General features: G+C 38.4%; 53 protein-coding genes and 5 tRNA genes (2 of these 58 only partly in view). 50 read left to right on the forward strand and 8 right to left on the reverse strand.

The genetic code is table 11. The features are described 5' to 3' along the window. Positions 1-370 carry the start of a tRNA-modifying protein YgfZ gene (gene ygfZ, locus RI845_RS04450; protein ID WP_348388547.1) on the reverse strand. Its footprint begins 623 nt before the window's first position, so the window shows 370 of its 993 coding nt (coding positions 1-370); it begins with the start codon at positions 368-370; the stop codon falls past the left edge of the window. 158 nt (positions 371-528) lie between these two features. Between ygfZ and RI845_RS04455 the strand changes: the two genes are divergently transcribed. Together RI845_RS04455 and RI845_RS04460 are read left to right on the forward strand one after the other, a co-directional pair. Continuing rightward, a complete protein-coding gene (locus tag RI845_RS04455) occupies positions 529-780 on the forward strand; it encodes an FAD assembly factor SdhE (RefSeq protein ID WP_348388548.1) in 252 nt (83 codons plus the stop codon). Beyond that, a complete protein-coding gene (locus RI845_RS04460) occupies positions 728-1,228 on the forward strand; it encodes a protein YgfX (RefSeq protein ID WP_348388549.1) in 501 nt (166 codons plus the stop codon). Before RI845_RS04455 ends, RI845_RS04460 begins: the two co-directional genes overlap by 53 nt. A 1-nt stretch (position 1,229) precedes the next feature. Here RI845_RS04460 and nadB read toward each other — a convergent pair whose 3' ends face one another. After that, on the reverse strand, positions 1,230-2,837 hold the full coding sequence (gene nadB, locus RI845_RS04465) for an L-aspartate oxidase (RefSeq protein WP_348388550.1): 1,608 nt from the start codon (positions 2,835-2,837) through the stop codon (positions 1,230-1,232). A 256-nt stretch (positions 2,838-3,093) separates the two neighbouring features. Between nadB and rpoE the strand changes: the two genes are divergently transcribed. The 12 genes from rpoE to RI845_RS04525 all read left to right on the forward strand — a co-directional run bounded on the left by rpoE (position 3,094) and on the right by RI845_RS04525 (position 13,747). Next, positions 3,094-3,672, forward strand: coding sequence for an RNA polymerase sigma factor RpoE (rpoE, locus tag RI845_RS04470; protein WP_348388551.1), 579 nt, complete (start codon positions 3,094-3,096; stop codon positions 3,670-3,672). A gap of 60 nt (positions 3,673-3,732) precedes the next feature. Next, positions 3,733-4,323: a sigma-E factor negative regulatory protein gene (locus RI845_RS04475; protein WP_348388552.1), complete on the forward strand. Its 591-nt coding sequence runs from the start codon at positions 3,733-3,735 to the stop codon at positions 4,321-4,323. 5 nt (positions 4,324-4,328) lie between these two features. Next, positions 4,329-5,336, forward strand: a complete 1,008-nt coding sequence (locus tag RI845_RS04480; RefSeq protein WP_348388553.1) for a MucB/RseB C-terminal domain-containing protein — start codon at positions 4,329-4,331, stop codon at positions 5,334-5,336. A 187-nt stretch (positions 5,337-5,523) separates the two neighbouring features. Beyond that, positions 5,524-5,994: a SoxR reducing system RseC family protein gene (locus RI845_RS04485; protein WP_348388554.1), complete on the forward strand. Its 471-nt coding sequence runs from the start codon at positions 5,524-5,526 to the stop codon at positions 5,992-5,994. 160 nt (positions 5,995-6,154) lie between these two features. Next, positions 6,155-7,945, forward strand: a complete 1,791-nt coding sequence (lepA, locus tag RI845_RS04490) for a translation elongation factor 4 (protein ID WP_348388555.1) — start codon at positions 6,155-6,157, stop codon at positions 7,943-7,945. A gap of 9 nt (positions 7,946-7,954) precedes the next feature. Further along, a complete protein-coding gene (lepB, locus tag RI845_RS04495) occupies positions 7,955-8,875 on the forward strand; it encodes a signal peptidase I (RefSeq protein ID WP_348388556.1) in 921 nt (306 codons plus the stop codon). Next, positions 8,876-9,559, forward strand: coding sequence for a ribonuclease III (rnc, locus tag RI845_RS04500; protein ID WP_348388557.1), 684 nt, complete (start codon positions 8,876-8,878; stop codon positions 9,557-9,559). Further along, the gene (gene era, locus RI845_RS04505; RefSeq protein WP_348388558.1) at positions 9,549-10,487 is read left to right on the forward strand and encodes a GTPase Era; all 939 of its coding nucleotides are present in this window, start codon (positions 9,549-9,551) and stop codon (positions 10,485-10,487) included. The genes rnc and era overlap by 11 nt, the downstream gene beginning before the upstream one ends. A 22-nt stretch (positions 10,488-10,509) precedes the next feature. Then, a complete protein-coding gene (gene recO, locus RI845_RS04510; RefSeq protein WP_348388559.1) occupies positions 10,510-11,235 on the forward strand; it encodes a DNA repair protein RecO in 726 nt (241 codons plus the stop codon). Between the two features lie 17 nt (positions 11,236-11,252). Next, on the forward strand, positions 11,253-12,002 hold the full coding sequence (pdxJ, locus tag RI845_RS04515) for a pyridoxine 5'-phosphate synthase (protein ID WP_348388560.1): 750 nt from the start codon (positions 11,253-11,255) through the stop codon (positions 12,000-12,002). A gap of 113 nt (positions 12,003-12,115) precedes the next feature. Further along, positions 12,116-12,496, forward strand: coding sequence for a holo-ACP synthase (gene acpS / locus RI845_RS04520; protein WP_348388561.1), 381 nt, complete (start codon positions 12,116-12,118; stop codon positions 12,494-12,496). Positions 12,497-12,517: 21 nt separating this feature from the next. Then, positions 12,518-13,747 (forward strand): glycosyltransferase, encoded by a 1,230-nt coding sequence (locus tag RI845_RS04525; RefSeq protein WP_348388562.1) that lies wholly within the window; start codon positions 12,518-12,520, stop codon positions 13,745-13,747. Positions 13,748-13,864: 117 nt separating this feature from the next. On the opposite strand, the gene barA is transcribed toward RI845_RS04525, so the two are convergent. Then, positions 13,865-16,654 carry a two-component sensor histidine kinase BarA gene (gene barA / locus RI845_RS04530; RefSeq protein WP_348388563.1) on the reverse strand — a complete coding sequence of 930 codons (2,790 nt, stop codon included), beginning with the start codon at positions 16,652-16,654 and terminating at the stop codon, positions 13,865-13,867. A 94-nt stretch (positions 16,655-16,748) separates the two neighbouring features. On the opposite strand from barA, the gene rlmD reads away from it, so the two are divergent. Genes rlmD through RI845_RS04550 form a run of 4 tightly spaced genes read left to right on the forward strand, consistent with a single transcriptional unit; the run spans position 16,749 to position 21,799 of the window. After that, positions 16,749-18,083: a 23S rRNA (uracil(1939)-C(5))-methyltransferase RlmD gene (gene rlmD / locus RI845_RS04535; protein ID WP_348388564.1), complete on the forward strand. Its 1,335-nt coding sequence runs from the start codon at positions 16,749-16,751 to the stop codon at positions 18,081-18,083. Positions 18,084-18,137: 54 nt separating this feature from the next. After that, positions 18,138-20,333, forward strand: a complete 2,196-nt coding sequence (gene relA, locus RI845_RS04540) for a GTP diphosphokinase (protein WP_348388565.1) — start codon at positions 18,138-18,140, stop codon at positions 20,331-20,333. 42 nt (positions 20,334-20,375) lie between these two features. Next, the gene (gene mazG / locus RI845_RS04545; protein WP_348388566.1) at positions 20,376-21,185 is read left to right on the forward strand and encodes a nucleoside triphosphate pyrophosphohydrolase; all 810 of its coding nucleotides are present in this window, start codon (positions 20,376-20,378) and stop codon (positions 21,183-21,185) included. 2 nt (positions 21,186-21,187) lie between these two features. Then, the gene (locus tag RI845_RS04550; protein ID WP_348388567.1) at positions 21,188-21,799 is read left to right on the forward strand and encodes a hypothetical protein; all 612 of its coding nucleotides are present in this window, start codon (positions 21,188-21,190) and stop codon (positions 21,797-21,799) included. A gap of 24 nt (positions 21,800-21,823) precedes the next feature. Here RI845_RS04550 and RI845_RS04555 read toward each other — a convergent pair whose 3' ends face one another. Continuing rightward, positions 21,824-22,243 carry a secondary thiamine-phosphate synthase enzyme YjbQ gene (locus RI845_RS04555; RefSeq protein ID WP_348388568.1) on the reverse strand — a complete coding sequence of 140 codons (420 nt, stop codon included), beginning with the start codon at positions 22,241-22,243 and terminating at the stop codon, positions 21,824-21,826. Between the two features lie 216 nt (positions 22,244-22,459). Here RI845_RS04555 and RI845_RS04560 point away from each other — a divergent pair, with 216 nt between their 5' ends. The 12 genes from RI845_RS04560 to rpoS all read left to right on the forward strand — a co-directional run bounded on the left by RI845_RS04560 (position 22,460) and on the right by rpoS (position 32,955). Next, a complete protein-coding gene (locus RI845_RS04560; RefSeq protein ID WP_348388569.1) occupies positions 22,460-24,097 on the forward strand; it encodes a CTP synthase in 1,638 nt (545 codons plus the stop codon). Between the two features lie 212 nt (positions 24,098-24,309). Continuing rightward, positions 24,310-25,608: a phosphopyruvate hydratase gene (gene eno, locus RI845_RS04565; protein WP_348388570.1), complete on the forward strand. Its 1,299-nt coding sequence runs from the start codon at positions 24,310-24,312 to the stop codon at positions 25,606-25,608. A 136-nt stretch (positions 25,609-25,744) separates the two neighbouring features. Next, positions 25,745-26,386, forward strand: a complete 642-nt coding sequence (locus RI845_RS04570; RefSeq protein ID WP_348388571.1) for a hypothetical protein — start codon at positions 25,745-25,747, stop codon at positions 26,384-26,386. A 99-nt stretch (positions 26,387-26,485) separates the two neighbouring features. Then, complete coding sequence (gene ftsB / locus RI845_RS04575) at positions 26,486-26,764, forward strand: cell division protein FtsB (RefSeq protein ID WP_348388572.1); 279 nt, start codon at positions 26,486-26,488, stop codon at positions 26,762-26,764. Between the two features lie 2 nt (positions 26,765-26,766). Continuing rightward, positions 26,767-27,480, forward strand: coding sequence for a 2-C-methyl-D-erythritol 4-phosphate cytidylyltransferase (gene ispD / locus RI845_RS04580; protein WP_348388573.1), 714 nt, complete (start codon positions 26,767-26,769; stop codon positions 27,478-27,480). After that, on the forward strand, positions 27,471-27,968 hold the full coding sequence (gene ispF / locus RI845_RS04585) for a 2-C-methyl-D-erythritol 2,4-cyclodiphosphate synthase (RefSeq protein WP_348388574.1): 498 nt from the start codon (positions 27,471-27,473) through the stop codon (positions 27,966-27,968). Before ispD ends, ispF begins: the two co-directional genes overlap by 10 nt. Beyond that, the gene (gene truD / locus RI845_RS04590) at positions 27,961-29,007 is read left to right on the forward strand and encodes a tRNA pseudouridine(13) synthase TruD (protein ID WP_348388575.1); all 1,047 of its coding nucleotides are present in this window, start codon (positions 27,961-27,963) and stop codon (positions 29,005-29,007) included. Before ispF ends, truD begins: the two co-directional genes overlap by 8 nt. A 24-nt stretch (positions 29,008-29,031) precedes the next feature. Continuing rightward, positions 29,032-29,784, forward strand: a complete 753-nt coding sequence (gene surE, locus RI845_RS04595) for a 5'/3'-nucleotidase SurE (protein WP_348389501.1) — start codon at positions 29,032-29,034, stop codon at positions 29,782-29,784. Positions 29,785-29,786: 2 nt separating this feature from the next. Further along, positions 29,787-30,437, forward strand: coding sequence for a protein-L-isoaspartate(D-aspartate) O-methyltransferase (locus RI845_RS04600; protein ID WP_348388576.1), 651 nt, complete (start codon positions 29,787-29,789; stop codon positions 30,435-30,437). Between the two features lie 81 nt (positions 30,438-30,518). After that, complete coding sequence (locus RI845_RS04605) at positions 30,519-31,097, forward strand: YqaA family protein (protein WP_348388577.1); 579 nt, start codon at positions 30,519-30,521, stop codon at positions 31,095-31,097. 77 nt (positions 31,098-31,174) lie between these two features. Next, positions 31,175-31,966 (forward strand): peptidoglycan DD-metalloendopeptidase family protein, encoded by a 792-nt coding sequence (locus RI845_RS04610; RefSeq protein ID WP_348388578.1) that lies wholly within the window; start codon positions 31,175-31,177, stop codon positions 31,964-31,966. Positions 31,967-32,040: 74 nt separating this feature from the next. Continuing rightward, positions 32,041-32,955, forward strand: a complete 915-nt coding sequence (gene rpoS, locus RI845_RS04615; RefSeq protein WP_348388579.1) for an RNA polymerase sigma factor RpoS — start codon at positions 32,041-32,043, stop codon at positions 32,953-32,955. A 228-nt stretch (positions 32,956-33,183) separates the two neighbouring features. Here rpoS and mutS read toward each other — a convergent pair whose 3' ends face one another. After that, the gene (gene mutS / locus RI845_RS04620) at positions 33,184-35,751 is read right to left on the reverse strand and encodes a DNA mismatch repair protein MutS (RefSeq protein ID WP_348388580.1); all 2,568 of its coding nucleotides are present in this window, start codon (positions 35,749-35,751) and stop codon (positions 33,184-33,186) included. A gap of 390 nt (positions 35,752-36,141) precedes the next feature. Here mutS and recA point away from each other — a divergent pair, with 390 nt between their 5' ends. From recA to RI845_RS04685, 13 genes are all read left to right on the forward strand, one after another. Then, positions 36,142-37,176: a recombinase RecA gene (recA, locus tag RI845_RS04625; protein ID WP_348389502.1), complete on the forward strand. Its 1,035-nt coding sequence runs from the start codon at positions 36,142-36,144 to the stop codon at positions 37,174-37,176. A gap of 418 nt (positions 37,177-37,594) precedes the next feature. After that, entirely contained in the window at positions 37,595-38,506 is a 912-nt protein-coding gene (gene metA / locus RI845_RS04630; protein ID WP_348388581.1) for a homoserine O-acetyltransferase MetA, read from the forward strand. A 33-nt stretch (positions 38,507-38,539) separates the two neighbouring features. Beyond that, positions 38,540-42,238, forward strand: a complete 3,699-nt coding sequence (gene metH, locus RI845_RS04635) for a methionine synthase (RefSeq protein WP_405054117.1) — start codon at positions 38,540-38,542, stop codon at positions 42,236-42,238. A gap of 122 nt (positions 42,239-42,360) precedes the next feature. Beyond that, entirely contained in the window at positions 42,361-42,801 is a 441-nt protein-coding gene (locus RI845_RS04640) for a regulatory protein RecX (protein ID WP_348388583.1), read from the forward strand. A gap of 40 nt (positions 42,802-42,841) precedes the next feature. Beyond that, positions 42,842-45,463, forward strand: coding sequence for an alanine--tRNA ligase (gene alaS, locus RI845_RS04645; RefSeq protein WP_348388584.1), 2,622 nt, complete (start codon positions 42,842-42,844; stop codon positions 45,461-45,463). A gap of 32 nt (positions 45,464-45,495) precedes the next feature. Beyond that, positions 45,496-46,716, forward strand: a complete 1,221-nt coding sequence (locus RI845_RS04650) for an aspartate kinase (protein WP_348388585.1) — start codon at positions 45,496-45,498, stop codon at positions 46,714-46,716. Positions 46,717-46,838: 122 nt separating this feature from the next. Further along, positions 46,839-47,033 (forward strand): carbon storage regulator CsrA, encoded by a 195-nt coding sequence (csrA, locus tag RI845_RS04655; RefSeq protein ID WP_348388586.1) that lies wholly within the window; start codon positions 46,839-46,841, stop codon positions 47,031-47,033. A 214-nt stretch (positions 47,034-47,247) separates the two neighbouring features. Further along, positions 47,248-47,339, forward strand: a tRNA-Ser gene (locus tag RI845_RS04660). Positions 47,340-47,403: 64 nt separating this feature from the next. Then, positions 47,404-47,480: transfer RNA gene (locus RI845_RS04665), tRNA-Arg, on the forward strand. 100 nt (positions 47,481-47,580) lie between these two features. Then, positions 47,581-47,657, forward strand: a tRNA-Arg gene (locus RI845_RS04670). 150 nt (positions 47,658-47,807) lie between these two features. Then, positions 47,808-47,884: transfer RNA gene (locus tag RI845_RS04675), tRNA-Arg, on the forward strand. Between the two features lie 392 nt (positions 47,885-48,276). Then, positions 48,277-49,230 (forward strand): ribosome biogenesis GTPase YlqF, encoded by a 954-nt coding sequence (ylqF, locus tag RI845_RS04680; RefSeq protein ID WP_348388587.1) that lies wholly within the window; start codon positions 48,277-48,279, stop codon positions 49,228-49,230. Positions 49,231-49,253: 23 nt separating this feature from the next. Continuing rightward, a complete protein-coding gene (locus RI845_RS04685) occupies positions 49,254-49,691 on the forward strand; it encodes an HIT domain-containing protein (RefSeq protein WP_348388588.1) in 438 nt (145 codons plus the stop codon). Here RI845_RS04685 and RI845_RS04690 read toward each other — a convergent pair. Both RI845_RS04690 and RI845_RS04695 read right to left on the reverse strand, forming a co-directional pair. Beyond that, positions 49,688-50,581 carry a ketopantoate reductase family protein gene (locus RI845_RS04690; protein ID WP_348388589.1) on the reverse strand — a complete coding sequence of 298 codons (894 nt, stop codon included), beginning with the start codon at positions 50,579-50,581 and terminating at the stop codon, positions 49,688-49,690. The two genes, RI845_RS04685 and RI845_RS04690, sit on opposite strands and share 4 nt — an antisense overlap. Continuing rightward, complete coding sequence (locus RI845_RS04695) at positions 50,578-50,931, reverse strand: VanZ family protein (RefSeq protein ID WP_348388590.1); 354 nt, start codon at positions 50,929-50,931, stop codon at positions 50,578-50,580. Before RI845_RS04695 ends, RI845_RS04690 begins: the two co-directional genes overlap by 4 nt. A gap of 147 nt (positions 50,932-51,078) precedes the next feature. On the opposite strand from RI845_RS04695, the gene RI845_RS04700 reads away from it, so the two are divergent. Next, on the forward strand, positions 51,079-51,561 hold the full coding sequence (locus tag RI845_RS04700; protein ID WP_348388591.1) for a YajQ family cyclic di-GMP-binding protein: 483 nt from the start codon (positions 51,079-51,081) through the stop codon (positions 51,559-51,561). 156 nt (positions 51,562-51,717) lie between these two features. Beyond that, on the forward strand, positions 51,718-53,064 hold the full coding sequence (locus RI845_RS04705) for a sodium-dependent transporter (RefSeq protein ID WP_348388592.1): 1,347 nt from the start codon (positions 51,718-51,720) through the stop codon (positions 53,062-53,064). A gap of 198 nt (positions 53,065-53,262) precedes the next feature. Here RI845_RS04705 and RI845_RS04710 read toward each other — a convergent pair. Next, positions 53,263-53,338 (reverse strand) — tRNA-Trp (locus RI845_RS04710). 344 nt (positions 53,339-53,682) lie between these two features. Here RI845_RS04710 and RI845_RS04715 point away from each other — a divergent pair. From RI845_RS04715 to secD, 5 genes are all read left to right on the forward strand, one after another. Next, positions 53,683-53,862 carry a hypothetical protein gene (locus RI845_RS04715; protein WP_348388593.1) on the forward strand — a complete coding sequence of 60 codons (180 nt, stop codon included), beginning with the start codon at positions 53,683-53,685 and terminating at the stop codon, positions 53,860-53,862. 133 nt (positions 53,863-53,995) lie between these two features. Further along, the gene (gene queA, locus RI845_RS04720; protein ID WP_348388594.1) at positions 53,996-55,036 is read left to right on the forward strand and encodes a tRNA preQ1(34) S-adenosylmethionine ribosyltransferase-isomerase QueA; all 1,041 of its coding nucleotides are present in this window, start codon (positions 53,996-53,998) and stop codon (positions 55,034-55,036) included. A 92-nt stretch (positions 55,037-55,128) separates the two neighbouring features. Further along, entirely contained in the window at positions 55,129-56,265 is a 1,137-nt protein-coding gene (gene tgt, locus RI845_RS04725) for a tRNA guanosine(34) transglycosylase Tgt (RefSeq protein ID WP_348388595.1), read from the forward strand. A 61-nt stretch (positions 56,266-56,326) separates the two neighbouring features. After that, positions 56,327-56,659, forward strand: a complete 333-nt coding sequence (gene yajC / locus RI845_RS04730; protein WP_348388596.1) for a preprotein translocase subunit YajC — start codon at positions 56,327-56,329, stop codon at positions 56,657-56,659. Between the two features lie 9 nt (positions 56,660-56,668). Then, on the forward strand, positions 56,669-57,671 hold the 5' portion of the coding sequence (gene secD / locus RI845_RS04735; RefSeq protein ID WP_348388597.1) for a protein translocase subunit SecD. 848 nt of this gene lie beyond the right edge of the window; only the first 1,003 of its 1,851 coding nucleotides appear in the window; the start codon lies at positions 56,669-56,671; its stop codon lies off the right edge, out of view.

Consider the following 57,671-nt stretch of genomic DNA (forward strand, 5'->3'; position numbering starts at 1 on the left):
CTACACCTTTACTTCCCGTTAATGCTAAATAACTTAAATCGTCCGCTTCACTTATATCTACTTTTGCGAAAACACCAAACTTTTGTAACTCTTTCATTGAACTTGCCAATGACCCCTTGCTTTGTATAAGCAAGCGACGATCACAATGATTGATTAAGCGAAATGCTGAAAACATTTTTCCTTTGGCATCACAATGACCACCAACCAGTAATTTATTATTAGCTAGTTGGTCTACGTCACATGTTAATTGACCTTGTAGGTATTTGTCTGCTTCATCACCGGTAACTGATATGGCACTGATATTATCAACAAGAACAGCAAAGCTTTCTGGCAGCTGTTCAATATTAGGAAGAGAAGTTTGAAGATTCATAGGGTTCTACTATTGTTTAGTTAGTATCTTAATAGGGACGGTATAACTTGATTTCAAGGCATAGATATAAATTATAGAGTATTTGTGGCTAGTCATCAGGTTTTTGAAAAGCTACAATAGCGATTCAAATAATTCCCTTTTTAAATGTTGGATGGAAAATGTCGTTATCCGAGAATAAACCTAGATTACGTTGGGCGTGTCGTCGTGGCATGTTAGAGCTAGATGTATTATTTATGCCATTTGTTGAAGAAGCATGGGATGACTTGACGAAACAGCAAAAACAAGACTTTGATCGATTACTTGAGTGTGATGATCCTGAGTTGTTTGCTTGGTTTATGGGTCACGAGGAATGCAAGGATGAAGCCCTCAACGCAATGGTGCAAATTATACTCAATCGAGTCAAAGTATAGTTTTACCCTTCAAAAATCTACACTCGCAAAACAAGTCCCGTATTTTCTGGCGGGACTGATATTCATCGTCTTAATTATAATTTTAGCTAACTTTGGCTTACACCTGAGCTATCAAACAATTTTTGTTTGTTCGGCAATTACTGCGCTTTGTACATTTACATTAGCCCGTTTTTCAACGTTAAATACTTTTGCTATCACCGCTTTTGTTATTAGCGATGATGGCATAATAACGTTAGCGGCTGATAAAAAGTATCTTTTAACGAAGGGATGTTTAGTTTACAGCTTCGGCTGTGCATTATCGTTGACTGAAATAACACCACAAGTGCTCAATAAACGAAAACAAAATAAACGTCTGAACAGGTTTATTTTCAAAGATGAGTTAAAAGAAAAAGACTATCGACGCTTGTGTCGAATTGTTCTTCGCCGAAACTCATTGAAAGAACGTTAATTTAGCTTTTAGGTGTTTTTCTTGAAGGCTTTAATATTGTCGGGCCAGAATTTTCATGCTGCTCTGGGTAATCCAGAGTGTAGTGTAAGCCGCGACTTTCCTTTCGTTCCATTGCGCACATTATCATTAGCTCAGCTACCTGTACTAAATTTCTCAGCTCGAGTAAGTTATTACTTACTCTAAAGTGGCGATAATATTCTTGAATTTCAGCTTGCAGAAGTTTTACCCTTGAAAGCGCTCTTTCTAAGCGTTTGGTTGTACGAACAATACCAACATAGTCCCACATAAATAAGCGCAGCTCATGCCAGTTATGTTGAATAACTACCTCTTCGTCAGAGTTTGCCACTCGGCTTTCATCCCAAGCTGGAATGCGCTTTATTCTTTGTTTGCTATCAAGGTTATTTTTAATATGATTCGCTGCCGCTCGGGCAAATACGATACATTCTAGTAAGGAGTTACTGGCCATTCTATTCGCGCCGTGTAAACCGGTATAAGAAACCTCACCTATGGCGTATAAGTTGTTTATATCGGTTTGACCATGTTCATTTACCATCACGCCACCACAGGTATAGTGCGCAGCGGGCACTACAGGCAATGGCTCTTTAGTCATATCAAAACCAAACTTTTTAGTTTTTTCAAAAATGGTTGGAAAATGATGTTTGATAAAATCAGCGTCTTTATGGCTAATATCTAAAAACATACAATCGGCGCCAAGGCGCTTCATTTCAAAATCTATTGCTCTGGCAACCACATCTCTAGGGGCAAGCTCAGCACGCTCATCAAATTCAGGCATAAATCGGCTGCCATCTGGGCGTCTTAGTATTGCACCTTCGCCGCGTAAAGCTTCGGTTATTAAAAACGTTCCTGCTTTAGGGTGGAATAAACAAGTTGGATGAAATTGATTAAATTCCATGTTGGCAACACGACATCCAGCACGCCAAGCCATAGCTATACCATCACCACTGGCTATGTCGGGGTTAGAGGTATATTGATAAACTTTACTGGCCCCACCGGTTGCTAAAATTGTTTTTTGCGCATGAATAGATTCAACTTTTTCACTATTACGGTTCCATATATAGGCACCAATACATTGCGTTTCACCGTTAACATTATTATTGATTAAATCAACAGCATTAGAGCGTTCAAATACCCTTATTCTAGAGTGGCGCTTTACTTTTTCGGCTAGGGTTAGTTGTACTGATTTTCCGGTTGCGTCTGCAGCATGTAAAATTCTGCGGTGGCTATGGCCGCCTTCACGGGTTAAATGATAGTGGGTTTTTCCATTGCCATCTTCTTCCTGATCAAAATCAACACCTTGGGATATTAACCATTGCATCGATTCTTTTGCACTTTGTGCGGTAAAACGAACTACGTTTTCATCACAAATGCCGTTACCGGCAATTAGTGTGTCAGAAACGTGTGAATCTATGGAATCATTTTCATCAAATACTGCCGCAATACCACCTTGGGCATAATAGGTAGAACCTTCATTAATAGGGCCTTTACTCAACAGGATAACGTCAGCATTGGCTGCAAGTTTTAATGCTAAGGTTAAACCGGCAGCTCCACTGCCAATGATCAGAACGTCACAGTTATGTTGTTGATTCATAGATTGGTTTATTTTATTGATCTTGTTAAAGGCTGAATTTTAACTTACTTTAAAGGGAATTGGCAAAAATAGGCTTAAATATTAGCTTAAAGATGAATTTTTACGCAAAAAAACTGTTTTTTTACTTTTTTTTCATCTTTATGCGAACTTTTTACAAAACACTCAGTCCTAATTGATGTGTTTGCCTGAGCTGAAACAAACATTGGGATAAGATTTTAACCAAATAGTATTTGGTTTTTTAGGAGTAACGGCTCAGATGAGCGAACAGAATGTAGACCAAATGTTGGTTCAACAGGTACAAAATGGCGATAAAAATGCTTTCAACCTGTTAGTAAAGAAGTACCAGCAAAAGGTAATGAATCTGGTATCGCGCTATGTGAAAAATCAAGCGGATGTAGCTGATGTTACTCAAGAAGCGTTTATTAAAGCGTATCGAGCGTTAGGAAACTTTCGCGGTGACAGTGCATTTTACACATGGCTATACCGTATTGCAGTTAATACAGCAAAAAATCATTTAATGGCTGGTTCAAGAAAACCACCAGGAAGTGACATCGATGTTGAAGAAGCTGAATTTTACGATAGTGGCGACGCATTGCGAGAAAATGCCTCACCAGAAAAATTATTGTTAACTGATGAGATTCGTCAGCTAATTTTTAAAACCATAGAACAATTGCCAGAAGAGTTGCGTACAGCAATAAATTTGCGAGAGTTGGATGGTTTAAGCTATGAAGAAATAGCTAACGTAATGGATTGCCCGGTAGGTACCGTACGTTCTCGAATATTTCGAGCTCGAGATGCGGTAGATAAAAAAATAAAACCTTTATTACAAAAGTAGGTTATTTACTTTGAGTAAATTTAGGTTAATGTATAACAGCGCTAGCAATGAGTACTATATATGAATGAAAATAAGTTTGAGTCTCTATCAGCATTACTTGATAACGATAATGTCGAACAAGCATTATTAGATGAAGTATCGCATGATGATAAACTAAGCGACACCTGGAGCCGATATCATTTAATTGGTGATATTATGCGTGGCGACAGTAGCGACTTTATTGACCGTGATTTAAGTGAAAATATCGCAGTGGCAATAGCTGCAGAGCCTACGGTACTAGCACCTGTTGCTCGTCCAACAGTAACACAGCGTGTTAAAGCTAAAGTTATTCAAATGTCTAGACCTGTAGGTCAATTTGCTATTGCAGCGTCTGCCGCAGGCTTAATGGTCCTAGGTGTACAACAAGCCAATGTTTCTGATGAAGGGCAAGTCGTTCCTACTCAAGTTTGGCAACCATTACCAATGGGTGGTGTTGCAAATCCGGTAAGTTATAATTATTCAACTCAAAGTTTACCTACTCAAAAACAGTCAAATGTTGAGCGTCAACAGCGCTTACAAGCTTTATTAGCCGATCATAATATGCAAATTAAATTACATTCAAAAATTGAAAGTAAAGACTCGGAAGAATTAGCCGAAAACCAACCTGAATAGAATTAATGAAATTATTTACAAATTTATTTTTACTGGCGTTAATTTCAACGCCAGTTTTTTCTCAAGATGCTGAATCAGACTTACCTACCAATACTGTACCTGCCGAATTAAATACTTCTGTCACGGAAACTGTGCAACCTCCAACAGCGTTGCAATGGTTACAACGGTTATCAAACTCTATGAAGACGTTAAATTTTGATACCTCATTTGTGGTTGTTAGAAATAATAGAGCAGAGCCATATCGTTGGCTACATGGTATTGAAAATAATCGAGAACTTGAACTTATTACCCTATTAAATGGTCCTCGTAAAGAAGCGATCAGAATAGATAATGTAGTTAGTTATTTTGAATCTGATCACTCACCATACTCTGTAAATAATAATAGTATTAGTGGACCAATACCTGCTGCACTATTTGGTGATATTGAAAAGCTGCAATTGATTTATGACTTTATCGGTGTTGGCAAAAGTCGAATATTGGGCAGACCTGCACAATTAGTACGCTTGGAAAGTAAAGATAAGCAAAGGTTTGGCTACTGGCTTTGGTTAGATATTGAAAGCGGCTTGTTATTAAAAGCGGCAGTAATATCCCGTCAAGGCGAATTATTAGAACAAATTCAATTTACCCATTTAATGATTACACAGCAGTCTAATGATATTTTGAAACAAATCACTGAAGCAAAGTTACCAGAGCCGCATATGCTCAATACTGCTGAAGTTACACTACCTTGGCAAGTTAATTGGTTACCAACAGGTTTCGAGTTAGTGAAAACCAGTAAAAGAAAAATCCAGAAAGTGGCGGGGCAAGTTGAGTCGTTAATGTTTAACGATGGCTTAGTCGATGTTTCAGTTTATGTTATTGCCAGTGATGAGCCTCCAAGACAACCTACGATTAATCAAACTGGGGCAACTGTGTTATTATCAAGCTTAAGAGATGGCTACGAAATTACCGTAGTAGGGCAAGTACCTGCGAAAACCGCTGCAAATATTGCCCAATCAATTAGCTTTAATTAATACCAATTTCATTAAGTTATTGCCCACGTATGTTGGTTAAAATAATCCAAGGCGGCGTTGCTCTCAATCCCAATAGCCAGCTATTGGTCAATCGAGCGCCTTGCCCTGATTTATTTTCCCTACGCAAAGCAAGATCACAAACTTAATGAAACTGGTATAACACTGTAATCTTAAAACGAGTATTTAAATGATAGAAGAAACTGCCACTGTTGTTGCGGTTGATGGAAACCAAGTTATTGTTAAAAGTACAATAAAGTCTACTTGTCATAGCTGCAACCAACAAGATGATTGCGGCAGTGGCCAAATTGCAAAAGCTATTCCTCACAAAGCGCTGACAACCCGCTTTGAAAATACTACTCAGTTAAAAATAGGCGATGAAGTTGTTATCGGCTTATCTGAGCGAAGTGTGATAAGCAGCGCCTTGCAAGTGTATATGTTGCCGTTGTTTGCGATGATATTATTTGCCGCAATAGGGCAATTTATTCTAGTTGAACAACATCAAATGCATGAGTTGTTGGCATTGGCCTTAGCCATTTCTGGTGGTTATTTAGGTCACATATTTGCCAAAACCTTACAAACCAAACAGCAAACTCAACACAATTTACAACCTAAATTACTGCGCAAATGCAGTGATGTGATCATCTCTAAAACGCTGTAAATTTACTCAATTAGCTATTATTTTTATCTTTGAAACATTATTTAACTGTTTTAATAGTGAATTATGTTTAAAAAGGCAACTAAAGATAGCGACAGGCGTCGAAATTAGCTAAAATCACGGCATTATTATTTAAATTTAATTATCTGTATTTAAGCTCTTTATGAAGCACATTCGAAATTTCTCTATTATTGCCCACATCGATCACGGTAAATCAACGTTATCGGACCGATTAATTCAACATTGTGGCGGTCTATCTGATCGCGAAATGCAAGCCCAAGTTTTAGATTCTATGGATCTTGAAAAAGAGCGTGGCATAACAATCAAAGCGCAAAGTGTTACTTTGGATTATAAAGCCAGAGATGGTGAAACTTACCAACTTAACTTCATCGACACACCTGGCCACGTAGATTTTTCTTATGAAGTATCTCGTTCATTGGCTTCATGTGAAGGTGCACTGTTAGTTGTAGATGCCGGCCAAGGTGTTGAGGCGCAAACATTAGCAAACTGCTATACCGCCCTTGATATGGATTTGGAAGTTGTTCCAATTCTAAACAAAATTGATTTACCACAAGCTGATCCAGATCGTGTCGCAGAAGAAATTGAAGATATAATCGGCATTGATGCCACTGATGCTGTGCAGTGTTCAGCAAAAACGGGTATTGGTATTGAAGAAGTATTAGAAAGTATTGTTGCTAATATTCCGCCTCCAGAGGGAAATACCAACGATGACCTACAAGCTCTAATTGTTGATTCATGGTTTGATAATTACCAAGGCGTAGTGTCACTGGTGCGAGTAATGCATGGTGAAATTCGCAAAGGCGATAAAATGACTGTTATGTCTACTGGGCAAAGTCATATTATTGATAAAGTAGGTATTTTCTCTCCTAAGCAAACAGACACGGGTATTTTAAAAACAGGTGAAGTTGGTTTTATCATTGCAGGGATCAAAGAAATTCACGGTGCTCCAGTAGGTGATACGTTAACACTAACGCGTCAACCTGCAGAGCAACCATTACCCGGCTTTAAAAAAGTAACACCACAAGTTTATGCGGGTATTTTCCCAATTAGCTCTGATGATTTTGAAAACTTCCGTGATGCGCTTAATAAGCTTAGCCTTAATGATGCTTCATTATTTTTCGAGCCAGAAAGCTCTGGTGCGTTAGGTTTTGGTTTCCGTGTTGGCTTCTTAGGAATGCTGCACATGGAAATAATTCAAGAGCGTTTAGCGCGTGAATATGATCTTGATCTAATCGCTACCGCACCTACTGTAAATTACGAGGTTGTACGTACAGATGGCGCGGTTATTACTATTGATAACCCTGGTGAATTACCAGCAGTTAACGAAATAGAAGAGATCAGAGAGCCAATTGTTGAAGCAAATATTTTGGTGCCACAAGAGCATTTAGGTAATGTTATTACCTTGTGTATTGAAAAACGTGGTGTACAAAAGAATTTAACCTACCATGGAAACCAAGTTGCGGTTCAATATGAGTTGCCAATGGCTGAAGTGGTTATGGACTTTTTCGATAAATTAAAATCAACCAGTCGTGGTTATGCGTCGTTAGACTACCATTTTGTTCGTTTTGAAGCGTCTGATATGGTGCGCTGTGATGTATTAATTAACGGCGATCGAGTTGATGCTTTAGCAATGATCACTCACCGTACTAACTCTGTTTCTCGTGGTCGTCAATTAGTAGATAAATTAAAAGATCTTATTCACCGACAAATGTTTGATGTAGCAATTCAGGCTGCTATTGGTAATAACGTTATTGCCAGAACAACAGTTAAACAATTACGCAAAAACGTAATTGCTAAATGTTATGGTGGTGATATTTCTCGTAAGAAGAAATTACTACAGAAACAAAAAGAAGGTAAAAAACGCATGAAACAAGTTGGTAATGTAGAAGTACCACAAGAGGCGTTTTTAGCTGTATTAAAACTAGGGAAGTAAATAGAACTTATGGCGATGTATTTTTCATTATTTTTAGTTATTATCACGATTGTAACTGGCATAGTTTATTTTTTAGATAAATTTATTTATGCGCCTAAACGGCAATTAAATTTAGAGGCAACACAGGAACAATGTTCTCAGCCTTTGGATGAAGTTGCTATCGAGAAAATTACTACGCCAAATGCTTGGGTTGACACTTCAGTTCAAGTATTCCCTGTTATCGCCTTTGTATTAATCTTACGGTCATTTATTTACGAACCATTTCAAATACCATCAGGATCAATGATGCCAACATTGCTTGATGGCGATTTTATTTTAGTAAATAAATTTAACTATGGATTACGAGAGCCTGTTGCTCGCAATAAGTTTGTAGATATTGGCGCGCCGGAGCGTGGTGATGTCGTTGTTTTTAAATACCCATTACAACCTGAGATTGATTATATCAAGCGTGTTGTCGGTTTACCGGGTGATAGAATTATTTATCGCAACAAGTCTTTATATATTCAGAAAAAATGCACAGATACTAGTGTCGAATGTCCTAAAATGGAACAGGTATTGACCACGTTTAAACAAACGGGTGAATATCAACAAATGGGCATGCCATTAACGCGTTATGAATCGGCAATGCCGAATAAAACACATGAAATTCTAGTGAACAATAATACTTATCCGCAAAATCACCGTTTTTACAATCAACCAGGCCTGAAAAAAGGCGAGTGGCTAGTACCAGAAGGTGGGTATTTAGTAATGGGTGATAACCGTGATAATAGTACTGACGGTCGCTTTTGGGGCTTTGTTCCTGAAGAGAATTTAGTGGGTGAAGCTGTTGCAATTTGGATGAGTTTCGACTTTGAGCGCCAACCAGAAGACTTTATACCTACATGGGTTCCTTCTGGTGTTCGCTTATCACGTATAGGTGGAATTAATTAATTGTCTAAACCACTGCATTTAAACCGCCTGCAAAACAAGCTTGGCTATCAATTTAATAATGAACAATTACTTGTTCAAGCATTAACTCACCGTAGCGCAAAAGGTGACAATAATGAACGCCTGGAATTTCTCGGTGATTCTATCTTAGGTTATGTTGTTGCTCGAGTATTATTTGAAAAATTCCCAACGGCTTCTGAAGGTGAACTTACCCGTATGCGTTCAACGTTAGTGCGCGGTGTAACTCTTGCTGAAATTGGCCGAGCATTTGATTTAGGTGAATATTTGGTGCTGGGTCCTGGTGAGCTAAAAAGTGGTGGATTTCGCCGAGATTCTATTTTAGAAGATGCTATTGAAGCAATCATTGGCGCAGTATTTTTAGACTCAGATTTACACACATCCAGAGCATTAGTATTAACTTGGTTTACTGAACGATTAGATAAAATAAATCCTAATCAAAGCCAAAAAGACCCCAAAACTCGCTTGCAGGAATACTTGCAAGGACGCAGATTGCCATTACCACTTTACGACGTAATTGGAACAACTGGTCAATCTCATAATCAACAATTTACCATTAGCTGTGTTATAGAAACCGTAGCAGAGCCTATAATTAGTAAAGGTACGTCGCGCAGAAAAGCTGAACAAGCTGCGGCGCAGCAAGCGTTGGAGTTACTCAATGTTAAATAAAGAAGATTTTTTAAGTGATGGCCACAGCGATAATAATTGTGGTTTAGTTGCGTTGGTCGGCCGTCCTAATGTTGGAAAATCAACATTATTAAATGCATTGCTAGGTCAAAAAATAAGTATTACTTCTCGTAAGCCACAAACCACTCGTCATCGTATTTTGGGTATTCTAACTGAAGGAACCCGTCAAGCGGTTCTAGTAGATACTCCCGGTTTACATACTGAAGAAAAACGTGCCATCAACCGTTTGATGAACCGAGCGGCAAGTAGTTCGATCGCAGAAGTTGAGTTAATTGTATTTTTAGTAGAAGGTACTAAGTGGACTGAAGATGATGAATTAGTCCTTAGCAAAGTGAAACAGTCTGGTCGCCCGACCATCTTAGCAGTAAACAAAATTGATAATGTTCAAGATAAAGAAGAGCTTTTACCACACCTGCAAAAAATAGCTGCAATGCATGACTTTCAAGACATAGTACCGATCAGCGCAGTTAAAGGTGACAAAGTAGATAAAATCAGAGAGCTGTGTCTGTCGTCATTACCTGAAGGGGATTTTTGGTTTCCTGAAGATCACATTACCGATCGTTCATCACGTTTTATGGCCTCTGAAATTGTTCGTGAAAAGCTTATCCGCTTTACCGGCGATGAATTGCCATACTCTACAACGGTTGAAATTGAGCAGTTTAAAACCGATCAAAAAGGTATATTGCATATAAATGCGTTAATTCTTGTAGAGAGAAACTCACAAAAACGCATGGTTATCGGTAATAAAGGCGAAAAATTAAAAGTTATCGGTCGTGAAGCGCGTAAAGATATGGAAGCGTTATTTGAACGGCAAGTATTTTTAGAAACCTGGGTTAAAGTCAAATCTGGTTGGGCCGATGATGAACGTGCACTTCGTAGTTTAGGTTACGGAGATGATTACTCGGGCTAACAGCTAGCTTGGTATAAAGTAGATGACAGCCAATAAGGACATTAACTTACAACAGGCATATCTGCTGCATTCTCGACCTTATCGAGACAACAGCATGTTAGTTAATTTACTTACTGAACAAAATGGTCACGTAAGTGCAGTTGTTTATATTGGCAAAGGTAAAAAATCAAATAAAAAAGGGCTTTTACAGCCCTTTGCTAATTTGCATGTAGAGATAAAAGGCAAAAATGACTTAAAAAACTTATCTCGCATTGAACATGCAGAAAAAACTATGCAACTCAGTGGTAATTACTTATTTAGTGGCTTTTACCTCAATGAACTTATGGTTCGCCTGCTCCCTGAAAATATTCCATTAGAAAACTTGTTTCATCTCTACCAGAAGAGCCTTGAACAATTGTTGGCACAAGATAAATTAGAGCCACTACTTCGCCGCTTTGAAATGAATTTACTGGCAGAGTTAGGGTTGTCTTTAGATTTTTCTGAATTAACAGTACCATCGTCAGATGTAACAGAGCCGCATTGTGAAGACGTGTATTTTATTCAGGAACAAGGGTTTGTTAGTGCCGACTACCAATGCAATTTACCCAGCTATAAGCGTTCACATTTAATTACTATTGGTGATGGAAAATTAGAGCAAGCCGAAGTACTATTAACCTGTAAACGTTTGATGCGACAAGTATTAAAAAGCTATTTAGGGAACAAACCCTTAAATAGCAGAAAACTTTTTATTAATAAATTAGCTAGATAAGCAATAAGAGAATTTTTATGAGTGATATTTTATTAGGTGTGAATGTTGACCATATTGCAACATTACGCCAGGCGCGTGGCACAACCTATCCTGATCCTGCCCATGCAGCATCGGTTGCTGAACATGCTGGAGCTGACGGTATCACCATACACTTGCGTGAAGACCGTCGCCATATCAATGATCGTGACGTTACTGTTATGGCCGAAACCATTCAATCTAGAATGAATCTTGAAATGGCTGTCACTAATGAAATGCTAGATATCGCTTGTCGCACAAAACCAGTGTTTTGTTGCTTGGTTCCTGAGAAACGTGAAGAGCTCACCACTGAAGGTGGCTTAGATGTAGCTGGACAGATGGATAAAATTTCTGATGCTGTAGAACGTTTGTCAGAAGCGAATATTTTAGTCAGTCTATTTATTGATGCCGACCCTATTCAAATTGAAGCGGCAAAAGCATCTGGCGCGCCTTTCATTGAAATTCATACTGGCCATTATGCCGATGCTGCTACTGAAGATGAGCAATTAAAAGAATTAGCACGCTTAACTGACGGCATAAAATATGCCCACAGTTTAGGCTTAAAGGTTAATGCTGGACACGGATTGAATTACTTCAACGTAAAACCAATTGCCGCGATTGAAGAAATTATTGAGCTGAATATTGGCCATGCAATTATTGCTCGTGCAGCCATTGATGGTCTAGATAAAGCCGTACGTGATATGAAGCGTTTAATGGTTGAAGCTAGAGAATCAGCTAAAAACAAAAACTAAAGGCGAAGAGCAGATCCTGAAACAAGTTCAGGAATTGGGTAGGTTATTTCGTTTGACACACTAGTGTCTTCCTGAACTTGTTTCAGGATCTAGAGGTAGTAAAAAAGGTAAATATGTCGGTAGTAGGGATCGGTAACGATATTGTTGAAATCAGCCGTATAGCAAATATGGCTGACAAAGCACGCGCACGTTTAGCGTTAAGAGTACTAACTCCGCGAGAACATGCGCATTACCTTACGTTAAAGCAACCCGAAAGATTTCTTGCGAAACGTTGGGCCGGCAAAGAGGCTGCTGCGAAAGCCTTGGGACGCGGTATTGCCGATGGTATTTCTTTTCAGCACTTCGATATTGTAAGTTTATCCACAGGTCAGCCGACACTTGAAATATCAGGTCGAGCACTAGAAGTCGCCAAAACCCTGAACGCTAATTCATGGCACATCAGCTTGTCTGATGAACAAGAATATGCGTTAGCCTTTGTTGTTTTATCTAATTAGCCCACTATACGGCGATTTATCATGAAAAAAGTATTAGTCATCGGTTATGTTTGGCCTGAGCCAAATTCATCGGCTGCAGGCACTCATATGATGTCAATTTTGCGTTTGTATAAACAGCAAGGTTGGCAGGTTGAGTTTGCTACGCCTGCTCAAAAAACTGAGCATATGATTGATTTAGACAGTGAAAATATTTCTAGTCAAACCATTAGCCTAAACTGTGACTCTTTTGATGCCTACATTAGCGCTTTGCAACCTGATATTGTGATGTTTGATCGTTTTATGATGGAAGAACAGTTCGGTTGGCGAGTTGAAAAGAATTGCCCTTCGGCATTGAAAATATTAGACACTGAAGACTTACAATGTTTACGGCACGCTCGCCATCAAGCGCTCAAAGCAAACAAAGAATTAGATCATTCATTTCTATTTAATGATTTAGCCAAGCGTGAAATTGCAGCAATTTTGCGTTGTGATATTTCATTGATAATTTCTAGTTTTGAAATGGATTTGTTGATCAATACCTTTAACGTTGATGAGCAATTATTACATCATTTGCCGTTTATGGTTGAATTGAACAAGCTGCCACAAAATACATTAGCCTTTAGTGAACGTAAAAATTTCATGACTATTGGTAATTTTCGCCATGCGCCAAATTGGGATGCTGTTCTTTATTTACAATCCATTTGGCCATTGATCAAAAAGCAATTACCAGACGCTGAGCTGCATATTTATGGTTCTTATCCTCCTCCTAAAGCAACAGCGTTAAACAACCCTAAAACCGGCTTTATTATTAAAGGTTGGTGTGAGGACGCATTAGCAGTAATGGAGCAAGCTCGTGTTTGTCTAGCACCTATACGATTTGGTGCTGGTATCAAAGGTAAGCTTTTAGATGCAATGATAATGCAAACACCTAATGTTACCACGTCTGTCGGTAGTGAGGGTATGCATAAAGGTAATCCATGGCCTGGTGTTATTAGCGATGATATTAATAACTTTGCTGATGCCGCTGTTGATTTATATAACAACGAACAAACATGGCAAACCGCTCAAAATAATGCTCATAGCTTGCTTAACTCTATATACGATAGCGCAGCACTGGGTGAATCGTTAATTAATAAAATTGCAGATACTGAACAATCGTTATTAGCTCATCGCTTAAATAACTTCACTGGCGCGATGTTAAAGCACCACTCCATGGCGAGCACCAAATATATGTCACAATGGATTGCGGCTAAAAATTTGAATCAAGAATAGTGATACTGCTTTAGTTTCGAATACGCTGGCGCTTCGGATACGCTATGCTTCGGATACGCTGCGCTTCGATAGTTACTTCGTGATTCGAAATGCAATGTACTCGTCATTCGTTACAGATTAATAAATTGCCTGAATATTTTCTAGGTATTGATCTGAATTGTCTAAAACAGCATCCATTTCGTCAAATAATTCGAAAAATTCAGGTTCAAGAGTTTCTAAAGATGCGTGCTGTTTAATTTGTGCTTCAATGCTTTTAACAATTCGTTCAAGTCTAGGTACGCCCACATAACAACACGCTCCATTGAGTTTATGGACTAAGGTACCTGTTGTCGTTATATCTTCCAAACGAACGTTATTTTGTAACGCGACTTTCATTTCTGGTAATGATTGAATTAACATAGTAAACATTTCTAAGGCTAAATCAATTTTGTTCGCTGAGCGACTTAATGATAATTCCCAGTCATAAATACCGTTAAAGTTATTAGGCAGCTGCTCTTTATTGTCAGTTAAGAGTTCAAGTTTTTTATTTTTAATAGGGGAGATTTTTTCAATACCAGAATGATCTAAAAGGATATTTTCCAGCAGTGATTCATCAATAGGTTTGGCTAAATAGGCATCAAAACCTTCTCTGATAAATCTCTCTCTTTCACCTGGTAATGCGTGAGCAGTAACTGCCGTTATACACGTTTCTACATTTAATGAATCTTCTTTAATTTTATTCATTGCGGTTATCCCATCCATTACCGGCATTTGAATATCCATTAAAATTAAATCGAATTTTTCCTTACAACATAAATCTAATGCTTCACGACCATCTTTCGCTATTTTAACGTTAGTTACTTTTTGGTTGAGTAAACTTTCGATGAGTTTTAAATTTGCCTCATTATCATCAACAGCGAGTACCGATAAAGGGAACTTATGGTTGACGGTTAAGGGGCTGTCTATCGATGCAAATTCAATTAGAGTGTTATTCTGCAACATGGCATTTTTCAAGTTTTTATGAGTAATTGGTTTGGTTATACAAGATTGTGCACCTGACTTTATAAACGTGTCTTTTAGGCTTAAAGAGTTACTGTTAATAGCGATGATTATTTTTGCAGATATCTCAGATAAACGCCCAATAAGATTTTGAATGTCAGTTATATTCGTCGTTGTCACTTGTTGCCCGACTAATGCGTAATCGAACTGCTGCTTTAACTGAGACTCGCTTAATTGTGAAATATTTTCCACAGCCGTGATCTGCATATTCCAATGTTTTAAAATGGTCTCGGTAGCTTCCCTACTATGGACATGTTTCTCAATATATAAGATTGATTTATGTTCAAGCTCAAATGGTTCAATAATATTATCAACGGGCAATTGGTTAAGTTCAGTTTTGAACGTAAAGGTAAAACTAGATCCTTTGTGGGGTTGGCTGGTAAAAGTGATGTCACCTGCCATTTCATTTGCTAACCGTTTAGCTATAACCAAGCCTAACCCTGTACCACCATATAAACGGGTAATACTTTTGTCTGCTTGTGAAAATGCTTCAAACAAGGTTTCTTCTTGCTTACTACTAATGCCTATGCCTGTATCAGTGACGATTAATGAAATAAGAACATCTGAACTTTCTTCGATAGAGTAGTCCACATCTACTTTAATAAACCCTTGGTTAGTAAATTTAATCGCATTACCCAATAAGTTGATCAGCACTTGTTTTACCCTTAATGAATCGCCTATTAATGAGTTTGGTAAATGTGGGTTTATATTTAATGATAACTCGAGGTTTTTACTATGAGCAGAAGCTGACACTAAAGTGATGACTTCATCGACGCTTTCTCTAAAACCAAATGGAATATGCTCAATTGCCATTCGGCCTGAGTCTAGCTTAGAGAAATCAAGAATGTCGTTAATTATTGAAAGTAAGTTATTCGCAGAATTATCTATCGTTCCTAGGTACTCGCGTTGAGTTTCAGTTAATGGAGTTTTTAATACTTGTCTGGTAAAACCGATAACACCGTTAAGTGGCGTGCGCAACTCGTGGCTCATATTCGCCAAAAATTCAGATTTTACTCTGTTTGCATCTTGGGCTTTTTTCTTAGCGAGATCTAATTGAACGTTTTGAACTTCAAATTGTTCTAAAGCCGTTCGTAAATCCCTTGTCGCTTGTTCTATGTTTAATTCTAAATCTAATTGATAATCTTCAATAGCTTGCGCCATATTATTAATACCAATTCGTAATATATCTAATTCACCTTCAAACTCTTCATCCATACGAGCGCCGAGAACGCCTTGACGGATTTGTAATACAATATCGTTCATTTCTTTGACCGGGCCGGAAATGATTAATACTAATCTATTCGCAAAATTAGATGATAAGAATACGGCAAAAAAGACAGCCGAAAGCACAACTAGAACAAGCATTTGTTTGTCGAAAAGGGTTTCAGCTTTGCTGATTTCTATAACAAAATAGCCGTGATATTTGGGTTTTCGTTTTTCTTCACTTTGTGTGTAATCTGTCACAATAACAGGGGTGTATACAATAAAAGTACCAGCTGTTTCTCGTGTCATTGGTTTAATGAGCAAAAAGTCATTATCTAGTTTGTAATCAAGGAAATTGTTGGTGATGTTATTGCTATACAAATTAATATTTGAAGAATCAAATAAAAGCAAACTAAGAACGCGTTCTGAATTTGTTCCATAGATATAGTCGTGGTAAGTCTCTAATCCTTCAATATCTTCTTTTTTAAGAAAATCTACTGCCGTTACTGACATCGTTTGAGCAATATGGATGCCCCGATTAATTAAAGTTTGATTTACTTCTTCAACTCGAGTTAGAGCAAAATAAATACCTAAAAGTGTGCTAATTATTACTGTCGGGAGAACAGCAAATAAAATAACCCAGTCCTTGATAGTTATTTTTACCATATTTAAGCTCTTATTCGTGTTAAAATTATTTTTTTTAGGTTCTTACCAATAATGGCACCTTTTTAATGAAACTTGTAGAGTAACTGGATAATAAATGGTTAATTTTTATAAACCTAAAGCGGTAAAAAAAAATATAAATCAACAGTTAACGGTTGAAATCAATAGCCTCGATATGAATGGTGACGGCGTTTCACGCCAGGGAAAAAAAACTATTTTTGTTGAATTTGCACTGCCTGGTGAAACCGTTGAAGCTAAGGTAACACAAGAAAAATCGAAATTTTTGCGTGCGAATACAAAAAAGGTATTAGTTGCGGCAAATAATCGAGTTACACCTCTTTGTAAACACTTTTATCAATGTGGGGGTTGTGACTTACAGCATTTGGACTATGACGGCCAACTAGCTTTTAAGCAGCAAAAGATTAATGATTTATTTCGTAGAAACAGTAATATTGAGCAATTGCCATGGCAATCTGCACTCCATACTGATATTTGGCACTATCGCCGTAAGGCAAGAATTGGAGTGCAATACAATAAATTAAACAAAGCCATTGTCGGTTTCCGTCAAAAAAGCTCTAATGTAATAACACCAATAAAACGCTGTCCGGTGCTTGCTGAGACATTTGCCAATGAGTTTTCTGATTTCGCTGCATTGATAAATAGCTTTAGTAGCAAACAAGCTATTTCACACATTGAAGTTATTACTGCTGAAGTATCAGTGGTCATTTTCAGGCAAGTTAGAACGTTAAGTGTTGAAGATAAACAAAAGTTGCTCAACTTTAATTTGCACAAACCTTATCAAATAGCGCTGCAACAAGATGATGGTTTACATTTCCTCGAACCACAAAGCAGTAATTACTTAAGTTACAAAGTAAGTGGATGTGAATTACAATTTACTACTACTGATTTTGTACAAGTTAATATAAATTTAAATGCTGAAATGGTTAATCAGGCAATGCAATGGCTAGCACTTGATGTGAACGATAATGTTCTCGATTTGTTTTGTGGCCTTGGTAATTTCAGTTTGCCAATTGCCAAGCAAGTTAATTCTGTTATTGGCGTCGAAGGTGTACAGGATATGGTTGAACGAGCGACAATGAATGCTCAAACTAACCAGTTAACAAATTGTCAATTTTACCAAGCAGACTTAAATGCAGAAAAGAGCGATTGGCCTTGGCTAAATAGCAATAGTGAAAATGCCATTAACAAAATCGTATTAGATCCCGCTCGGGCCGGAGCATATAATGCAGTAAAAAATATTGTAGAACTAGAGGTAAACACTGTACTTTATATTTCTTGTGATGCTGCAACTATGGCAAGAGATGCCAAAGTACTGCTTGATAATGGCTATACGCTAGACAAGATAAGCTTAATGGACATGTTTAGTCACACTAGGCATGTTGAAACAATGGCATTGTTTACTCGCGTGTAGAGTAATAAATTTTATATACACAGTTACTTTTAAATAACTTAGATAGGAATATTCATGGTTTCAGTGAGGAAATCTCACCAGCTTAGCGCCGAAAACTTTGATACTTGGTTGGCAGAGTTAGATCTTAACGAACAAAAATACAATTCGTTGGAAGAGTTGTGGGCTAAGTTACACGTTCATTTCAGTAAAAATTTAATGTGTCAGCAAAAAGCCTTAGAAATGGTAGAGATTTTAGTTGGTTTGAACATGGATAAGGATTCATTATCTGCTGCCATGATTGTACCTTTAATCGAAGCTGACATCATTTGTTTGGATGTTGTCGAAGAAACCTATGGCAAAGCAATTTACACCTTGGTAAAAGGTGTAAATCAAATGGATGCTATTCGTAGTTTACAGCAACCTAACGGCGTTCATTTAGGCAGTGGTCAAGTTGATAATATTCGTAAAATGTTACTCTCAATGGTTGAGGATGTTCGTGCGGTCGTAATTAAGCTTGCAGAACGAGTATGCAATTTGCGTTATGTTAAAACTGCGGATGAAGAAAGCAGAGTTTTAGCCGCTAAAGAAAGCGCGAATATCTACGCTCCTCTGGCTAACCGGTTAGGAATAGGTCAATTGAAGTGGGAACTCGAAGATATATCTTTTCGCTATTTGCACCCTAATACCTATAAAAAAATCGCAAAGTTACTTGATGATAAACGACTTGTTCGCGAAGAGTACATGACTAACTTTGTGGCCAATATTCAGCGACAATTAGACCAGTTAAATATCAAAGGTATTGTTTACGGTCGGCCTAAACATATCTACAGTATCTGGAAAAAAATGAAACAGAAATCATTAGACTTTGATCAGCTGTTTGATGTTAGAGCAATTCGTATTGTTGTTGATGAATTGCAAGATTGTTACGGTGCTCTTGGTGTTGTCCATACAAGTTGGAAGCATTTGGCCAGCGAATTTGATGATTATGTTGCTACTCCTAAACCGAATGGTTATCAATCTATACATACTGTTGTGCTTGGTCCTGAAGGAAAGTCGGTAGAAGTACAAATACGTACACAACAGATGCATGATGATGCTGAATTAGGTGTTGCCGCACATTGGCGTTATAAAGAAGGTAATGCGAGTGGTAAAGCAGGTAGTTTTGATGAAAAAATAAATTGGCTACGAAAACTGCTGCAATGGCAAGAAGATGTGTCGGCGTCAGAAGAGCTGGTTGATGAACTTCGTAATGAAGTGTTTGAAGACAGAATTTATGTTTTTACACCCAATGGTGATGTAATCGATATGCCAAATGGTGCAACACCATTGGATTTTGCTTATTACATACACTCTAATGTTGGGCATTGTTGTATTGGTGCTAAAGTTGCAGGCAGAATTGTTCCATTTACCTATAAATTAAAAACAGGTGAACAATTAGAGATCTTAACCAGTAAAAAGCCAAATCCGAGCCGAGATTGGTTAAACCCTGGGTTAGGTTATATAAACACCACAAGAGCTCGCGCTAAAGTACAAGCTTTTTTTAAGCATTTAGATAAAGATAAACACATACAAAGCGGCAAAGAAACCTTAGAGCTTGAATTACAACGTCATGATCTTATTGATGTTGATTTTAATCCAATTTTAAAACGTTTTAATGTTAATAATCTAAAAGATTTGTATGCAGTAATTGGTAGTGGTCAAGTTAAGGTTTTACAGGTCGTACATCAATTGCAGTTTCAACTTGATAAGTTAAAACCCGCAGCTGAAGTCGACCCTAAAATGGTGATCCGTCAGCAGTCTGAAAAACATCAGGTTGATAGCAATGGTATTACCGTTTCTGGAGTGGGTAACCTACTTACGCACATGGCTAAATGTTGTCAGCCAGTACCAGGGGATAATATTCAAGGATTTATTACCCAAGGGCGAGGCATTTCCGTACACAGAGGCGACTGTGATCAGCTGCAAAACTCATTGAAACAATCTCCAGAGCGTCAGGTAGATGTGCAATGGGGTGATAAAATTCAACAAAATTATCAGGTTGCAATTCAAATTACTGCAGGTGATAGACAAGGTTTGCTACGCGATGTTACAACCATTATCGCCAATGAAAAAGTTAATGTGTTGGATATGTCATCTCGCATGGATAATAAGCATCGTATTTACATTATGCAATTTAAATTAGAGCTTGCCAGCACCCAAGTGTTGGAGCGACTTGTGAGTAAAATTGACCAACTTGATGATGTAATAGCGGTGAAGCGGTTCCACAGTTAAACCTGAAAATCAGCGCAGTTGTATAAAAATAAAGGTAGTAAAATGCTAAAAAGCCCAGGGTCAATTGAAAAGTTAATTTGGATCATGGCCCAGCTCAGAGATCCCGTTAAAGGTTGCCCTTGGGATCTTAAACAAAGCTTTCAATCTATAGTACCTTATACTCTAGAAGAGGCATTTGAGGTTGCTGAAGCAATTGAGAATCATGATTTTGATGAACTTGAAAAGGAACTTGGCGACTTACTCTTTCAAGTGGTTTTTTATGCCCAATTAGGCGTAGAAGAACAAAAGTTTAATTTTTCTGATGTGGTTAATGCCATTTGTGAAAAGCTCATTCGACGCCATCCGCATGTGTTTGCTCATTCAACGCTTTTATCGGAACAAGAAATAAAAGCTAACTGGGAGAATGAAAAAGCAAAAGAGCGTGCTCAAAAAGCTCATCTTAAAGATGATCAAATTTCTATTTTAGACGATATACCTAAAGCGTTGCCTGCTTTATCTCAAGCGGCAAAAATTCAAAAGCGTTGCTCCCATGTCGGCTTTGATTGGGATAACATTGAAGACGTATTAGCCAAGGTTAAAGAAGAAGTGCTGGAAGTAGAAGATGAGCTTTTAGCCGCGCACGTAAATGATGATTTAGTTGCTGAGGAAATTGGCGATTTGTTATTTGCTGTGGTTAACTTGGCTCGTCATGCAAAACAAGATCCGGAACAACTACTGCGTCAAGCAAGCCGCAAATTTACCAAACGATTTAACTTTATTGAACAATATCATTTTGATAATAACCTTGATATTAAGCAATCAACTTTGATGCAGCTGGAAGACTTATGGCTGCAGGCGAAAACTAGGAAGTAATTATGAACAAAACCGTAAAAGTATTATCTCTATTTGCTGCAACAATTGTAAGCACCAGCTTTACTACCGCTGCAAATTCACCTGCACCTTTAGTGTCAATTAAAAGCCAGGATGCATTTTTTAATAGTTTAAAAGCTCATTGCGGTAAAGCGTATTCTGGGCAAGTAACCATTGATAATTCATCGTCGGACAGTTTTGCCAATAAAGCCTTGGTTATGCATGTTCGAAAGTGTACAGATACAGAATTACAAGTGCCTTTTCATGTTGGTGAAGATTCATCTCGTACTTGGATCATAACGCAAACTGGCAGTGGTTTATCGCTAAAACATGATCATCGACATGAAGACGGCAGCAGTGACGTGTCAACCATGTATGGCGGTCACACAATGGATGCTGGTTGGCCACAAGTTCAATCTTTTCCCGCTGATCAATATTCAAAAGAATTATTTGTACGTCAAGGGATCCCACAATCAAATGGTAATACTTGGCAAATGTATATTTACCCTGAAGTCTTTACTTATAGAATGGTTAGGGAAGGGCGCGAATTTAGAGTTGATTTTGATTTAACCAAACCTATTACTCCACCTAGCGCTCCTTGGGGCTATAAAGACTAATCCACTTACAAAGTGCCACCAAATTTATTTGCCATTAATGGTGGCTATTATTCTACGCGAAGAGGCATGATCACGATGCTCGCATAAGAAAATACCTTGCCATGTGCCCATTGCTAACTGGCCATTGCAAATAGGGACAGTTATTTGACAGCCTAGAATAGATGACTTTATATGGGCAGGCATATCGTCAGGCCCCTCATAATCGTGTTGATAATAAGGGGCATTTTCAGGAACAAATTTGTTGAAGTGCCTTTCTAAATCGCCGCGCACTGTTGGGTCAGCATTTTCGTTTATTGTTAGCGATGCTGAAGTGTGCTGTAAGAATAAATGTAGCAAACCAGTTTCTACTTTTTTAATTTGTGGTAACTGGCCATTTATTTCTTCATCAATTAAATGAAAGCCCCGGCTTTTTGCATTAAGCATTATTTGTTGTTGGTGCCACATAAAAGCCTCTGTATAGGATAATTATTTGTCTCAGGATTTTATATTATTCTAATTGAAAAATATTATACATATCGACATAAAATCTTTATTGTTGAAATGCTTCTCTTTTGCTACAATATCGCCCCGTCCTGCTACACTTGTAGCGAAAGTAAATTTAAATGTTAAATCTACTTAAAATAAACAATTTTCTGTTAATTCCATTGTTCTGGGTTTCAAATGACAACAAGATATATTTTTGTAACTGGTGGGGTTGTATCATCCCTTGGTAAAGGTATTGCTGCTGCTTCAATGGCTGCTATTTTAGAAGCTCGTGGTTTAAAAGTAACCATGCTAAAACTTGATCCGTATATTAACGTTGATCCTGGTACTATGAGTCCTATTCAGCATGGTGAAGTATTTGTTACTGAAGACGGTGCTGAAACCGATTTAGATCTTGGTCACTACGAACGCTTTATTCGTACCAAAATGACCAAGAAAAATAACTTTACCACTGGTAGAATTTATCAAGGTATCTTAGCGCGTGAGCGTAGAGGCGAATTCCTTGGCGCAACAATTCAAGTTATCCCACATATTACTAACGATATTAAACGTCGAGTCATTGAAGGTGCTGAAGGCTACGATGTTGCTATGGTTGAAATTGGTGGTACGGTTGGTGATATTGAATCACAACCATTCCTAGAAGCAATTCGTCAACTTGGCGTAGAGCTTGGTCGTGAACGTGCAATGTATATGCACCTAACGTTAGTACCTTACCTTGCAGCCTCGGGTGAAATAAAAACTAAGCCTACCCAACACTCAGTGAAAGAGTTGCGTTCAATTGGTATTTTCCCTGACATTCTAGTTTGTCGTAGTGAACGTCCTATTCCTGCAAATGAGCGTGCGAAAATAGCCTTGTTCACCAACGTAGAAGAAAGAGCTGTTGTATCAATGCGTGATGTGAACAGTATCTATAAAATTCCAGCAATGCTAAAAGCACAAGGTATTGATGAAATCGTTTGTAAACGTTTTGGTATCGAAGCACCAGAAGCTGACTTGCATGAGTGGGAACAAGTATTGTTCCAGGAAGCTAACCCTAAGGGCGAAGTAACCATTGGTATGGTTGGTAAGTACATTGAATTACCAGATGCTTATAAATCAGTTAACGAAGCGCTAAAACATGCCGGCCTTAAAAATCAGTTAACAGTAAATATTAAATACATTGATTCACAAAGTGTTGAAGCAAAAGGCGCCGAAGCTTTGGAAGGTGTTGACGCATTACTTGTTCCAGGTGGATTTGGTGAGCGCGGCGTTGAAGGTAAAATTCAGACCGCACAATATGCCCGTGAAAACAATATTCCATATTTTGGCATTTGTTTAGGTATGCAAGTCGCGTTAATTGAGTATGCTCGTAACGTTGCTAAATTAACTGATGCTCACTCAACTGAATTTGATTCAAACACTGAACACCCAGTAGTTGGTTTAATTGAAGAGTGGTTAGATGAAGATGGTCAGGTTGAAATGCGTGACAGTAATTCTGACCTTGGCGGCACTATGCGTTTAGGTTCACAACAATGTCATCTTATTGCTGGTACGAAAGCTGCGAGCATCTATGGCGACACTAGTGTATTTGAGCGTCATCGTCATCGTTATGAAGTGAACAATAACTTCCGCGAAAAATTAGTTGATGCAGGTTTAGTTTTCTCAGGCTTGTCGGCAGATAAAAAACTAGTTGAAATGATTGAAATACCAGATCACATTTGGTTTGTTGCTGGTCAGTTCCATCCTGAGTTTAATTCAACTCCTCGCGATGGACATCCATTATTTGAAAGCTTTATTGCGGCTTCATTTGAGCACCAAAAACTGCAAGAGAAATAATTAAACATAAAGCCGCAATCATTTTGCGGCTTTATCGTTTTTACGCGTTGTTTGTTAGATGTAAACTATTGCTCAAAAGGTGATCAGTTAGATGAAAAAAAACATTTTTCAAACAAGTAAATATTAAAAGATTTCTGTCTTTTTTCCATTTACTATAACGCTAAAACTTACAAACTTATTATCTATTAAAAATTTAAAACATTGAGGTTTATATGTCTGAAATCGTAAAAATCATCGCTCGTGAGATCATGGATTCACGTGGTAACCCAACAGTAGAAGTTGATGTGCGTTTAGCATCAGGTGCTTTTGGCCGTGCATGTGCTCCTTCTGGTGCATCAACTGGTTCTCGTGAAGCACTAGAGTTGCGTGATGGTGATAAAGCTCGTTACCTAGGTAAAGGTGTATTAAAAGCTGTTGCAGCGGTAAATAATGAAATCGCCAGCGCCTTAACTGGTAAAAGTGCTTTAGCACAAAACGAAATCGATCAACTGATGATTGACCTTGATGGTACTGAAAACAAAGAGACATTTGGCGCCAACGCTATTCTAGCTGTATCACTTGCTGTTGCCAAAGCAGCTGCGGTAGATAAAGGTGTTGAGCTTTATGAACACATTGCCGATTTAAATGGCACTCCTGGCGTTTACAGTTTACCTGTACCTATGATGAACATCATCAATGGTGGTGAACATGCTGATAATAACGTTGATATTCAAGAGTTTATGATTCAACCTGTTGGCGCTGCTAACTTTAGCGAAGCTTTACGAATGGGTGCTGAAGTATTCCATGCCCTTAAAAAAGTTCTATCAAGCAAAGGCTTAAACACAGCTGTTGGTGATGAAGGTGGTTTTGCTCCTGATTTAGCATCAAATGCTGATGCTTTAGCTGTTATTAAAGAAGCTGTTGCCGCAGCAGGTTATGTGTTAGATAAAGACATTACTTTAGCAATGGACTGTGCCGCTTCTGAATTTTATGATGCAGATAACAATATCTATGACCTTAAAGGTGAAGGTAAGCAATTTACATCAAATCAATTTTCTGATTTCTTAGCCGAACTTTGTAAAGAATACCCAATTGTATCTATTGAAGATGGTTTAGATGAATCTGATTGGGATGGTTTTAAATACCAAACCGACCTAATTGGTGACAAAGTACAGATCGTTGGCGATGACTTATTTGTAACTAACACTAAAATTCTTAAACGCGGTATCGATAACGGTATTGCTAACTCAATTTTAATTAAATTTAACCAAATTGGTTCATTAACTGAAACGTTGAACGCTATCAAAATGGCTAAAGAAGCTGGTTATACTGCGGTTATTTCTCACCGTAGTGGTGAAACTGAAGACGCAACTATTGCCGATTTAGCGGTAGGTACAGCAGCTGGTCAAATTAAAACTGGTTCTTTATGTCGTTCAGATCGAGTTTCTAAATATAACCAACTTCTTCGTATCGAAGAATTCTTGGGCGATAAAGCGATTTATAACGGTCGTAGCGAAATTAAAGGCCAATAATAGCTTAAGCTTTTAAATTAATTGGTTAATTTTTTAAAAGGCTCTTCAATTTGAAGAGCCTTTTTCTTTTCTAGCTTACGAGTATGGGCTATTATGTGATTAGTTAATTTTGACGTTATTTTGAGCTGTACCGTAAATGCATGATTTATTATCTGACGCACTTGAACACTCTACCCAGTTTTCTGAACTGTGTAGTGCTTTATATGAGCGTGAAATAAACTTGCTTGCCAATGCGAAATTGTCGACTAAAGAGCAAATACAATCACGCTTGAAGAGCATGAATTATTATGTGAAGCGGACTGCAGGTTCAATGCTTGCTGCACAAAGCCCACTTTTACTTGATTTACAAAATGCCAGTTGGACTGAAAAACAATCTAAACAGTTACCTATTAAAGAGCAAACTGACGCCGAGATTCAGAAATGGTATCAAAACAATAAACTTTGTTTAGGCTTGGTTGTACCTGTATTAATTAAAGAGCATGAAAAAACTCGGATTATGATTGATTGTATTGACCGTATAGATGAAGAAAATCAGCGTTTTAGAACAAATTATTGTGGTTGGTTTTATTTAAACAAAACGCCTACTCATCAAGATGAAAACTACACTTTGCTTAAACCCAATAAAAAAGTGTTTACTGCTGCGTGCAGCGGTCACCAGTGGCAAGGTAATCGTCGTACTCAAACCCTTACCTTACCATTAAGAGAGTTATTACTTTCTTGTCAAATAAACTGGCGTAATCTGCGTTTACCAGTATCTCTAAAATCTAGCGTTTTTTAATAAAACTAATAGACTTAGTATAATATTAATGGACTTGTGATCCTTAGTATTTATAATGATTAACACAATAATAATTATTATATTTATATATATTCATTTATGCGGTTAATCACAGCACTGTTGCTACTTTTTTTAGTATTACTCCAATACCGTCTTTGGTTTGGAAAAAACAGCGTGCCAGATTATCTCGAACTGAAAGAAAGTGTCGCTCGCCAAGTCGATCTAAATAATCAACTTAAGCAAAGAAATAAGCTGATTTATGCAGATATTGATGATCTTAAAAATGGCTTACAAGCTGTTGAAGAAAGAGCTCGTAATGAGCTTGGTATGATTAAAGATGGCGAAACTTTTTTCCGCATTATTCCTACAGAGAATTAACCTTGAATGATCAACAGACTCTAGACTCATTTTGTGTTGTATTACCTGCCGCAGGTATTGGTAAACGCATGAGTCAAACTGTTCCTAAGCAGTACCTAAAAATTAATGGCAAATGCATCATTGAACATACCATTGAACGGTTGTTATCTCACCCTCAAATTGGTCAAGTCATTGTTACACTTGCTGAACACGACAGTATATTTTCAACATTAGTAATATCAGACAACTCTAATGTTATTGCGGTACTTGGTGGTAAAGAAAGAAGTGATTCAGTGTTAGCTGGCCTTAAAGCGGTGCCTGAACAAACGTGGATTTTAGTACATGACGCCGCGAGGCCTTGTTTAACCCATGAAGATATTGATGCATTAATTAGTTTTTGTTTGCACAATGATAGTGGAGCCATATTGGCAACCCCAGTTAGAGATACGATGAAACGTAGCCAAGCCAATCAGCAAATTAAACAGACAGAAATTCGTGACAACCTATGGCATGCCCAAACACCACAAATGTTTAAACATCAGCAATTAACCAGTTCTTTAGAGCGTGCTCTTGCCGAGGGTGTGGAAATTACCGATGAAGCATCGGCGATGGAATTTGCTAGTATTGACAGCTTTATCGTAAATGGACGAGAAGATAATATTAAAATAACTCGTCCTTCAGATCTTAATTTAGCGGCATATATTTTAACTCAGCAAAAGGAAGAAGCATGCGTATAGGCCATGGTTTTGATGTTCATAAATTTGGCGGCGCAGGCCCAATTGTTTTGGCCGGTGTTAATATTGATTTTGAACATGGTTTTATTGCACATTCAGACGGAGATGTGGCTATACATGCATTATGCGATGCCATCCTAGGCGCATTGGCACTTGGCGATATAGGCAATCATTTTCCTGATACCGAAGCCGAATATGAAAATATTTCTAGCCGAATTCTATTGCGTCACGTTGTTTCTTTAATGCTTGAGCGCAATCATGAAATTGGTAACGTTGATATTACCATCATTGCACAGGCTCCCAAAATGGCACCACATTTATTAGCAATGAGAGAAATTCTTAGTGCTGATTTACAAACTGAAATTGACAACGTTAATGTGAAAGCAACAACCACTGAAAAATTAGGTTTTGAAGGTCGTAAAGAAGGTATTTCAGTACACTCTATTGTGTTACTGAAACCAATCGTTGCAAAGGCTTCTAGTAATGGATAATGCAGTAGCAGAACTTGCTTATTTGTATGGTAAACCGAACAGCCATGGCGAATTACGACGATCTGTAAGTGACTTTAAAGTCGATGAAATACTACCTTTTACCTTTAGCGGTGAAGGTGAGCATTTAATTATTCACATTCGCAAAACCGGCGCTAATACCTTATTTGTTGCCCGCCAATTGGCTAAATACTTTAAAGTAAAAGATGCATTAGTGTCTTACGCAGGTTTGAAAGATAGGAATGCGGTAACCAAGCAATATTTTGGTGTACATTTACCTGGGAAAACTCAATACGATCTTAGCGATTTAAATATTAAAGGCGTCGAAGTTTTATCTTATCAGCGACATAATAAAAAATTGAAGACTGGCGCCTTGATAGGTAACCACTTTGAATTGATGCTGCGAAACGTTGATGACATTGAAGATGTTAAAGACAGGTGGCAAAAAATTCTATCATTAGGGGTACCGAATTATTTTGGCGAACAGCGCTTTGGTCAGCAAGGTAATAACTTAACCGCAGCAACTGAATTGTTTAATGGTAAAAAGGTAAAAGATAAGAAAAAGCGTGGTTTTTATTTATCGGCGGCGCGGTCTTTTCTGTTTAATGAATTTATCAGTGAACGCATCAAAAACAAACATTTCTCTACCGCGATAAATGGTGATGTGTATATGTTGAGTGGCTCCCGTTCTATATTTTCTCAAGATGAAGTTGATGAAACGATAACAAAACGCTTAGCTGAAAAAGATATAAGCATTACTGCACCTCTATGGGGAGCAGGAGAGTTGGCGACCTCTAGTCAGGCTCGAGAGCTTGAGCAAGACTTAGCCAGTAACTATGAAGAATTTTGCAAGGGGCTGGCGAAGTTTGGCTTGAAACAAGAACGTCGAAGTATCAGTTTGTTTTTAGAGTCTGGTCAATTAGAGGTTTTAGAAAATGATATTAAATTGTCATTCTTTTTACCTGCAGGCTGTTTTGCAACAACAATTTTACGAGAGTTATTGCTTTATACCGATATGTCTCAAAGCCGTGTTGAACAGTAAAAATAATTAAATTATAGATTAATGATGAAAATATTAGTGAGTAATGATGATGGCGTAAATGCGCTGGGGATCAAGGTTCTTAACGACGAGTTAGCGAAATTTGCTGAAACGTTAGTCATTGCACCAGATCGAAACTGTAGTGGTGCGAGTAATTCTTTAACGTTGCTGAATCCCCTTCGAGCAGAAACATTGTCTAATGGCTTTGTGTCTGTAAATGGGACACCAACGGATGCGGTTCATTTAGGTATAAGTCAAATTTTTGATGGACAACCTGACTTGGTTGTTGCAGGTATTAATAATGGCGCAAACTTAGGTGATGATGTGCTTTATTCTGGTACCGTCGCTGCTGCAACGGAGGGCCGACACATGGGCCTGCCAGCTGTTGCAGTTTCATTAGTAGGCAAAGAGCAGAAACATTATCAAACGGCTGCAGTTGTTGCTGCTAAATTTATTCAGCGCTTAAAACAACATCCACTGCCCAGTGATCAAATTATTAATATTAATGTACCTGATTTGCCTTTAGCAGAATTGCAAGGTGTTCAAGTGACTAGATTAGGCAATAGACACAAAGCTGAAACCATGCGTAAAATGTCAGATCCTTGGAAGCGTGATATATATTGGTATGGCACTTTAGGAAATGAATTAGATTGTGGTGAGGGCACTGATTTTCATGCCATCACCAATGGTTTTGCATCTGTTACTCCGTTAACGATAGATATGACCGCCTACAGTAGTATGCAACAAATGAAAGATTGGACGAGTGAATTGAGTTTATGAATATGACACAAAGAATTAGCGGTAAATCTCAGCGAAGCGGAGAAATTCTTGCCCAGCACCTATATAATTCAGGCATTCGTAATAGTGCAGTGCTGAATGCTATTGCTAATAGCCCAAGACATATATTTGTGCCTGAGATCTTAGCGCATAAGGCTTATGACAATACGGCATTGCCGATTGGACAAGGGCAAACTATTTCTCAACCTTATATTGTTGCTAAAATGACTGAGCTTATTTTAGAGCAGCAAGGTAATGAAAATGTATTAGAAATAGGTACCGGCTCAGGTTATCAAACATCAATTTTAGCGCAGCTTTTTGGTAAAGTTTATTCTGTTGAGCGCATCAAGACATTGCAATGGCAGGCGAAACGTCGCTTACAAAAAATTGATTTGCACAACGTGTCAATGAAGCATGGCGATGGTTGGAAAGGCTGGGCCAGTAAAGGACCTTATAAAGCAATTATAGTTACCGCCGCCGCGAGTGAAATACCAACAGAGCTACTTAATCAGCTAACCGATGGCGGCAAGTTAATTATTCCGGTGGGAGAGCAAGCACAGGTATTAAAGCTAATTACCCGTCAAGGTGATAACTTTATTAAACAAAGAATTGAAGCGGTTAAGTTTGTACCACTTGTGCCAGGCGAATTACTATGAAGATTTTTACACCGTTATACGATTGGACTATGCAACTTTGTGCTGAGCAAAAGTCTCAAGCACAATGTAAAGGGAATTAACTTGAAGATTTTTACACCGTTATACAACTGGACTATGCACTGGGCGGAACATAAGTTTGCCCCAGCGATCCTTGCAATATTAACCTTTGCTGAATCGGTTTTTTTTCCAATACCACCTGATGTGTTACTTGCCCCTATGGTGTTATCAAAACCAGAAAGAGCATGGAGATTAGCTGCACTTACAACGGTTTCATCTGTAATTGGTGGCGTAGTAGGGTATTTGTTAGGTTATCTATTGTTTGAACCGGTTATTCAGCCTATTTTAATTGACTTCAATTACATGGATAAATTTAATCATGCGATGGATTGGTTTGAAGAATATGGGGTTTGGGTAGTATTTATTGCAGGCTTTTCTCCAATTCCATATAAAGTTTTTACGTTAAGTGCTGGTTTTCTGCAAATGCTGTTTATTCCGTTCTTAATTGCGTCAACTGTAGGAAGAGGTTTGCGCTTCTTTTTAGTTGCTGGTTTGATTAAAGCAGGTGGAAAGCCTATGGAGATCAAAATCAGAGAGAGCGTCGATTTAATTGGTTGGGTTATTGTATTTCTAATTATCGCGTTATATTTTATTATTAATTAAAAAATTATTATTTTTCAATGGGATATGTAAATTTAAAGAGCAAAAGGAAATCTTCATTAGTCATGGTGTTGTTGACCATGACAATGTTGCTCAGTTGTGCCGATAGAACTCGCCCTGCACCAGTAGTCAACCTTTCAGGCTCAACGGTTTCGACACAAACCAATAAGAACACCTTAAGTGGTAGTCAACACAAAGTTAAATCGGGAGAAACTTTGTACTCTATCGCTTGGCGTTCAGGTAAAGATGTGAGATCTATTGCAGCGCTAAATAATTTGTCTGCACCCTATCAAATTTATCCTGGCCAAATATTAAAACTGCAGGGAAAAGTGCAGAAAACCAGCACCTCAAGCTCAACTACAAGTAAAGTAAATGTTAAAACTAGTCAAAAAGAGCAAAAAACTAGTCCTAAAGTTGTTGCAAATCAAAAATCACAGGAGTATGGTAAATCTAGTGGTGGGAATTTCACTGATGTAAAAGTACCTTCCCTCACTCAAAAAGTGAAACGCTGGATATGGCCTGTAAGTGGCCGTCTTATATCAAGTTTTTCCAACTCCCCACAAGGCAATAAGGGGATCGACATTAGCGGCAATAAAGGGAAACCAATAAAAGCCGCTGCCGATGGACTTGTTGTTTATGCGGGAAATGCGTTACGAGGTTATGGCAATCTAATAATAATAAAGCACAATGATGACTATCTAAGTGCCTATGCTCATAACGATACTCTGCGGGTTAAAGAACAACAAACCATTAAAGCAGGAACCGTAATAGCAACAATGGGTAACACTGGTACTGATAAAACCATGTTGCACTTTGAGATACGTTTTAGGGGCAAGTCGGTAAATCCACAACGGTATTTACCGAAAAAATAATTAATCAGCTAATAAAGAGGCGAGTAAAAAAGTGAGAGTGTAATTAAATAACCGGTGAGTATTGGGAGATATCAATGGTAAAAGTTAAAGAACCTGCAAAAGTAGTTGCAGACAGTGCAAAAAATGGAAAAGTAGCTGTAGAAGAAACTTCATCAAATTTAGATGCAACACAAATGTATCTAGGTGAGATTGGGTCTTCGCCCCTTTTAACTGCAAAAGAAGAAGTATACTTTTCGCGTAAAGCGTTGAAAGGTTGCGAAGCATCTCGAGCCCGAATGATTGAAAGTAACCTACGACTGGTTGTAAAGATTGCACGAAGATATAATAATCGCGGCTTACCTTTATTAGATTTAATTGAAGAGGGCAACCTTGGCCTGATACGAGCGGTTGAAAAATTTGACCCAGAACGAGGCTTCCGTTTCTCTACCTACGCAACTTGGTGGATCCGTCAAACAATTGAACGGGCTATCATGAATCAAACCCGTACAATCCGCTTACCTATTCATGTGGTTAAAGAACTCAACGTATATTTACGCGCTGCCCGTGAACTTATTCAAAAGCTTGATCACGAGCCTACTGCTGAAGAAATCGCAACAAAATTAGATGTTCCTGTCGCTGACGTTAGCAAAATGTTGAAATTAAATGAACGTATTACTTCTGTTGATACACCGTTTGGTGGTGAGTCAGATAAAGCACTGCTAGACGTTATTGCTGACGAAAAAAGCCAAGGGCCAGAATCTGATTTACAAGATAACGATATAAAACAAAATATTGTACATTGGTTGAACGAACTAAATTCAAAGCAACGTGAAGTATTAGCCAGACGTTTTGGCTTGATGGGCTACGAACCTGCAACCTTAGAAGATGTTGGTCATGAAATTGGATTAACGCGTGAACGAGTAAGACAAATACAAGTTGAAGCATTAAAACGCTTACGAGATATATTATCTACTCAAAATTTATCAATTGAAGCGTTATTTCAAGCCTAGATTTATAAAGACACTTTCAGATAAAAAAAACCAGCATTACGCTGGTTTTTTACTTCATGGACGAAGGAATGCAAATCACCATGGATGGTATTAGATTTGTAACTTCATGGACGAAGGAATGCAAATCACCATGGATGGTATTAGATTTGTAACTTCATGGACGAAGGAATATCAATCTAACATGGATGTTAAAAGATTGATTTAAATTATCTAAATACATTTAGTTATTTAAACTTTGTTTTTTAATTCAAATAATAAATCCATTGCTTGTCTTGGCGTTATATCATCAATATTCAGATTTTTTAATTGAGCAATCATTGGGTGTTCCTCAACAAACATATCTTGTTGTATCTCTGCTGCCAACTGATCAGTAATAACTGTTGCTGGTGCTTGGACTTCAAGCTCATGCAAACGCTGTTTGGCGCGCTTAATTACTGTTTTGGGTACTCCTGCAAGCTGGGCAACTTGCAAGCCGAAACTTTTACTGGCAGCGCCTTCTTGTACTGCGTGCATGAAAATAATGGTGTCATCATGCTCCATCGCATCAAGATGAATATTCGCAAGAGTGTCAATTTGTTCTGCTAATTCTGTAAGTTCAAAATAATGACTGGCAAATAAGGTGAATGCCTTGCTGTTTATTGCTAGGTATTCGGCACAAGCCCATGCTAATGACAAGCCATCATAAGTACTCGTACCGCGCCCAATTTCATCAAGTAACACTAAAGATTGTGCTGTCGCATTGTGAAGGATATTTGCTGTTTCTGTCATTTCTACCATGAAGGTAGAGCGGCCACTGGCTAAATCATCAGAAGCACCGATACGGGTAAAGATTCGATCAACCAGGCCTATCTCAGCACTGTCAGCAGGCACATAACTACCTACGTGAGCCAATAATGTAATTAGCGCCGTTTGTCTCATGTATGTTGACTTACCGCCCATATTAGGGCCGGTTATAATCAGCATTTTACGCTGCTCAGACAATTCTACTGGGTTGGCAATAAACGCATCAGTTGTTACTTGCTCAACCACAGGGTGTCGACCTGCATTTATATGTATTCCTGGTGTTTTACTTAACGCTGGCTTGTTATAATTTAATGTTAGAGCGCGCTCGGCAAAGTTGTTTAATACATCAAGGCTGGAAACGGCCTCTGAGCATAATTGTAATTGCTCAATAAACGGCGCTAGCAGATCAAATAATTCATCGTATAAACGTTTTTCTAATGCGAGATAGCGGCTTTGTGCCGTAAGCACCTTCTCTTCATGAGATTTAAGTTCTTCGGTGACAAAGCGTTCATTATTTTTAAGTGTCTGCCTGCGAATATACTCAACAGGTACCTCGTTTGACTGACTACGGCTGATCTCTATATAAAACCCATGAACTCGGTTATAGCCCACTTTAAGTGTACTAATGCCGGTTTTATCACGCTCTCGTTGTTCTAATTCGGCTAAGAAGTTACTTGCACCTTGGCTTAAATTTCTGAGTTCATCCAACTCACTATTGTAGCCAGGCGCTAACACACCTCCATCTCTGATCAGAACAGGCGGATTCTCAATAATGGCATTGGTTAACAATTCATGTAATTGCGGAATAGGGCGGCTTACTTTCGCAAGTTGCTGCATATAAGACTGGTTGTTTAACAACAACAGCTGGTTTAACTCAGGCAATAAACCTAATGCATTACGTAAGCGAGCAAAATCTCTTGGTCTTGCACTGCGAAGCGCAATACGGGCAATAATTCGTTCTATATCCCCGATGCCTTTAATGGTATCAAAAATGTCTACTTGAATATCTTCATCAATAATTGCAGCAATTGCATTTTGACGGTTCTCTAGTGCTTCAATGTTTCTTAATGGAAAGTGCAACCAGCGCTTTAAAAGTCGAGAGCCCATTGGCGATGCTGTTTTATCTAAAACTGATGCTAAGGTATTATCACTACCACCAGAAAGGTTTTGAGTTAGCTCTAAATTTTTACGTGTTGCAGCATCTAAAATGACACCTTGGGCATAAGCTTCCGCTTTAATACTTCTGATGTGCGGTAATTCACTGCGTTGAGTATCTTTAACATATTGCAGTAAACAACCCGCAGCGGCTAGGCCGTAATGATAGTCTTCAACACCAAAACCAACGAGCTCTTTGGTACCAAATTGCTTATTTAAAATTTTAACCGCTGTATCAAGATCGTATTCCCAGTCAGGTCGGCGTCTCTTTCCTTTGATATGTTCGATTAAGTCGAGATATTCAAAAGATTCAGGGTAAAGTAATTCAGCAGGAGATAATCGTTGTAATTCTGCTTGTAATTGCTCTTCGCTATTAGGCTGGCACACAACAAAGCGACCACTACTCATGTCTAAGTAGGCAATACCGAATTTTTCTTGCATGGCAATAATAGAAACAAGTAAATTGTCTTGTTTATCTTCTAATAATGCCTCATCTGAAATCGTACCCGGAGTAACGATACGTACCACTTTACGTTCAACTGGGCCTTTACTGGTAGCCGGATCGCCAATTTGTTCACAAATAGCAACTGACTCGCCCATATGTACTAAACGAGCAAGGTAGTTTTCAACTGCATGATATGGAACACCAGCCATCGGAATTGCATTACCACCAGTTTTACCTCTCGCAGTTAGAGATATATCTAAAAGCTCTGAGGCTTTTTTAGCATCATCAAAAAACAACTCGTAAAAGTCGCCCATTCGATAAAACACCAAAATATGCTTAAATTCTGATTTAATTTTTAAATATTGGCGCATCATAGGAGTGTGGTTAGATTGCGCAAAAAGATCGTCTGTCATTTATTAGCTTTTGTATTTATTAAAGTTATTTTGAGATCGGCAAATTAATTGAAAAATAGATAAAATAGGCCGTGATTCATAGCGTATATGGATGGTAAAATATTATGACTCGAAGCGCAAAGCAAGATATCACTTTTTACCAATCTAATTAACCAATAAAACTACTGTATAAAAAAGGGCATTATAAAACATAACTACTGTATAAACATTGTTAGTTCTAATTTTAAAAGCTTAGGATAAAAACTTTTAATTATACAAAGTTATTTAGTATCAATTGGTTATAGGTTGCTTTTGTTCGATTTATAAAAAAATATTAATTAATGGTTGATACTGTACGATTATACAGTATACTAATTCCATAACTACTGGATAAATAGAAAAACACTGGAGATTTTAATGGACGCAAATAAAGAAAAGGCTTTATCAGCAGCCCTAGGACAAATTGAACGCCAATTCGGTAAAGGTTCAATTATGAAGCTGGGTGATAACCGTAGCATGGACGTAGAAACTATTTCTACTGGTTCGCTTGCGTTAGACGTTGCACTTGGTGCGGGTGGTTTGCCAATGGGACGTGTTGTTGAAATCTATGGTCCAGAATCAAGTGGTAAAACAACGCTTACACTAGAAGTAATTGCTGAAGCGCAACGCAATGGTAAAGTATGTGCGTTCGTTGATGCCGAGCATGCCCTTGACCCAATTTATGCTGAAAAGCTTGGTGTAAACATTAATGAGTTATTGGTTTCGCAACCAGATACTGGTGAACAAGCGTTAGAAATTGTTGATATGTTAAGCCGCTCTGGTGCTGTTGACGTAATCGTAGTCGACTCTGTTGCAGCTCTTACACCTAAAGCTGAAATTGAAGGCGATATGGGCGATAGCCACATGGGTCTACAGGCTCGTATGTTGTCACAAGCAATGCGTAAGCTTACAGGTAACCTTAAGCAATCTAATACAATGCTTATTTTTATTAACCAGATCCGTATGAAGATCGGTGTAATGTTTGGAAACCCTGAAACCACCACTGGTGGTAATGCGTTGAAGTTCTATGCATCAGTTCGTTTAGATATTCGTCGTATCGGTGCGGTTAAAGAAGGTGATGAAATCACCGGTAATGAAACACGAGTTAAAGTGGTTAAAAACAAAATTGCCCCTCCATTTAAACAAGCTGAATTCCAAATATTATACGGTCAAGGTATTAATAGTTTAGGTGAGTTAATCGACCTTGGTGTTAAGCACAAAATGGTAGAAAAAGCGGGTGCATGGTATAGCTGTATGGGCGAACGTATCGGCCAAGGTAAAGCAAATGCGACCAAATACCTTGTAGAAAACCCTGCAATGGCAAAAGAGTTAGACGCTAAATTACGTGGCTTATTACTTACTGCCGCTAAAGATACTGAAGAAGAAGCAGTAGCTGAAACTGAATAGTATTCAAACAGCTCACTATGATTAATAAAACCCGCTCAATTGAGCGGGTTTTTTACTTCAGGGACGAAGTAATGCCAACCTGACAGGGATGTTACAAGGTTGGCTCACTTCAGGGACGAAGGAATGCCAACCTGACAGGGATGTTACAAGGTTGACTCACTTCAGGGACGAAGAAATACAACCCCAACGTACAGTGTTATTCATATCCTAGATAACAACTCCTGCATTATTTCATCGTCTTTAATCCAACTACTAACACATTCCTTAAAGATTCATCTATGTGAAGAATGTGTTCTCGCGTTCATCATTCTCAACTGATAATAAAAAAAATCTTATTTAGACGTCTATACGTTTAGATGTTGACATTTCTATACGGATGAGTAGTATTAAGTTTTTCCTATTTAAAAGGTTTGAGTTAATGCCGATTAAAATCCCTGACCAACTTCCTGCACTGGCAGTTCTCGCGAATGAGAACATCTTTGTCATGTCTGAAAATAGGGCGGTTAATCAAGACATTCGACCTATGCAAGTTGCGATATTAAATTTAATGCCGAATAAAATTGAGGCTGAGATACAAATATTGCGCATGCTTTCCAATACGCCGCTGCAAATAAATATTGAATTTGTACGTTTAAATTTGAATGAATCTAAAAATACGCCAAAGGCACACTTAGATGAATTTTACTGCTTGTTCGATGATATTAAGCATAAGCATTATGACGGTTTAATAGTAACGGGCGCGCCTTTAGGCCAACTTAACTATGAAGATGTTTCTTATTGGGACAAAATCACCGAAGTGTTTGACTGGGCACACGCTAATGTTACTTCGACTATGTATTCCTGTTGGGCTGCACACGCTGCACTATACTATCGCTATGGGTTAAATCGTAGATTACGAGATAAAAAACTGTCAGGTGTGTACCAGCATCAAACGTTAGATTCTATGGAACCATTAACTAGGGGCTATGAAGAAGAGTTTTCAGTGCCACACTCTCGTTATGGCGAGATTGATAAAGCAATTTATAAAAGTGTGAATGAACTGAATGTACTTGCTGAGTCTGATCAGGCTGGAGTTTATCTTGTGGCGACAAAAGATAAAAAACATGTATTTGTTACCGGTCACCCTGAGTACGATGCCAGTACGTTAAGTGATGAATACCAACGCGATGTAAAAGCAGGCCTAAGCTCTTTTATACCCGAAAATTATTTTAAATGTGATGATGTAAATATTGCCCCGAAAAACAAATGGCGGAGCCATGGCTGTTTACTCTTTAGCAATTGGCTAAATTATTATGTTTATCAAATTACTCCATACAACCTTGAAAATTAGCTCAAACAGCAATTATTAAATTAAGATCCAGGAATTATTACGGTGAAATCTCCAACAAGCATTTTATTAGAGCAACAATTACAAGAGCGAATTTTAGTCCTTGATGGTGCTATGGGTACCATGATCCAAGATCATAAGTTTGAAGAGCAAGACTATCGAGGTGAACGGTTTGTCGACTGGCACTGTGATGTAAAAGGTAATAATGATTTATTGTCTATAACTCAGAGTGAAGTCATTAAAGACATACATCGTCAATATTTGCTTGCTGGTGCTGATATTATTGAAACCAATACCTTTAACTCGACTACTATTGCCATGGCCGATTACGACATGGAAGATATTAGCCGTGAAATAAACTTGGTATCAGCTCAAATTGCACGAGAAGTTGCAGATGAAATTAGTTTAACAACGCCTACAAAACCGCGTTTTGTTGCCGGTGTGTTAGGACCAACTAACCGTACGTGTTCTATTTCTCCTGATGTTAATAACCCGGCGTTTCGAAATGTCAGTTTTGATGAACTAAAAGATGCCTATGTAGAATCTATTGAAGCCTTGATTGAAGGTGGCGTAGATATAATCATGCTGGAAACCATCTTTGATACGCTTAATGCAAAAGCCGCCGTGTTTGCTGTAGAGCAAGTCTTTGCAGATATTGGCTATCGTTTACCTTTGATGATTTCAGGTACGATAACCGATGCATCAGGACGAACGCTATCTGGGCAAACGACTGAAGCATTTTATAACTCGTTACGTCACGCAAATCCAATTTCATTTGGTTTAAACTGTGCCCTTGGCCCCGTTGAGCTTAGACAGTACGTAGAAGAGTTAAGCAATATTTCTGATTTTGCAGTTTCTGCCCATCCCAATGCTGGCTTACCGAACGCGTTTGGCGAATACGACTTTACTGTTGATGATATGAATAAGCATATTATTGAATGGGCTCAATCTGGATTTTTAAATATAGTTGGCGGCTGTTGCGGGACAACTCCGGCACATATTAAAGGCATTGCTGATAGTGTCGCTAATGTAACTCCACGTAGAATAGAAGCTAAAAAAATTGCCTGTCGATTATCTGGCTTAGAAGCGTTAAACCTAGATGAAAATAGTTTATTTGTTAACGTAGGCGAGCGCACTAATGTAACGGGCTCTGCCATTTTTAAACGCTTGATCACCGAAGAAAAGTACGATGAAGCCATCGCTGTTGCCCTTCAACAAGTTGAAAACGGTGCACAAATAATCGATATCAACATGGATGAAGGCATGTTGGACTCATATGGAGCAATGGTTAAATTTTTAAACTTAATCGCTGGTGAGCCTGATATCGCAAAAGTTCCAATTATGCTTGATTCTTCAAAGTGGGAGATCATGGAGGCTGGCTTAAAGTGCATTCAAGGTAAGGGCATAGTCAATTCGATAAGTTTAAAAGAAGGTGAAGAGAACTTTAGAGAACAAGCAGAATTAATTCGTCGTTACGGTGCTGCTGTTATTATTATGGCGTTTGATGAAACGGGTCAGGCCGACACCAAAGACAGAAAAGTAGAAATTTGTCAGCGCGCATATCATATTTTAGTCGATGAGATTGGTTTTCCTCCAGAAGATATTATTTTTGATCCTAATATTTTTGCCGTTGCAACGGGAATTGAAGAGCATAATAACTATGCCGTAGATTTTATCGAAGCGACTAAAGTCATTAAAGAAACACTACCGCACGCGATGATCTCCGGTGGTGTATCTAATGTGTCATTTTCATTTAGAGGCAACAATCCGGTACGTGAAGCGATTCACGCGGTATTTCTCTACCATGCCATTAAAAATGGCATGGATATGGGCATTGTTAATGCTGGGCAATTGGCAATATATCAAGACATTCCTGAGAACTTATTACAGGCCGTTGAAGATGTAATTCAAAATACTGATGAAGATGCGACAGAACGTTTACTCGATGTTGCCGAAGAGTTTCGCGGGAAAGGCGGTACTAAAGCTGCCGGTGCTGATTTAACTTGGCGTGAATTACCTGTCATTAAAAGGCTTGAACATGCCCTGGTAAAAGGCATAAACGAATATATTGTTGAAGATACAGAAGAAGCAAGGTTAGCGGCCAATCGTCCTTTAGACGTTATTGAAGGCCCGTTAATGGATGGCATGAATATTGTTGGTGATTTGTTTGGTGAAGGCCAAATGTTTTTGCCACAAGTTGTAAAATCGGCGCGCGTAATGAAACAAGCGGTTGCTCATTTGCAACCCTTCATTGAGCTGGAAAAAACGGAAGCGAGTACCAATGGCAAAGTGCTTTTAGCCACGGTTAAAGGTGATGTGCACGATATTGGCAAAAACATCGTTGGCGTAGTATTACAGTGTAATAACTACGAAGTGATTGATCTTGGCGTGATGGTGTCTTGTGATAAAATTTTACAAGTGGCTCGCGATGAAAATGTAGACATTATTGGTTTATCAGGCTTAATTACGCCATCGCTTGATGAGATGGTCCATGTTGCTAAAGAGATGCAACGATTAGATTTTGATTTACCACTGCTAATTGGTGGTGCGACAACCTCAAAAGCACACACGGCGGTTAAAATTGAGCAAAACTATGCCCATCCGGTAATTTATGTACCTAACGCGTCTCGCTCTGTATCGGTAGTAAATTCATTACTGACAGAAAGCTTAAAAGAAGACTTAGTTACCCGAACCGAAAGAGAATATGAAACTGTTCGTCAGCGTTATAGTAAAAAAGGCCCTCGCTCTGATTTATCATCATTGAAAGATGCAAGAGCCAATGCATTCCCTTTAAGTTTTGAACACTATAAACCGATTTCCCCGAAACAATTAGGCGTGACTGTATTAGATGATATCGACTTAAACGTGGTGCGAAACTACATTGATTGGACGCCATTTTTCTTAACTTGGCAATTATCTGGTAAATATCCGAAAATATTAGAGCATGAACTTATTGGTGAGGAAGCTAAGAAATTATTTGCAGATGCCAATGCCATGCTTGATGAGGTTATTAGTAATAAAACCTTACAGGCAAAAGCGGTTTTCGGTTTGTTTCCTGCTCACAGTGTAGGGGATGATATTGAAGTGTTTACTGATGATTCTCGTAACGAGTTGTTAAATACGCTTTGTGGTTTGCGTCAACAAACTAAGAAACAAGCAGGGCAGTTTAATCGTTGTTTAAGCGACTATGTAGCGGCAAAAGACTCTGGTATTAATGATTATGTTGGTGCTTTTGCCGTATCTTCAGGCTTTGGTGCTGATGAATTAGTGCAAGAGTATGATAGTAAGCATGATACGTATAACTCGATATTGTTAAAAGCCGTTGCCGACAGGTTAGCTGAAGCTACTGCTGAATATCTGCACGAGCGAATCCGCAAAGATTACTGGGGCTACGCCAGTGATGAAAACTTTGATAATGAAGCGCTTATTCGTGAAAGCTATCAGGGCATTCGTCCTGCACCAGGTTATCCCGCATGCCCAGAGCACACCGAAAAGGGTACTATTTGGCAGTTGCTTGATGTTGAAAACAACATTGGTATGGAGTTAACGTCCAGCTATGCTATGTGGCCTGGAGCTGCAGTAAGTGGCTGGTATTTCGCTCATCCAGACAGTAAATATTTTGCGGTTGCTAAAATAGATAATGAACAAGTTGAAAGTTATGCAAACCGTAAAAATATGTCTATCAAAGAAGCTGAGCGATGGTTATCACCAAACCTAGGGTATGATCCTGATTAAGTATCAGTTTTACTAACTAAATTAAAAAGGACCTTAGGGTCCTTTTCTTGTTTATAGCAGTATTTTTTTTACCCAAACATAGGTAGAATATGGCGAAATATACACATTGAAGTAATGCCTTAGTGATAAAAAAGGACGTTAAAAAATCAGCTTATTCTTTATTAGCCAGACGAGAACATTCGCAAAAAGAGCTAATGCAGAAATTGCAGTTAAGAGAATTTGACGCTGCCGATATACAGGTTGTATTAGATGCCCTGGCTGAGCAAGATATTCAAAGTGATTTACGCTTTGGTGAAAGTATGTTGAGGCTTCGAGTTGCCAAAGGGTATGGTTGGATTTATATTGCAGCAGAACTAAAGCAAAAAGGCTTAACTAGTGATATCATAGCCGCCGTTTATGCCAGCCAACAAGTTGACTGGTTTTTGCAAGCTGAAATCGCCTATGAAAAGCGCTTTAACAGCACTGAAATTACCGACGCAAAAGATAAAGCCAAACGAGTAAGATTTTTACAATATCGCGGATATAGTTTTGAACAAATAAATGCGGTATTGAAGCTAAGTTAATTACAAATTAAAGAATATAATTATTTATTGGATAACTACCATGATTAAATCCAGTGCCGAAATTAGACAGGCATTTTTAAACTTTTTCGCGCAAAAGCAACATCAAATTGTTGCGAGTAGCTCACTTGTTCCTGGCAATGATGCAACATTATTGTTCACTAATGCCGGTATGGTGCCATTTAAAGATGTGTTTTTAGGTGCAGAAACTCGCAGTTATACCAGAGCAACGTCATCACAACGCTGTGTTCGAGCTGGTGGTAAACATAACGATTTAGAAAATGTTGGTTATACAGCCCGTCATCATACGTTTTTCGAAATGCTTGGTAACTTTAGTTTCGGTGACTACTTCAAACATGATGCGATTAATTTTGGGTGGGAATTCTTAACCTCGGTACTTGGCTTGCCAAAAGAAAAATTGTTAGTAACTGTCTATGAAACTGACAATGAAGCATTTGACCACTGGGCAAATGTGATTGGTGTTCCTGAAGATCGTATCATTCGTATTGGTGATAAATCTGCAGGCAAGAAGTTTGAGTCAGATAACTTCTGGTCTATGGGTGATACAGGTCCATGTGGTCCTTGTTCAGAGATATTTTATGATCATGGTGAAGAAATTTGGGGCGGTCCTCCAGGCTCACCTGAAGAAGACGGTGATCGTTTTATCGAAATTTGGAATTTGGTATTCATGCAGTTCAACCGTCAAGCCGACGGTACTATGGATCCATTACCTAAGCCGTCTGTTGATACCGGTATGGGTCTTGAGCGCATCGCAGCGATTATGCAAGGCGTGCATTCAAACTATGAAATTGATATTTTCCAAGCGCTGATTAAAGCTGCTGCAGATTTACTTGGCTGTGAAGATTTAGAGCATAAATCATTACGTGTAATTGCTGATCATATTCGCTCGTGTAGTTTTATGATCACTGATGGGGTTAACCCATCAAATGTAGGGCGTGGTTTTGTTTTACGTCGTATCATTCGCCGTGCAGTTCGTCATGGCCATAAACTTGAAGCGAAGTCGCACTTCTTCCATCAGTTAGTGTCAGCATTAGCAGAGCAAATGGGCGATGCATATCCTGAGCTTATCAAGCAACAAGCAATTATTGAAAAGACATTACGCATTGAAGAAGAACAGTTTGGTCGTACTTTAGACCGAGGAATGAACTTACTAAATGATGTTATCGCAAATTTAAGTGGTGATGTTATTCCGGGTAAAGATGTGTTTAAGTTATACGACACATATGGATTCCCTGCAGATTTAACCGCAGATATCGCTCGCGAAAAAGAGTTAACTATTGACCAAGAAGGGTTTGATAGTGAAATGCAGGCACAACGTGAACGTGCTCAAAAAGCATCAAACTTTGGCACCGACTACAACGAACAAATCAAATCAGATAAGACGACACATTTTGAAGGTTACGAAAACCACAGCTTCAGCTCAACGATTGTTGAACTGTTCAATAGCGAAGGCTCAGTATCATCATTAAATGCGGGTGATAAAGGTGTTATTGTTTTAGACAATACACCATTTTACGCAGAATCAGGTGGTCAAGTAGGCGATACAGGTACAATTACAACAGACAGCGGAACGTTCAACGTTACTGATACTGTGAAGTTGGGTAATGCTTTTGCTCATCATGGTGTGGCTGAGTCTGCAATCCAGTTAAATGCTCGTGCGAATGCGCAAATAGACAGTGCTCGACGTAATGATATTATTAAAAATCATTCAGCAACGCATTTATTACACGCCGCACTACGTAAGGTTTTAGGGGAGCATGTGACGCAAAAAGGGTCATTATGTGACCATGAAAAGTTGCGTTTTGATTTTTCTCACTTTGAAGGTGTAACTGCTGGCGAACTTCGTCAAGTTGAACAGTTAGTCAATGATAATATTCGTGCTAACTATGTTCGTGAAACGGCACTGATGAATATTGAAGCTGCGAAAGAAAAAGGTGCGATGGCGCTATTTGGTGAAAAATATGACGATGAAGTTCGAGTGGTTACCTTAGGTAGTTTCTCAACGGAACTTTGTGGTGGAGTACATGTACAGCGTACTGGCGATATTGGTTTATTAAAAATTACTGCTGAAGCAGGTATTGCAGCAGGTACAAGACGTATAGAAGCTGTAACAGGTGTTGCCGCAATGGCGTACGTTGATGAGCAGGCAGATAAGCTAACCACTATTGCAGGCCTGGTTAAATCAGATGCGGTTAATACCGTAAGTAAAGTTGAGCAGTTGATTGCTAAATCTAAGCTACTTGAAAAAGAAGTGGCTCAGCTTAAGCAAAAGCTCGCGTCACAAGCAGGTTCTGATTTAATCAATCAAGCAATCGACATTAACGGTGTTAAAGCTCTTATCGCCGATGTTGAAGGCAGCGATCCTAAAGCATTACGTGAAATGGTCGATGATCTTAAAAACAAATTAGGCTCGGGCATTGTTTTGTTAGCATTAGCAAACGGTGCAAAAGTAAGTTTAATTGCTGGTGTTACTAAAGATTTAATTGGTAAAGTTAAAGCGGGCGATTTAGTTAAAATGGTTGCCGAGCAGGTCGGTGGTAAAGGCGGTGGTCGTCCAGATATGGCCCAAGCTGGTGGTACTCAACCAGAAAATATTACTTCTGCATTAGCCAGCGTTGAAGCTTGGTTAGCTGAAAAATTATAAGGGTTACATTGTAAAATGGCGATTAATCGTTAATGGCAGTTATCGTACAAAAGTTTGGGGGAACCTCGGTTGGTTCCCTTGAACGAATTGAACATGTTGCTCAGCAAATAATAAAAACCAAACAACAAGGCCACCAAGTCGTGGCTGTATTATCTGCCATGTCCGGTGAGACCAATCGTCTGACGGACCTTGCAGTTAAGCTCGATCCAAACCCTTCCGCCCGCGAACTTGATATGCTTCTCGCAAGTGGTGAACAAGTCTCTATTGCTTTACTTTCTATTGCTTTAATCAAACGTGGTTATTCCGCAGTCTCCTTGTTAGCCCATCAAATAGGTATGCAAACAGATAACCGCTTTAATAAAGCGCGTATTTTAAATGTAGACAATCAACGAATGCTACAAGAGCTTCAGCAAGGGCATATTGTTATTGTGGCCGGTTTTCAAGGGGTTGATAGTGAAGGTAATATTACTACCTTGGGTCGGGGAGGCTCTGATACATCTGCTGTGGCTATAGCAACCGCACTACAAGCCAAAGAATGCCAGATATTTACCGATGTCGATGGTGTTTATACAACTGACCCTAGAATTGATGAAAACGCTCGAAAACTACCTTATGTAAGCTTTGAAGAAATGTTAGAGATGGCCAGTTCCGGCGCAAAAGTATTGCAATCGCGATCAGTAGAGTTTGCCGGTAAACATAAAATGCCACTAAGGGTGCTTTCAAGCTTTATTGAAGGTGAAGGCACCAGCATTACTTTTGAGCAGCAAGCAGATAAAAAACATCCAGTGTCGGCAATTACGAGTCACAAAGATGAAGCACTGATAAGTGCAAATGGCGTAATACATGGCGAAAAATTTAGAAGTAAACTGTTAACGTTACTCGCCAAAGTAGATATTGAAATTGATATGCTTACGCAAACAGCTGAACACGTCAATAAAATTAATTTTTCCTTCACCGTTCATCGAAATGATTACGTGCAAGCTATGTGTATTGCTAAATCGTTAACTACAGAGTTTTCTGTTGATGAACTTTTTGGCAACAACAAAGTCGTAAAAGTATCAGCAATTGGTAACGGTATGCGTTCACATGCTGGCGTTGCTGCTGAGTTATTTGAATGTTTATTTGCAAATAATATTAACGTGTTTTTAGTTTCTGCAGCTGAAATTAAAATTTCAGTGTTGGTTAAAGAAGCCGATTTAATACGTGCCGTACAAATTTTGCACAAAAAGTTTCAATTAAATACAATAATTTAGTCTCTTTTTCTGAAAATTTTGCTAAATTCTTATATGTTAAGGAAAAAATCTAGTTTATTGTTTATTAAATGAGCCTAGGTTTGATACCATACAAATGATTTCTAACAAAAAGGGGCAAATGGATGCTTATATTAACAAGAAGAGTTGGTGAAACTCTTATGGTCGGTGACGATGTTACTGTGACCGTTTTAGGGGTAAAAGGGAACCAAGTCCGTATCGGTGTCAATGCACCTAAAGAAGTGTCTGTTCATCGTGAAGAGATTTACATGCGCATACAAGCTGAAAAGGGTAATCCAGACAATGTTGGTAACGAGTAATCCGCGTTATTAACAGTTTGAAGTAAATTCATTGGTATTGCTAAAAGCTTTGGCATATATTTTTGAACAATGTTGGTTTCATGTTAACTTCAGCGTTAACTCCGCATATAAATGGGCTGATATTTAAACATCTTGTTTGAAATATCAACAAACAGAAAAAAAGACAAAAAAATCCGTTGACTTATTTTTCGAATCCATTAATATGCACGCCATTGGTGAGGTGGCCGAGAGGCTGAAGGCGCTCCCCTGCTAAGGGAGTATAGGCGTTAAACCCTATCGAGGGTTCGAATCCCTCCCTCACCGCCATTCTACTGTCATTAGACTGTTGGATGGGCAACAAAGAGTAATTAAAATTTAATTTCTCGATTGCGGACGCGTAGCTCAGCTGGATAGAGTACCTGGCTACGAACCAGGCGGTCGCAGGTTCGACTCCTGCCGCGTCCGCCACTTCTTTAAAGAAGTGGTCACTTCCTCAAAGTGAATAAATAATTGAGTCGTGTTGTTCGAGGTAACAACAGTGAGGTTATCACTTAAAATATACGACCGCGGACGCGTAGCTCAGCTGGATAGAGTACCTGGCTACGAACCAGGCGGTCGCAGGTTCGACTCCTGCCGCGTCCGCCACATTTGAGAGCCCATTTTATCGAAAGATAAAATGGGCTTTTACTTTACAACAATCTACGTTGTGCTGATTTTGTAAAGAATGCTTTAACACTTACTCAAAGTGGCTAAACAATAGAGTAGTGAGGTTATCACTTAAAATATAACAATTGCGGACGCGTAGCTCAGCTGGATAGAGTACCTGGCTACGAACCAGGCGGTCGCAGGTTCGACTCCTGCCGCGTCCGCCACATTTGTAAAAAACCGATCTTTTGATCGGTTTTTTGCTTTCTGGAATATGAAAGCTAGGTACACTTACCTATTAATTCATATCCTCTCAGAAAAAATATAACGTCATTCCTGAGGAGCATAAGCGATATCAGGGACCTCCTTGAGCGTGTTGTGGTTAACACACGGTATGGATGTTTAGCGCACGGGTATCATTACTCAATATTGTTTAAAAGCACGTTGTGAATTTGGGAGGTTCCAAATCTCGTTCCACTCGTTTGGAATGACGTGGTGTAAGTTAACTAACATCTCTGACATTACTCTCAATAAAATAAGCTTCTCCTTTCTCCTCGTTTCTTTTTCATTTCCTTGCTAAAATATCAGTATCTTTCAAATACCTAAGTAGTTTTCCCTAATGGCAATAAACTGGTTCCCTGGGCATATGCATAAAGCCCAAAAAGAAATCAAAGAAATTATTAACCAAATTGATGTGGTTATTGAAGTCTGTGATGCAAGACTGCCATTTAGCAGTGAAAATCCAATGATCACTGATATACGTGGCGACAAACCGCTGATTAAAATCCTAAACAAGAGTGATTTAGCTGATCCAGAGTTAACTAAAGTCTGGCTTGATTATTTTCATACTCAACATAATGTCAAAGCGATAGCATTAACTACTGAAGAGCCAAGTGGTGCAAAAAATATAGCCGCATTAATACGTAAATTAGCGCCACACAAAAATGAAGATGGCAAGCAAATTAATGCGATGATCATGGGGATCCCCAATGTAGGTAAATCTACATTAATTAATACTTTGGTTGGTAAAACAAAAGCCAAAGTAGGTAATGAACCCGCTGTGACTAAAGCCCAACAACGTATCCGTTTGGAAGACGGGGTATATCTATATGATACACCCGGCATGCTTTGGCCTAAAATTGCTAATGAAAATAGTGGTTATCGTCTTGCTGTTTCTGGTGGTATTAAAGATACCGCTTTCGATCATGAAGAGATTGCCTGTTTCGCCGCTGAATATTTATTAGAGGCTTACCCTGAACTATTAAAAGAGCGATATAAGATCACTGAATTGCCAGAGCAAGAGGTTGAGTTCCTAGAGGAACTTGGCCGTAAGCGTGGTGCAGTAAGAAGTGGTGGTCACGTAGACTTTCATAAAGCGTCTGAAATTTTAGTAAATGAAATTCGTGATAAAACATTGGGCAATATTACTTTTGAAACGCCCGATATGGTAGAAAAAGAGAATATCCATTTTGCTGAACTGCAAGCGCGTAAAATTGCTGAACGGGAAGCGAAGAAAGAAGCTCGCGGCAGAGGCCGAAAAAATAAACCGAAAAAGAAAAAAAGCGGTAAGTAATTATAACATTTTAGGAAAAGATAATGAGTGATGATTTTGAACTACATAGCGATTTACAGCGTGATGGTATTGAAATAGCAAATTTACCTTTATGTAAATTATTGCTTTGCAATGATAGTAACTATCCTTGGTTTATTATGGTACCACGCCGCACAGACGTTAAAGATATTTATCAGTTAGAATGGCAAGATCAATTACAGTTTCTTAATGAGTCGAGTGCCGTATCAGAAATTTTAATGCAATGCTTTAATGGTGAAAAAATGAATGTTGCAGCGCTCGGTAATATGACGCCTCAGTTGCATATTCATCACATTGTACGTTTTAAAGATGATCCAAGCTGGCCAAAACCGATTTGGGGACAGTTACCTTTAAAACCTTATGAAGAAAGTGAATTGCAGCTATTAAAGCAAAAGCTGCTTCCTATGCTTGAAGAAGTAATTGGAAGCAATACAACGAGCTAAGTTGGAAGAGTTAAGCTTTTAACTTGCTTATAGAGCTTAGCATTGGTTGGGGTAGGTATGTTATGTGTTTGCCCTAACCGATAAATAAAACCATTAATGAAGTCGATTTCTGTTTCCTGTTGTTTTAATACATCCTCACGCATCGAAGAGCTGTTGCTAGCTGTTTTATCGATAACATCATATATCGTGTTAATTAAACCATCGTAATTAAGCAAAATCTCTTCTTGCTTCGCAACTGCAACTAATTCTTTTATTACATCTGCAATTATTTGTTTATAACTTTGTTTTTTTAATTCGCCATTATTCACGTTGTAGATTGCAGTTAATGCATTAATTGCACAGTTAATTGCCAGCTTTGTCCATTGCAGAGTGAGTATCTGCTCAGAATAACTATAGTGCGGAAGAGCATTTGCTAAAATATCGACAAGCTTCTGTTGATGATGACTATCTGCACTACCACTAACTAAACCCATTTGGTTTGTGCCAACCCCAGTGTGAGCGATGTGATTAGGTGAAAGTCGCTTTGCTGCCATGGTTGTTAGCAATGCATAAATAGGATTGCTTATGCTTAACTCTTGCTTGAGTTGTTCAATAACCCCCATGCCATTATTGGTAAGTATTATCGGGCAATAGTTATTGATAAAGGGAGCTAATTCGGTGATTACATTACTAACATCATATGATTTTACACAACAGATGACACAGTCGGCACTGGAGATTTGTTTTTTGTTTGCGCAATTTAATTGATGCTGATTGGATGAACCATCAATATTAGTAAAAGAAAATATTGATGGTGAGGCCGCTCGAGACTTGATGCTGATATTATGATCGATAAGGAAATGAGAAAATAATAGCCCCATCGCACCTCTACCAACGATTAATATATTCAAGCGATTTCCTTTTTAGCTTTGTTCTTATTGGCAACAACAATTACTACATAACTCAAGCAACCTAATACATCAGCGATGAAGTCAGTAACCTGACCGCTTCTAAACTCTAAGTAAGATTGTCCGATCTCAGTTAGTCCAGCATAAATACATAAAGTAATTACGATCAATTTGAGATCAAGCTTCACTATTGAGTGTACTAGCCAGGTAAGAAATAAAAATCCTAGAAAATGTCCCGTTTTATCGAGTAAATGGTACTGATATAAAAGCTTAGAAATAAAGGTGTAGTTAATTGCCACTACACTACAGGTAATGACGATAAATAGGTAAAGGCGGAAATTAGATATATTCACAACTGTGCATTTTGTAAAATTTTTTTCATATTAACGGTTTAATCTAAAAAACTAAAGTTTTGTGATTGAATTAGTAAATTCATCCTAGCCCTTAAAAGATAGCTTTGTTAATCTATGTCGAAAATATTATTTTAAAGAGATTTAATTATGCCTTCATTAGATATTGTATCTGAAGTTGATTTAGAAGAAATTCGTAACGCCACTGAAAATGCAAATCGTGAGCTTAGTACTCGGTTTGATTTTCGCGGTGTTGAAGCATCATTTGAGTATAAAAATCCAGATGTGACGGTGAAAGCCGAAGGCGACTTCCAAGTTCAACAAATGCTTGATATGTTGCGAACACAATTATCAAAACGTAAAATTGACTCTAAAGCCATGACCGTTGGTGACTTTGTCCATTCAGGTAAAACCTACTCACAAAAAGTATCGTTTAAAGTTGGCGTTGAACAAGCGGTAGCTAAAAAAGTTGTGAAAGTCATTAAAGACAGCAAACTGAAAGTTCAGGCATCTATCCAAGGTGATAAAATTAGAGTGACAGGTAAAAAACGTGATGAGCTTCAAGCTGTGATGAAACTCGTACGTGACGCAGAATTAGAGCAATCCTTTCAATTTAATAATTTCAAAGACTAAACAGTAATAAAGGCAATTTGTCGTTGCTGGTAACGATTTAATTACAAGATCAAAACTTGTTATTTTCGTTAACAACTACGATATATTGCTTATGCTGATAACTTTCATTATGGTTATCTATAACAATACATCAATATAAAAAATATAAGAATTAATATGGCAACAGCACGTGGTGGGTTTAGCTCACGTTTAGGGTTTATTTTAGCTGCGGCAGGCTCTGCGGTAGGTTTAGGTAATATTTGGGGGTTTCCCACACAAACAGCGAGTAATGGTGGAGCTGCGTTTGTTCTCGTGTATTTAGTACTTGCGTTTAGCTTGGCTTATCCTGCTTTTATGGCTGAGCTATTGATTGGTCGTTATGGCCAGGCAAATGCGGTTACGTCATTACAAAAAATGTCACGTAAAGCATGGCAGAAAAAATTTGCTTTTATTGTGGGTTTTGGCGGCATCATCTGTGCTGCATTGATATTGAGCTTTTACGGCATTATTGCCGGCTGGATGATGTCTTATGCGGTCGAACCGGTTGCGCAACTCGCTGGTTTGCAACAAGCTGCTGACTGGGTTATCACGCAAAACAATGTACGGAACATTCTATTTACTGCTCTATTTATGTTTTTGACGGTATTTATCATTCGTAAAGGTGTGGAAGACGGTATCGAAAAGTGGTCAAAAAGATTAATGCCGCTGTTGATAGGGTTACTCATCATCCTTATCTTATATGTGATGACTTTAAATGGGGCATCAGAAGGACTACAAGCTTACTTAAACCCTGACTTAGGGCGAGTTTTTCACCCAGACCTTTTGGTCAGTGCTCTTGGACAAGCGTTCTTTTCACTTTCTTTAGGTACCAGTGTCATGGTTATTTATGGCTCTTATATTTCTAAAAAAGAGAATTTAGTGACTTTAGGCGCCCAGGTTACCTTAATTGATGTTTCAATTGCATTCTTAGCGGGCTTATTAATTATTCCTGCTATGTATGTAGCTCAACACCAAGGTGTTGCCATATTCGCTGCCGATGGTTCGCTTATTGCGGGACCTAGTATGGTGTTTACTGTTTTACCAGCATTATTCGATGGCATGGGGGCGATGGGCTTATTTGTTGCTTTCGCATTTTTTGTATTAATGAGTGTAGCAGCGCTTACGTCATCTATATCTATGTTGGAAGGGCCTGTTTCTTATGCGGTTGAACGCCACGATATGCAACGTTCAAAAGCAACTACCCTGATCAGCATTATTATATTCTTTATCAGTGTACTTATTATTTTTAATCTAGATTTCATGCTCGATTTTGTTGCTATGCTGGCAACGGAATATGGGCAGCCAATTATTGCGATGTTATGTTGCGTTTTTGTTGGTTGGATATGGAGTAGAAAAGAAATATTGGATGAAATAAAACAAGGTAATGAGCAAGTAGAACATGGCCTGTTTTGGAAAATTTGGCCTTGGTACACCAAGTTTGTGTGCCCTGTTGCCATTGCAACTGTGTTTATTCATTCATTGTAAGTATTCAAGCAAAAACCTAATAGCAATTTCATTAAAAATGAACTGTTAATTAGTTAAGTTGATATAACACACAAACCGCAGAAATGCGGTTTGTTCGTTTTTGCTTCATATAAACTTTAGATATAAAGAAAAACCATAATTTTTCAGACGGCTGATAAATTTAAAAATGATTTGAATAAGCTGAGTAAAGAAAAGAAGTGGCAGGGGTGGAGAGATTCGAACTCCCAACATTCGGATTTGGAATCCGACGTTCTGCCATTGGAACTACACCCCTGCAATGGCTTTGCATTATACTTATCGTTTATTCACTGTAAAGAGATAATTTAATAAAACTGTTCAACCGACTAATAATTCACCAGCTTCAACTCAGCGAGACAACTACATAACAAAATAGCAGTGATGTGTTATTAGGTAAGGACTAATAATTTAACCCTTTGGCTATGAAATTATTGTCACCCAATTAGATGTTAAAAAAATGTAACAAAAAATTTGATAATAATATTTTTACAAACTAGTATGAATGCTTAACAATAAAAAAGTGTTAAGTCTGCTTAAATCAGAGCATTAAAAATTGAGCTATATGAAACACTGAAAAAATTACTTAAAAGGAGTTTAAGTATGAATTTTTTGAAATTCTTATCTGCCATTACTGGCTTAAAAAAACAGCAACCCAATAATAAGGTCCAGGTTGATATTAACTATGTTCAATCACATGCCAAGCCGGGGAGTTTCTTTGGCCAAACCATGGATACTACCGAGAAAGACTGCGAATCCAGTGAATCTAATGTAAATAACTGATTTTAATTTTATTCAGCTATTTTTTATTTTGTTATTAATCACTTCAATGTGCAGGAAATCCACATTTTCCTTGCTATTATCAGACCTCAGCACTAAAATTACGCGTTTTATTTTTATCTAACTAGTGCTGAATATGAAAGTTTCTGACTTTTCCTTTGAATTACCTGACGAGCTGATTGCCCGTTACCCGCAAGCTGAACGTTCTGCCAGCCGATTAATGTCGGTTGATGGCGGCAATGGCGATATTGAGCACCATAAATTTAATCAAATTATTGATAAATTAGAGCCCGGCGACTTGTTGGTTTTCAACAACACTAGAGTAATACCTGCTCGTGTCTACGGTGTTAAATCTACCGGCGGAAAAATAGAAGTGCTAGTCGAACGAGTATTAGATCAACACCGTGTTTTAGCTCATGTCAAAGCCAGTAAGTCACTTAAAGTTGGCAATGAAGTTTTATTAGAAGGTAAAGTGAATGCGACAATGGTTGCTCGTCATGACGCTTTATTTGAATTAGAGTTTCATGGTGAACAAACGGTATTGGAAGTATTGGAAGATATTGGCCACATGCCATTACCTCCTTATATAGATCGTCCAGATGAAAATTCAGACCGAGAACGCTATCAAACAGTTTATAACGAAAAACCTGGTGCTGTTGCGGCACCAACTGCAGGGCTGCACTTTGAAAATGAATTACTTGAGCAGATTAAGGCGAAAGGTGTAAACCTAGCCTTTGTCACCTTGCATGTTGGCGCAGGTACTTTTCAACCAGTAAAAGTTGATAATATTGCTGATCATGTGATGCATTCAGAATACGTAGAAGTTAGTAGTGACGTTATGGCTCAAGTACAAGCAACTAAGTCTGCTGGCAAACGAGTTATTGCGGTAGGTACTACTTCTGTGCGCTCTCTAGAAAGCGCGGCTCAACATGCATTAACAAATGACCAACCACTTGGCGAGTTTTATGGTGACACCGACATATTTATTACGCCTGGATATAAGTTCCAACTCATTGATGCATTAATCACTAATTTTCACTTATCAGAGTCAACATTATTAATGCTTGTCAGTTCATTCTCTGGTTATGAACATATGATGAATGCCTATAAAGTGGCAATAGAAGAAAAATATAGATTTTTTAGTTATGGCGACGCAATGTTTTTAACAAGACAGTAAGCTAAAAAACGAATAATGAGACTATTCTTATTATTGGTGCTGTAACATCAACAAAACCTGTGGCCTGTTTCGCTACATGGTAAGGAAAAAACATGAAATATGATTTACTAAACAAAGACGGAAAAGCCCGTCGTGGCCGCATTACCTTTGACCGTGGCGTTATTGAAACACCAGCCTTTATGCCTGTAGGTACTTATGGCACTGTGAAAGGTATGAAAATGGAAGAAGTTGAGGCAACCGGTGCTCACATTATCTTAGGTAATACTTTTCACTTAATGCTTCGTCCAGGCACCGAAATTATCGAACAGCACGGCGATTTGCATGACTTTATGAATTGGCACAAGCCAATACTTACTGATTCTGGCGGCTTTCAAGTGTTTAGTTTAGGGAAAATGCGTAAGATCACCGAAAAAGGCGTAGAGTTTCGCTCGCCAGTTAATGGTGAGAAAATTATGCTTACTCCTGAACGATCAATGCAAGTTCAGCGTAGCTTAGGCTCAGATATTGTGATGATATTTGATGAATGTACCCCATATCCGGCCACTCATGATGAAGCAAAAATATCTATGGAGCTATCGTTGCGTTGGGCAAAACGTTCAAAAGCTGAGCATGGCGATAACCCGTCTGCATTATTCGGTATTGTGCAAGGTGGTATGTATGAAGACCTTCGTGAAGTTTCTGCAGCAGGCCTGTTAGATATCGATTTTGACGGTTATGCTATTGGCGGTTTATCCGTTGGTGAACCGAAAGAAGAGATGATTAAAATATTAGATCACACACCAGACTTGATCCCTGAAAATAAGCCCCGATATCTAATGGGAGTGGGCAAGCCTGAAGACCTGGTTGAAGGTGTGCGTCGTGGTATTGATATGTTTGATTGTGTTATGCCAACACGTAATGCCAGAAACGGGCACTTATTTGTGACCGATGGTGTGGTTAAAATTCGTAATGCTCGTCATAAAACGGATACCGGACCATTAGATCCACAGTGTGATTGTTCGACTTGTAAAAATTATTCGAGAGCTTATTTACATCATTTAGATAAATGTAATGAAATTTTAGGCTCGCAATTAAATACCCTGCACAACTTGCATTTTTATCAACGAGTAATGCAAGGTTTGCGTGATGCGATAGAGCAAGGTAAATTAGATGAATTCGTGGAAGAGTTTTATGCCATCCGTGGTCTAGAAGTTCCACCATTAAATGCAACACAAACAACAGAAGAATAAAAACAAAATTTTTTGTGATTTTTCAAATTTTTAAATTTTAAATTAGTAGTAAGAGGATTTTATGGACTTTTTAATTAGTAAAGCTTATGCGGCAGATGCACCACAACAAGGTGGCGGCTTTGAAATGTTAATCATGTTATTAGTATTTGGTGTAGTGTTTTATTTCATGATTTACCGTCCACAAGCTAAGCGTGTTAAAGAGCACAAAGGCCTAATGGAAGCATTATCTAAAGGTGATGAAGTATTAACTCAAGGCGGTGTTGTTGGTAAAATCGTTAAAGTTTCTGCTGAAAAAGATTTCATTGTAGTTAATGTTGCTGAAGGTACTGAATTAACAGTACAAAAAGGTGCGATTACTGCTGTATTACCAAAAGGGACTATGAAGTCTCTATAAGGACTTGTTGTGTTAAACAAATATCCATTATGGAAAACATTAATGGTGGTGTTTATTGTCGCCATTGGTGCTTTATACGCGTTACCAAATTATTATGGTGAAGATCCTGCGGTACAAATTTCGGGAACGAAAGGTGTGCAAGCTGATCTATCTACACTTGATGCGGTAAAAGATACATTAGCGCAAGCTAATATTACTTATCAAAGCGCAGCGCTGAAGAACGGTCAAGTATTGGTACGTTTTTCTGACTATAAAACGCAGCAAACGGCAAACGAATCATTATCGACTAGTTTAGGTGATAAGTATTCAGTCGCATTAAACCTAACGCCGGCTACCCCAGAGTGGCTTGCCAGTTTAGGTGGCGTACCAATGAAACTTGGTTTGGATTTAAGTGGTGGTGTTCACTTCCTTATGGAAGTAGACATGAAAACTGCGATGGGCCGAGCACAAGAAAATATGATTGGTGATTTTCGTACTAACTTGCGTAGTGAGAAAATCCGTTACCGTAGCGTAAAAGAGTCGGGCAATGGCGTTGAAGTTATCTTTCGTAATGTTGATGACTTAGCAAGTGCAGAATCACTGTTGAAGCGTACCTACGGCGATTACTTGTTTGTTGATAATGAAGATAAATTATCTTTAAAAATCACCATGACAGACGCAAAGCTTAAAGAAACCCGCGAATATGCGTTACAGCAAAATATTACCATTATTCGTAACCGTGTTAACGAACTAGGTGTGGCAGAGCCATTAGTACAACGTCAAGGTGCTAAGCATATTGTTGTTGAATTACCTGGTGTACAAGACACCGCGAGAGCGAAAGAGATTTTAGGCGCTACTGCGACACTACAATTTCATATGGTCGATCAAGAACACGACCTTCGTGCTGCAGTGAATGGTCGCGTACCTCCTGGTTCTTTCTTAGTTAATGACCAAAATGGTCAACCGCAACTATTGAAAAAACGCATTATGTTACGTGGTGAGCACATTATTGGCGCTGCACCGTCAAGAGATC

This window comes from Thalassotalea nanhaiensis (assembly GCF_031583575.1).
Taxonomy (GTDB): Bacteria; Pseudomonadota; Gammaproteobacteria; order Enterobacterales; family Alteromonadaceae; genus Thalassotalea_A; species Thalassotalea_A nanhaiensis.

Bases quoted from the DNA above. Each gene is read 5' to 3' on its own strand.
- relA (WP_348388565.1), top strand. From the start codon at position 18,138: ATGGTTTCAGTGAGGAAATCTCACCAGCTTAGCGCCGAAAACTTTGAT.
- RI845_RS04550 (WP_348388567.1), top strand. From the start codon at position 21,188: ATGAACAAAACCGTAAAAGTATTATCTCTATTTGCTGCAACAATTGTA.
- RI845_RS04570 (WP_348388571.1), top strand. From the start codon at position 25,745: ATGCATGATTTATTATCTGACGCACTTGAACACTCTACCCAGTTTTCT.
- lepB (WP_348388556.1), top strand. From the start codon at position 7,955: ATGGCGATGTATTTTTCATTATTTTTAGTTATTATCACGATTGTAACT.
- RI845_RS04650 (WP_348388585.1), top strand. From the start codon at position 45,496: ATGGCAGTTATCGTACAAAAGTTTGGGGGAACCTCGGTTGGTTCCCTT.
- eno (WP_348388570.1), top strand. From the start codon at position 24,310: ATGTCTGAAATCGTAAAAATCATCGCTCGTGAGATCATGGATTCACGT.
- RI845_RS04485 (WP_348388554.1), top strand. From the start codon at position 5,524: ATGATAGAAGAAACTGCCACTGTTGTTGCGGTTGATGGAAACCAAGTT.
- alaS (WP_348388584.1), top strand. From the start codon at position 42,842: ATGATTAAATCCAGTGCCGAAATTAGACAGGCATTTTTAAACTTTTTC.
- lepA (WP_348388555.1), top strand. From the start codon at position 6,155: ATGAAGCACATTCGAAATTTCTCTATTATTGCCCACATCGATCACGGT.
- tgt (WP_348388595.1), top strand. From the start codon at position 55,129: ATGAAATATGATTTACTAAACAAAGACGGAAAAGCCCGTCGTGGCCGC.
- rpoS (WP_348388579.1), top strand. From the start codon at position 32,041: ATGGTAAAAGTTAAAGAACCTGCAAAAGTAGTTGCAGACAGTGCAAAA.
- RI845_RS04610 (WP_348388578.1), top strand. From the start codon at position 31,175: ATGACAATGTTGCTCAGTTGTGCCGATAGAACTCGCCCTGCACCAGTA.
- RI845_RS04600 (WP_348388576.1), top strand. From the start codon at position 29,787: ATGACACAAAGAATTAGCGGTAAATCTCAGCGAAGCGGAGAAATTCTT.
- acpS (WP_348388561.1), top strand. From the start codon at position 12,116: ATGTCGGTAGTAGGGATCGGTAACGATATTGTTGAAATCAGCCGTATA.
- surE (WP_348389501.1), top strand. From the start codon at position 29,032: ATGAAAATATTAGTGAGTAATGATGATGGCGTAAATGCGCTGGGGATC.
- nadB (WP_348388550.1), bottom strand. From the start codon at position 2,837: ATGAATCAACAACATAACTGTGACGTTCTGATCATTGGCAGTGGAGCT.
- RI845_RS04700 (WP_348388591.1), top strand. From the start codon at position 51,079: ATGCCTTCATTAGATATTGTATCTGAAGTTGATTTAGAAGAAATTCGT.
- RI845_RS04525 (WP_348388562.1), top strand. From the start codon at position 12,518: ATGAAAAAAGTATTAGTCATCGGTTATGTTTGGCCTGAGCCAAATTCA.
- ispF (WP_348388574.1), top strand. From the start codon at position 27,471: ATGCGTATAGGCCATGGTTTTGATGTTCATAAATTTGGCGGCGCAGGC.
- csrA (WP_348388586.1), top strand. From the start codon at position 46,839: ATGCTTATATTAACAAGAAGAGTTGGTGAAACTCTTATGGTCGGTGAC.
- recO (WP_348388559.1), top strand. From the start codon at position 10,510: ATGACAGCCAATAAGGACATTAACTTACAACAGGCATATCTGCTGCAT.
- mazG (WP_348388566.1), top strand. From the start codon at position 20,376: ATGCTAAAAAGCCCAGGGTCAATTGAAAAGTTAATTTGGATCATGGCC.
- mutS (WP_348388580.1), bottom strand. From the start codon at position 35,751: ATGACAGACGATCTTTTTGCGCAATCTAACCACACTCCTATGATGCGC.
- queA (WP_348388594.1), top strand. From the start codon at position 53,996: ATGAAAGTTTCTGACTTTTCCTTTGAATTACCTGACGAGCTGATTGCC.
- RI845_RS04480 (WP_348388553.1), top strand. From the start codon at position 4,329: ATGAAATTATTTACAAATTTATTTTTACTGGCGTTAATTTCAACGCCA.
- rlmD (WP_348388564.1), top strand. From the start codon at position 16,749: ATGGTTAATTTTTATAAACCTAAAGCGGTAAAAAAAAATATAAATCAA.
- RI845_RS04715 (WP_348388593.1), top strand. From the start codon at position 53,683: ATGAATTTTTTGAAATTCTTATCTGCCATTACTGGCTTAAAAAAACAG.
- pdxJ (WP_348388560.1), top strand. From the start codon at position 11,253: ATGAGTGATATTTTATTAGGTGTGAATGTTGACCATATTGCAACATTA.
- RI845_RS04455 (WP_348388548.1), top strand. From the start codon at position 529: ATGTCGTTATCCGAGAATAAACCTAGATTACGTTGGGCGTGTCGTCGT.
- RI845_RS04460 (WP_348388549.1), top strand. From the start codon at position 728: ATGAAGCCCTCAACGCAATGGTGCAAATTATACTCAATCGAGTCAAAG.
- yajC (WP_348388596.1), top strand. From the start codon at position 56,327: ATGGACTTTTTAATTAGTAAAGCTTATGCGGCAGATGCACCACAACAA.
- RI845_RS04475 (WP_348388552.1), top strand. From the start codon at position 3,733: ATGAATGAAAATAAGTTTGAGTCTCTATCAGCATTACTTGATAACGAT.
- truD (WP_348388575.1), top strand. From the start codon at position 27,961: ATGGATAATGCAGTAGCAGAACTTGCTTATTTGTATGGTAAACCGAAC.
- era (WP_348388558.1), top strand. From the start codon at position 9,549: ATGTTAAATAAAGAAGATTTTTTAAGTGATGGCCACAGCGATAATAAT.
- rpoE (WP_348388551.1), top strand. From the start codon at position 3,094: ATGAGCGAACAGAATGTAGACCAAATGTTGGTTCAACAGGTACAAAAT.
- metA (WP_348388581.1), top strand. From the start codon at position 37,595: ATGCCGATTAAAATCCCTGACCAACTTCCTGCACTGGCAGTTCTCGCG.
- ftsB (WP_348388572.1), top strand. From the start codon at position 26,486: ATGCGGTTAATCACAGCACTGTTGCTACTTTTTTTAGTATTACTCCAA.
- RI845_RS04685 (WP_348388588.1), top strand. From the start codon at position 49,254: ATGAGTGATGATTTTGAACTACATAGCGATTTACAGCGTGATGGTATT.
- RI845_RS04560 (WP_348388569.1), top strand. From the start codon at position 22,460: ATGACAACAAGATATATTTTTGTAACTGGTGGGGTTGTATCATCCCTT.
- RI845_RS04705 (WP_348388592.1), top strand. From the start codon at position 51,718: ATGGCAACAGCACGTGGTGGGTTTAGCTCACGTTTAGGGTTTATTTTA.
- barA (WP_348388563.1), bottom strand. From the start codon at position 16,654: ATGGTAAAAATAACTATCAAGGACTGGGTTATTTTATTTGCTGTTCTC.
- RI845_RS04555 (WP_348388568.1), bottom strand. From the start codon at position 22,243: ATGTGGCACCAACAACAAATAATGCTTAATGCAAAAAGCCGGGGCTTT.
- ylqF (WP_348388587.1), top strand. From the start codon at position 48,277: ATGGCAATAAACTGGTTCCCTGGGCATATGCATAAAGCCCAAAAAGAA.